The organism is Paenibacillus sp. FSL R7-269 (assembly GCF_000517865.1).
GTDB lineage: Bacteria > Bacillota > Bacilli > Paenibacillales > Paenibacillaceae > Paenibacillus_AQ.
Genome location: NZ_ASPS01000027.1, coordinates 114550 through 156302, shown reverse-complemented (window position 1 = coordinate 156302; position 41753 = coordinate 114550). Strand labels below are relative to the sequence as shown.

Annotated in this window: 48 protein-coding genes (1 of these 48 running past the window's edge); 39 read left to right on the top strand and 9 right to left on the bottom strand. The window is 53.0% G+C overall.

Annotated elements, in window-relative coordinates:
• Both C162_RS14235 and C162_RS14230 read right to left on the bottom strand, forming a co-directional pair.
• A partial coding sequence (locus C162_RS14235; RefSeq protein WP_036695127.1) for a glycosyltransferase family 4 protein occupies positions 1-948 on the bottom strand: 948 nt, incomplete at its 3' end.
• A 126-nt stretch (positions 949-1074) separates the two neighbouring features.
• Positions 1075-1914 carry a sugar phosphate isomerase/epimerase family protein gene (locus tag C162_RS14230; protein WP_084648923.1) on the bottom strand — a complete coding sequence of 280 codons (840 nt, stop codon included), beginning with the start codon at positions 1912-1914 and terminating at the stop codon, positions 1075-1077.
• 96 nt (positions 1915-2010) lie between these two features.
• On the opposite strand from C162_RS14230, the gene C162_RS14225 reads away from it, so the two are divergent.
• Both C162_RS14225 and C162_RS14220 read left to right on the top strand, forming a co-directional pair.
• Complete coding sequence (locus C162_RS14225) at positions 2011-2973, top strand: acetylxylan esterase (RefSeq protein ID WP_036695126.1); 963 nt, start codon at positions 2011-2013, stop codon at positions 2971-2973.
• A 111-nt stretch (positions 2974-3084) separates the two neighbouring features.
• Positions 3085-3459: a YkvA family protein gene (locus C162_RS14220; RefSeq protein WP_051493493.1), complete on the top strand. Its 375-nt coding sequence runs from the start codon at positions 3085-3087 to the stop codon at positions 3457-3459.
• 61 nt (positions 3460-3520) lie between these two features.
• Here C162_RS14220 and C162_RS14215 read toward each other — a convergent pair whose 3' ends face one another.
• Positions 3521-3907, bottom strand: a complete 387-nt coding sequence (locus tag C162_RS14215; RefSeq protein ID WP_036695125.1) for a winged helix-turn-helix transcriptional regulator — start codon at positions 3905-3907, stop codon at positions 3521-3523.
• Positions 3908-4056: 149 nt separating this feature from the next.
• On the opposite strand from C162_RS14215, the gene C162_RS14210 reads away from it, so the two are divergent.
• The 3 genes from C162_RS14210 (at position 4057) to C162_RS14200 (ending at position 6053) form a co-directional block, all read left to right on the top strand.
• The gene (locus C162_RS14210) at positions 4057-4743 is read left to right on the top strand and encodes an NAD(P)H-dependent oxidoreductase (RefSeq protein ID WP_083677753.1); all 687 of its coding nucleotides are present in this window, start codon (positions 4057-4059) and stop codon (positions 4741-4743) included.
• Positions 4744-4950: 207 nt separating this feature from the next.
• Positions 4951-5367 carry a CidA/LrgA family protein gene (locus C162_RS14205; protein WP_036695124.1) on the top strand — a complete coding sequence of 139 codons (417 nt, stop codon included), beginning with the start codon at positions 4951-4953 and terminating at the stop codon, positions 5365-5367.
• The gene (locus C162_RS14200) at positions 5364-6053 is read left to right on the top strand and encodes an LrgB family protein (RefSeq protein ID WP_036695123.1); all 690 of its coding nucleotides are present in this window, start codon (positions 5364-5366) and stop codon (positions 6051-6053) included. The genes C162_RS14205 and C162_RS14200 overlap by 4 nt, the downstream gene beginning before the upstream one ends.
• A gap of 19 nt (positions 6054-6072) precedes the next feature.
• Here the strand turns inward: C162_RS14200 and arfA are convergent, their stop codons facing one another.
• Entirely contained in the window at positions 6073-7581 is a 1509-nt protein-coding gene (arfA, locus tag C162_RS14195) for an arabinosylfuranosidase ArfA (protein WP_036695122.1), read from the bottom strand.
• A gap of 149 nt (positions 7582-7730) precedes the next feature.
• Between arfA and C162_RS14190 the strand changes: the two genes are divergently transcribed.
• The 7 genes from C162_RS14190 (at position 7731) to C162_RS14165 (ending at position 12375) form a co-directional block, all read left to right on the top strand.
• On the top strand, positions 7731-8633 hold the full coding sequence (locus tag C162_RS14190) for an ArsR/SmtB family transcription factor (RefSeq protein WP_036695121.1): 903 nt from the start codon (positions 7731-7733) through the stop codon (positions 8631-8633).
• 148 nt (positions 8634-8781) lie between these two features.
• Positions 8782-8955 carry a hypothetical protein gene (locus tag C162_RS36615; RefSeq protein WP_200869204.1) on the top strand — a complete coding sequence of 58 codons (174 nt, stop codon included), beginning with the start codon at positions 8782-8784 and terminating at the stop codon, positions 8953-8955.
• 323 nt (positions 8956-9278) lie between these two features.
• On the top strand, positions 9279-9866 hold the full coding sequence (locus C162_RS14185) for a putative ABC transporter permease (RefSeq protein WP_036695120.1): 588 nt from the start codon (positions 9279-9281) through the stop codon (positions 9864-9866).
• Between the two features lie 319 nt (positions 9867-10185).
• Positions 10186-10518: a DUF4362 domain-containing protein gene (locus C162_RS14180; RefSeq protein WP_162174462.1), complete on the top strand. Its 333-nt coding sequence runs from the start codon at positions 10186-10188 to the stop codon at positions 10516-10518.
• Between the two features lie 55 nt (positions 10519-10573).
• The gene (locus C162_RS14175; RefSeq protein ID WP_036695118.1) at positions 10574-11050 is read left to right on the top strand and encodes an NUDIX domain-containing protein; all 477 of its coding nucleotides are present in this window, start codon (positions 10574-10576) and stop codon (positions 11048-11050) included.
• A gap of 23 nt (positions 11051-11073) precedes the next feature.
• On the top strand, positions 11074-11463 hold the full coding sequence (locus C162_RS14170; RefSeq protein ID WP_235218428.1) for a ribosomal maturation YjgA family protein: 390 nt from the start codon (positions 11074-11076) through the stop codon (positions 11461-11463).
• A gap of 120 nt (positions 11464-11583) precedes the next feature.
• Positions 11584-12375, top strand: coding sequence for a lipid II flippase Amj family protein (locus C162_RS14165; protein ID WP_036695117.1), 792 nt, complete (start codon positions 11584-11586; stop codon positions 12373-12375).
• Between the two features lie 14 nt (positions 12376-12389).
• On the opposite strand, the gene C162_RS14160 is transcribed toward C162_RS14165, so the two are convergent.
• A complete protein-coding gene (locus C162_RS14160; protein WP_036695116.1) occupies positions 12390-13214 on the bottom strand; it encodes a hypothetical protein in 825 nt (274 codons plus the stop codon).
• A 301-nt stretch (positions 13215-13515) separates the two neighbouring features.
• Between C162_RS14160 and C162_RS14155 the strand changes: the two genes are divergently transcribed.
• From C162_RS14155 to lepB, 10 genes are read left to right on the top strand one after another with little or no spacing between them, the layout of a single operon-like run.
• Positions 13516-14517, top strand: coding sequence for a beta-ketoacyl-ACP synthase III (locus tag C162_RS14155; protein WP_036695115.1), 1002 nt, complete (start codon positions 13516-13518; stop codon positions 14515-14517).
• Positions 14507-15724, top strand: coding sequence for a hypothetical protein (locus C162_RS14150; RefSeq protein WP_036695114.1), 1218 nt, complete (start codon positions 14507-14509; stop codon positions 15722-15724). Before C162_RS14155 ends, C162_RS14150 begins: the two co-directional genes overlap by 11 nt.
• Positions 15721-16713 (top strand): NAD-dependent epimerase/dehydratase family protein, encoded by a 993-nt coding sequence (locus C162_RS14145; RefSeq protein ID WP_036695113.1) that lies wholly within the window; start codon positions 15721-15723, stop codon positions 16711-16713. Before C162_RS14150 ends, C162_RS14145 begins: the two co-directional genes overlap by 4 nt.
• Positions 16710-17564 (top strand): MBL fold metallo-hydrolase, encoded by an 855-nt coding sequence (locus C162_RS14140; RefSeq protein ID WP_036695112.1) that lies wholly within the window; start codon positions 16710-16712, stop codon positions 17562-17564. The genes C162_RS14145 and C162_RS14140 overlap by 4 nt, the downstream gene beginning before the upstream one ends.
• Positions 17561-18877, top strand: coding sequence for a F390 synthetase-related protein (locus tag C162_RS14135; RefSeq protein ID WP_036695111.1), 1317 nt, complete (start codon positions 17561-17563; stop codon positions 18875-18877). The genes C162_RS14140 and C162_RS14135 overlap by 4 nt, the downstream gene beginning before the upstream one ends.
• Positions 18874-20019, top strand: coding sequence for a GNAT family N-acetyltransferase (locus tag C162_RS14130; RefSeq protein ID WP_036695110.1), 1146 nt, complete (start codon positions 18874-18876; stop codon positions 20017-20019). The genes C162_RS14135 and C162_RS14130 overlap by 4 nt, the downstream gene beginning before the upstream one ends.
• Positions 20020-20053: 34 nt before the next feature.
• Positions 20054-20656 carry a CDP-diacylglycerol--glycerol-3-phosphate 3-phosphatidyltransferase gene (gene pgsA / locus C162_RS14125; protein WP_036695109.1) on the top strand — a complete coding sequence of 201 codons (603 nt, stop codon included), beginning with the start codon at positions 20054-20056 and terminating at the stop codon, positions 20654-20656.
• Between the two features lie 15 nt (positions 20657-20671).
• Positions 20672-21544, top strand: a complete 873-nt coding sequence (locus C162_RS14120) for an SDR family oxidoreductase (protein ID WP_051493489.1) — start codon at positions 20672-20674, stop codon at positions 21542-21544.
• 33 nt (positions 21545-21577) lie between these two features.
• Positions 21578-21979, top strand: a complete 402-nt coding sequence (locus tag C162_RS14115) for a DUF4265 domain-containing protein (protein WP_036695108.1) — start codon at positions 21578-21580, stop codon at positions 21977-21979.
• Positions 21980-22004: 25 nt separating this feature from the next.
• Positions 22005-22502, top strand: coding sequence for a signal peptidase I (gene lepB / locus C162_RS14110; RefSeq protein ID WP_036695107.1), 498 nt, complete (start codon positions 22005-22007; stop codon positions 22500-22502).
• Here lepB and C162_RS14105 read toward each other — a convergent pair.
• Positions 22499-22798 carry a Dabb family protein gene (locus tag C162_RS14105; protein ID WP_036695106.1) on the bottom strand — a complete coding sequence of 100 codons (300 nt, stop codon included), beginning with the start codon at positions 22796-22798 and terminating at the stop codon, positions 22499-22501. The two genes, lepB and C162_RS14105, sit on opposite strands and share 4 nt — an antisense overlap.
• An 81-nt stretch (positions 22799-22879) precedes the next feature.
• Here C162_RS14105 and C162_RS14100 point away from each other — a divergent pair, with 81 nt between their 5' ends.
• The 8 genes from C162_RS14100 to C162_RS14065 all read left to right on the top strand — a co-directional run bounded on the left by C162_RS14100 (position 22880) and on the right by C162_RS14065 (position 30539).
• On the top strand, positions 22880-23338 hold the full coding sequence (locus C162_RS14100; protein WP_036695105.1) for a hypothetical protein: 459 nt from the start codon (positions 22880-22882) through the stop codon (positions 23336-23338).
• A gap of 253 nt (positions 23339-23591) precedes the next feature.
• The gene (locus tag C162_RS14095; protein WP_036695104.1) at positions 23592-24626 is read left to right on the top strand and encodes an HD-GYP domain-containing protein; all 1035 of its coding nucleotides are present in this window, start codon (positions 23592-23594) and stop codon (positions 24624-24626) included.
• Positions 24627-24871: 245 nt separating this feature from the next.
• Positions 24872-25612, top strand: coding sequence for a GTP pyrophosphokinase (locus C162_RS14090; RefSeq protein WP_036695103.1), 741 nt, complete (start codon positions 24872-24874; stop codon positions 25610-25612).
• A gap of 28 nt (positions 25613-25640) precedes the next feature.
• A complete protein-coding gene (locus C162_RS14085) occupies positions 25641-26495 on the top strand; it encodes an HAD hydrolase family protein (protein ID WP_036695101.1) in 855 nt (284 codons plus the stop codon).
• Positions 26492-28117, top strand: coding sequence for a glycoside hydrolase family 9 protein (locus C162_RS14080; protein ID WP_036695100.1), 1626 nt, complete (start codon positions 26492-26494; stop codon positions 28115-28117). Before C162_RS14085 ends, C162_RS14080 begins: the two co-directional genes overlap by 4 nt.
• Positions 28118-28152: 35 nt before the next feature.
• Positions 28153-28824, top strand: coding sequence for an HAD family hydrolase (locus C162_RS34370; RefSeq protein ID WP_051493487.1), 672 nt, complete (start codon positions 28153-28155; stop codon positions 28822-28824).
• 19 nt (positions 28825-28843) lie between these two features.
• Positions 28844-29395 (top strand): YfiT family bacillithiol transferase, encoded by a 552-nt coding sequence (locus C162_RS14070; RefSeq protein WP_063829015.1) that lies wholly within the window; start codon positions 28844-28846, stop codon positions 29393-29395.
• A gap of 370 nt (positions 29396-29765) precedes the next feature.
• Positions 29766-30539, top strand: coding sequence for a cupin domain-containing protein (locus C162_RS14065; protein WP_442792437.1), 774 nt, complete (start codon positions 29766-29768; stop codon positions 30537-30539).
• A gap of 110 nt (positions 30540-30649) precedes the next feature.
• Here C162_RS14065 and C162_RS14060 read toward each other — a convergent pair whose 3' ends face one another.
• From C162_RS14060 to C162_RS14050, 3 genes are all read right to left on the bottom strand, one after another.
• The gene (locus tag C162_RS14060; protein WP_036695099.1) at positions 30650-31048 is read right to left on the bottom strand and encodes a MerR family transcriptional regulator; all 399 of its coding nucleotides are present in this window, start codon (positions 31046-31048) and stop codon (positions 30650-30652) included.
• Between the two features lie 36 nt (positions 31049-31084).
• A complete protein-coding gene (locus C162_RS14055) occupies positions 31085-32539 on the bottom strand; it encodes an alpha/beta hydrolase family protein (protein ID WP_036695098.1) in 1455 nt (484 codons plus the stop codon).
• 174 nt (positions 32540-32713) lie between these two features.
• Positions 32714-33706 carry an acrylyl-CoA reductase family protein gene (locus C162_RS14050; protein WP_036695097.1) on the bottom strand — a complete coding sequence of 331 codons (993 nt, stop codon included), beginning with the start codon at positions 33704-33706 and terminating at the stop codon, positions 32714-32716.
• 134 nt (positions 33707-33840) lie between these two features.
• Between C162_RS14050 and C162_RS14045 the strand changes: the two genes are divergently transcribed.
• The 9 genes from C162_RS14045 to C162_RS14005 all read left to right on the top strand — a co-directional run.
• A complete protein-coding gene (locus C162_RS14045; protein WP_036695096.1) occupies positions 33841-34332 on the top strand; it encodes a hypothetical protein in 492 nt (163 codons plus the stop codon).
• Between the two features lie 81 nt (positions 34333-34413).
• Complete coding sequence (locus C162_RS14040; protein ID WP_036695095.1) at positions 34414-35820, top strand: NAD-dependent malic enzyme; 1407 nt, start codon at positions 34414-34416, stop codon at positions 35818-35820.
• A 509-nt stretch (positions 35821-36329) separates the two neighbouring features.
• Positions 36330-36869 (top strand): AAA family ATPase, encoded by a 540-nt coding sequence (locus C162_RS14035; RefSeq protein ID WP_036695094.1) that lies wholly within the window; start codon positions 36330-36332, stop codon positions 36867-36869.
• A 28-nt stretch (positions 36870-36897) separates the two neighbouring features.
• Complete coding sequence (locus tag C162_RS14030; protein ID WP_036695093.1) at positions 36898-37335, top strand: hypothetical protein; 438 nt, start codon at positions 36898-36900, stop codon at positions 37333-37335.
• 12 nt (positions 37336-37347) lie between these two features.
• Positions 37348-37920 (top strand): histidine phosphatase family protein, encoded by a 573-nt coding sequence (locus C162_RS14025; RefSeq protein ID WP_036695092.1) that lies wholly within the window; start codon positions 37348-37350, stop codon positions 37918-37920.
• Positions 37921-37954: 34 nt separating this feature from the next.
• On the top strand, positions 37955-38398 hold the full coding sequence (locus tag C162_RS14020) for a GNAT family N-acetyltransferase (protein ID WP_036695091.1): 444 nt from the start codon (positions 37955-37957) through the stop codon (positions 38396-38398).
• Between the two features lie 14 nt (positions 38399-38412).
• Positions 38413-39312 (top strand): alpha/beta fold hydrolase, encoded by a 900-nt coding sequence (locus tag C162_RS14015; RefSeq protein ID WP_036695090.1) that lies wholly within the window; start codon positions 38413-38415, stop codon positions 39310-39312.
• Positions 39313-39504: 192 nt separating this feature from the next.
• Complete coding sequence (locus C162_RS14010) at positions 39505-41112, top strand: response regulator transcription factor (RefSeq protein WP_036695089.1); 1608 nt, start codon at positions 39505-39507, stop codon at positions 41110-41112.
• Between the two features lie 5 nt (positions 41113-41117).
• Positions 41118-41753, top strand: partial view of a cache domain-containing sensor histidine kinase gene (locus C162_RS14005; protein ID WP_036695088.1) — the start only. 1140 nt of this gene lie beyond the right edge of the window; only the first 636 of its 1776 coding nucleotides appear in the window; the start codon lies at positions 41118-41120; the stop codon falls past the right edge of the window.

The following is a 41753-nucleotide window of genomic DNA, read 5'->3' as shown; positions in this document are numbered from 1 at the left end:
TGCGGCGATCCGGCTCTTGAGTACGGGATCTTGAATAAGCCGCATCACACCCGCCGCAAGCCGGTTCTCATACCGGTAGGACAACAGGCAGTTCTCCTCATGGCGGGCATACTCCAGATTTCCTCCCGAATAGACGGAGACTAACGCCGCCCCGCAGCGCATCGCTTCAAGTCCTGGCAATGAACCGGTGTCGAAAATACTAGAGCTGACAAAAATATCAGCACCGTTATAGTGATAGCATAGCTCCTCGTCATTGAGCGGGGTGAAGAAGCGGTATTTGCCGCTGTCCATCATTCTTCTCAGGGATTCGGAACTGAAGCATTCATCCGGCGGACTGATGAAATTGATATTGACCCACGGGAAGTGCTGCTTCACGATATCCAGCTGATTCACCAGATAATCCTGCTCGCGGTGCCAGGAGAACCCGTTCTCCACCTTGCGCAGGATCGCTGTTATGTTCAGCGGCTCCTGAAGCTCCTTGCGGATATTCATGTTTCGGAATGAAGCGCTGATCCCTACCGGCACAATGCTTCCGCTGATTCCGTGGCCCAGTCTAATCAACTCCTGCTGCCATCTGGAGAGGACAATTAGTTTATCGGTAATATGGTAGGAGGGGAAGGATATCTCGCTCTGCGGCAAAAAAAGAGGTTCATAGCACAGGGAGAGGCGGATATGCATGCCTTTGCCGTTCAGGCTGGCTGCCTGTGAGACCGGAACCGTGGTGTAGAAGTTAGAGACGATGATATCACTGACCGGAAAATCGGATTCACGGAGCAGTGTGTAGTCGGTAATCAGCAGAGTGGAACGGACGTCATAAGAAACATCCCCTCCCAGCGGCATGACAATCACAACCTGGTGGCCCCGGGCCGTAAGACCGTTCGTAAGCTCCACGAGCATGCGTTGTGCCCCGCCATGGCATAAGGTAAGAATGGGGAAAGTGAACCGCATCTTTGATCCCTTCCTTTCTGCACAATCGCCCTGCAACAATGCGATAGGTATACTATTTTATTCAGTGAAAAGCGAAAAGTACCGCTATGCGGTACTTTTGGAGGAAATGGGGTTATGGCCGGATGATCACGAATTGCGCAGGTTGCGCAGCAGGTTCACGCAATCTTGGATCTCCAGGCTAGTGACATCCTCAAGCGAGACATCGATCATCGGCTTCTGCGCCTCAAGCTTGTCCAGGAACTCAGCGGTGTGGAACAGCCCGGCTCCGGGAGCGCCGTGACGAATGCGTCCGCCGTCCTCATAGATTCCTTTGAGATGGGCGAGGATGATCCGGTCGCCGAACAGACTGAAGGATTGATCGACGATCTCATCCTGGAGATGAATCTCTTCACCGATCAGGTTGCACGGATCGAATACAACACCGATGGAGCTGGAGGGCACCTCATCGAGGATGCGCCGCATTTTGGCTGGAGAGGACAGGGTATGGGTGCTGACGCCTTCAAGCCCTAAGAATATGCCCCACTTCTCCGCCTCCTCTGCCAGTTCCTCGACCGTTGCCTTAAGGGCATCCCAGCCGAGCTCCTCATAGCGGTAAGGGTCGAGCTCCTGGAAGGTCGTAAGTGCTCCAGTCTCCGTGGCGACCATAGGGGCACCGAACAGGCGGGCATAGCGCAGATGCTCCTTGAAGCGGTCAATCTCCGCCCGGCGGACCGCAGGATCAGGGTGAATCGGATTGATGTAGCAGCCAAGCACACCGATGCGGATACCGGCCTTGTCGAATTGCTCAGCGATATAGGAAGCTAGTCCAGGACTCAGCTTGCCCGGGGAGAGGTCGATATCCTGTATGGCTTTGGACAGAGCGAGCTGTACGAAATCAATATTGTAGGTCTGAAGAGTGGAAGTCAATTCCTTAAGCGGCAGGCAGCCGGCAGTATGTGCTAACGTTCCGTAACGAATAATAAACAACTCCTTTGGAATTCAATGAATTTATATCTATAATATTAATGACGCTTACATAGACATGCAAGGTTAAAGAATGCAAGCGATACAGGAGGAATTGAGATGAACGCAATAGAAGTGCGTAAGCAAGAGCTTGAGAACTGCCGGCCGGAGCCGACACTGGACCGGGAGACGATTGATGAATTCTGGAATGATCTGCTCGCAGAAGATGAGGAACAGCCGCTGGAGGTGACGATTACCCCTGAGAAGACCCCGTATCCGGGCATGAAGGTGAGCAAGGTCAGCTACATGAGCTATGGGGAGACTACGATCAATGCCTGGTATATCCAGCCTGCTGGTGATACAGAGGGCACGGGAGACCGGCCGTGTATCGTCACCTTTCCAGGTTACACCGGAGACCGGGGATATCCTGAACGCTACGCACATTTCGTGCTGCTTGGATACACTGTCCTGGCCGTAGATGTACGGGGACAGCTTGGCGAGACAGGCAATCTGCTGCCGCAGGAGCACGGTATAGTGAGAGGCTGGATCAGCCAGGGGCTGCTGGAGAAGGAGCAATCCTATTATCTGGCATTAGCCATAGATACAGTGCGGGCCATTGAGACGGCAGCGCAGCTGCCCGGGGTTGATCCGGCGCGCATTGCGATTACAGGAGCCAGCCAGGGCGGGGGGATCGCTCTGTTGGCAGGGGCGCTCAGCCACCGCGTGGCGGCGGTAGCCGCAGACATTCCTAATCTGTGCCGTCTGGATTTCGGAGTGCTGAATTCCACCAGCTCACTCACAGAGATTGCGGATTACCTGAAGCGCTATCCGGAGCATCTGGAGCGTACGCTTCAGAACCTGGCCTTTTTCGACATCGTCAATCTGGCTCACCGCTTCACTGTCCCTGTCCTGATGTCTGTAGGCTGGAAGGATACGGTATGTATGCCGGAGACGATCTATGCCGCTTATAACCGGATAGAGTCGCCTAAGGAGATTAAGGATTATCCGTTCTCCGGGCATGAGGTGAGCGAATTCCAGAACAGACAGACGGCACTGTTCTTCCAGGAGCATCTGGGCTCCTAAGTGAAGTGGTACAGGCCACAGTGATTAGCCGCAAGGGAATGGTGTGAAGATATAGTAAGGGTTGGCACGAGGTCATAGGTAGGCAGTCTAATCACCGGGAGGGAACTACGGATGGACAATCAGACAGGTAAGCTGCCGGCGGGAGTATTGGTGGAGAGCTTTGAGTATGACAAGAAGAATGAGGAGCTTGTGAAAAAGAGCTTCTGGAGCAAAACCAGGAAAGCCGCTGGTAAAATCCCCTTCACCAGAGAAGCGATAGCCATGTACTACTGTGCTATGGATGCCAAAACACCGCTATGGGCGAAAGGGATTGCCTTTGGAGCGCTGGCTTATTTCATTTCCCCGATCGATGCCATTCCCGATGCGCTGATCGGCTTGGGCTTCACAGACGATGCTGCCGTCATGGCGGCGGGCATCCGGGCTATTGCCGGACAGGTCAAGGAGGAGCATAAACAGAAGGCGGAGGAGTTCTTCGAGGATTCGTAATAGGCTGGAAGACAGCGAAGGGATGCAGCGGGTGGCTGCATCCCTATTTTGCTATGCCCTGCTACACTCCGGTGTCTATAGCCGGACTCTCAGAACTCTGCTGCTTCGCCTGGTACTCCAGACCCCAATCTCTCATCAGCTTGATGATCGGAATCAGAGAGCGGCCGAATTCGGTCAAGGAGTATTCGACCTTTGGCGGCACCTGATGATAGACCTCACGGTGAACGACGCCATCCTCCTCCAGCTCGCGGAGCTGCAGTGTTAGCATGCGCTGGGTGATGGCGGGGCAGATGCGGCGGAATTCATTGAACCGGACTGTAGAATCCATCATATGGTACAAGAGTACACCTTTCCATTTGCCGCCGATGACATCGAGGGTGAATTCTACAGGACAAGCAAAGGCATTGCCATCAGGGCAGGTGCCGAAACCGCCTTTACGGTCGCGCATCACGAACACGCTCCTTAGTATCATTTTGTATACTACATCACAAAAATGTGCGTACTTCTAAATGTATTGTATATCCATTACTATAGGCATGGGAACAGGAAAACGTCAATTCCTTATCATGAATGGTACACAGAAAGGGAGTATGGAGGATGGAGAACACAAGCACAGTAAGTGAAATGACGAAAGAGCAGATTTTGGCAGCCTACGAGTACAGACATGCGACCAAAGAATTCGACAGCAGCAGGAAGATCAGCGGGGAGGATTTCGGCTTCATTCTGGAGACGGGACGCCTGTCACCGAGTTCGTTCGGGTTCGAGCCCTGGAAGTTTGTAGTTGTTCAGAACCCGGAGCTCCGGCAAAAGCTGCTGCCATACGCCTGGGGCGCCCAGAAGCAGCTTCCGACCGCAAGCCATTTCGTGCTTATTCTGGCCAGACAGCCGCGTGATCTGGCAGCTGACTCAGAATATATTCAGAGTATGATGTCGGAGGTACAGAAGCTGCCGGTTGAGATTGCAGAGGGCAAGCAGCGGGTCTTCGATGCATTCCTGAAAAACGATTTCGGCCTGGCTGGTAATGAGCGGGCGATCTTCGAGTGGGGGGCACGTCAGACGTATCTGCCCCTTGGCAATATGATGACCGCAGCCGCGCTGATTGGCATCGATTCCTGTCCAATTGAAGGCTTCGATAAGCTGAAGATGGAGAAGCTTCTGGCCCACGAGGGGATTATGGACCCTGAACATTTCGGGCTGGCCTGCATGGTAGCCTTCGGCTACCGCACCGGCGAGCCGCGTCCCAAGACCCGGCGGACCGCTGCTCAGGTGGTAGAGTGGATATAGGAATCTAAATCATGAGAACCTAATACAAAACGGATGCTGCCCCTCAGGGCGTCATCCGTTTCTTTGATTACCGTTATGAAAGTACATAGAAGAGTCGAAAACTTATTGAAAATTTACTGAAAATTCTGCTACTCTTAGGAGGTCAACTTGCTGCCGGTGAGCGGCTGCTTAAGATCGTCATTTCAAGACTGAAGGGATTCCTGCATTATGAAAATCATCCGTATTATCGCCGAAGTCTGCTTGCTGTATGTGTTCTTCCTGGCCGGAGACTATCTGCAAGAGCTGCTGCATTTGCCGATTCCAGGCAGTATCGTGGGACTGTTGCTGCTGTTCGTCCTGCTGCTGCTTAAGATTGTGCCCGTGAAGCTGATTGAGAACGGCTCGTCCTTTATACTGGCGTATCTGCCCATGTTCTTCATCCCCGCCACCGCGGGCATTATGAACCATCTCGATATCTTCAGCGGAAGAGGGCTGCTCCTGATCGGCATTCTCGTCATCAGCAGTGTGCTGACCATGGTTGTTACGGCACATTCCAGCCAGTGGATTGCCGCCCGCAGCGTCAAACGTCTAACACGCCGGACGTACCGTGCCCGTAATCTCCACGGGAAGGGGAAGGAAGCATGAGAATTCTTCTGGCCGTTGGCTTCGTGCTGATGAACGTAGTGATCTATCTGGTCATGTCCATACTGTACAAACGCTACCGTCTTCCGGTTCTGCTGCCTGCACTGACGGCAACGTTCACGGTTGTTGTGCTGCTCATGGGCTTCCATATCTCTTATGAGACTTATATGATCGGCGGCGACTGGATTAACCGGCTGCTGGGACCAGCGGTAGTATCGCTTGCTTATCCCTTATACAAACAGCGGCATGTGCTGTGGAAGAATCTCCCTGCCATTCTCGGCGGAACGGTCACCGGACTTATGGTCGGAATGTTCAGCGGACTGCTGATGGCAGCCGGACTCGGCTTCTCTAAGCTGTATGTGCTGTCTATTCTGCCTAAGTCGATTACCACCGCTGTAGCGATCCAGATCTCCAGTAATCTCGGCGGAGATTCATCGCTGACCTCCGTCTTCGTGATGGTTGCCGGCTTCACCGGAGCGATTGGCGGCCCCTATATTATCAAGCTGTTCAGAATCCGCAGCGAGTCGGGGATCGGCATTGGCCTGGGCACAGCTTCCCATGCCCTCGGCACAGCCAAAGCGCTGGAATACGGCGAGGAGTCAGTGTCCATGAGCTCTGTAGCCATGACCGTATGCGCTATTGTCGGCTCCATTGCCGGACCGCTAGTCGCCTGGATCATGTACCATTAAGCTTGCAGGCCTTCAGTAATCAGCCGTTGACACGCAGCCGGATCACATTCCAGGAAGCCGCTGGAAGCATTGCACTTACCCGGCCGCCGTCTGCGGCTGCCGTTCCCCGGTTGTGCGGAAGCACATTCGACGGGTTGGAGCGGGTATTGGCCGCCTGAAGATCCTCATTCTCAAGAATCGTGTGCTGAATAACCTCTACAGCGCCGAAGCTCCGCAGATCAACCGCCAGCTCCATGCCTTCGCTCAGATGGCGGTTCACTGCAAACACAGTAACCTCGTTCAGCTCCTCGTTATATACACTGACCGCTTCCAGATATGGAACGTCGGTGAAATCCTTGGAATCATATTTCGAGCTTGTAATCAGCGGGTGAAGCACCGTTCCCCGGCCGTAGATGGAGGCATGCATGTAAGGATAATAAGTAGTCTGCAGCCAGAGCGGTCCGCCGTCCTCCGTCATAATCGGTGCAATGACATTAATGAGCTGGGCGATACAAGCCATCTTGACCCGGTCTGCATGCTTGAGCAGGCTGATCAGGCAGCAGCCCACCACCAGCGCATCCTCCAGTGTATAGACATCCTCGAATTCAGGCGGTGCAATCTGCCAGTGCTGCTCAGCACGGCTAGAACCCTGCGACTTCCACACATTCCATTCATCGAGGGAGAGGTAAATCTTTTTCTTGCTTTTCTTCTTAGCCTTGATATAATCACATACTGCTGCTACGCTGTCGATGAACTGATCCATATCGAGCGATTGGGCCAGGAAGTTCGCTGTGTCTCCATCATTGTTATTGTAGTAAGTGTGCAGCGAGAGGAAATCGACATTATCGTAGGTGAGATCCAGAACTGTAGCTTCCCATTCGGCAAAAGTACTCATATTGCTGCCCGAGCTGCCGCAGGCGACAAGCTCCAGGGAAGGATCAACCCAGCGCATCGCTTTGGCGGTCTCATTGGCGAGCCTTCCGTATTCGACGGCAGTCTTGGCTCCAATCTGCCAAGGACCGTCCATTTCATTACCCAGACACCAGGTGCGGAAATTGTGCGGAGCCTTGTAACCATGGGAGATCCGCAGGTCACTCCAGTAAGAGCCGGAGGGATGGTTGCAGTACTCGACCAGATTCCTTGCAGCATCGATCCCGCGTGTGCCGAGGTTCACTGCCATCATCACTTCGGAACCGGCCAGCTTGGCCCAATCAGCGAATTCATTCGTGCCTACCTGATTAGTCTCTGTAACCCACCAGGCAAGTTCAAGAGAGCGCTTCCGTTCCTCCTTGGGACCAACGCCGTCTTCCCAGTTATAGCCGGATACGAAGTTGCCTCCCGGATAACGGATGATTGGTACACGTAGTGCCTTAATAGCCTGAAGGGCATCACCGCGGAATCCGTTCGCATCAGCGGTAGGATGTCCCGGCTCATAGATTCCGCCATATACGGCCCGGCCCAAATGTTCAATGAAGGAACCATACAGCCTTGGATCTACCTCGGCCAGCTTAAAGTCTTTGTCGATAATCATCTTGGATTGAATGCTCATAGTTAGAATCTCCTTTGTGTTAGATTAATGAAATAGCTAATCGTACAAGCCCGTTTATGATTACATGATACGAATTACAGGGTATACTAAGCAATAACTAATTTCAGGATTAACATAATAACTAATTCAAAGAGCGCGGAGGGCCACCGATGTATTTAACCACAGATTCCGAATCGCTGAAGGTCTATGAAGCACTTGCCAGCGAAGTGCGGCTGCGGATCATCGATCTGCTTAGCAACGAGGAGATGCATATCAAGGAGATTGCAGCCAGGCTGTATCTCAGCAGCGCCATTGTAAGCTCGCATGTAGCGAAGCTGCAGAAGGCGGGCATCGTCAGCTCCCAGATGAAGCGGATCGATGGGGGGACTTATAAATTCTGCTCACTTTCTGCGAATTTCTTGCAGATTAAATTATCCGGGGCCAAAGGAATCGCCCGTAAGGTGGTCGAGGTCTCTGTCCCTGTCGGGCATTACACCGATCTTGAAGCCTCTCCGACCTGCGGCATTGCCACCACTGAGAAGCTGATCGGGTATTATGACGACCCGCGTTATTTCCTGGACCCGCAACGGGTGGATGCCGGCATTCTCTGGTTCGCCAAGGGATATGCGGAATATAAAGTTCCGAATTATCTGTTCATGGATCAGACGGTGCAGGAGATTGAGCTTTCAATGGAGATCGGTTCGGAGGCGCCGAGTGTGAACGAGAAGTGGCCTTCGGATATCTCTTTTATGATGAATGGCATTTCGCTTGGCAAATGGACCAGCCCCGGTGACTTCGGCGTAATGAGAGGCCGGCTGACTCCTGCCTGGTGGAAATCGGATGTGAACCAGTACGGGCTGCTGAAGGTGCTCAGAATTAATACAGGGGGCACTTATATAGACGGCCAGCAGATATCGGCAGTTACCATTGATCAGGTGGGCTGGCAGGAGGACCAGTGGAGCTTCAGGTTCACGGCAGAAGACACCACCCGAAGGCGGGGCGGCTTAACGTTATTCGGGCGCGGCTTCGGGAATTATGAGCAGGACATTGTGTTTCGTGTATATTATGAGTAAGAGGGACCTGTCTGCCGAATGGCAAGCGATATGGAAAAGACAAGGAAAATGAGCTTTGTTCGGATGGGATGTTTGCAAAAGGGGTCCGCGGGTAACTATAACTAAGTAATCCAAATCGCGCACAACTTGCATACAAGGAGGAATTCACATGTCAGATCATTCAGGTAACGAAGCAGACATCCGCAACAAGGAGAATAAAGACGGGGATTCACTCGCAGAACGAAAAAAGATAGAAAACGGTGTGGATATTGAACCGGAAGCCGATGATTGGGAAGCCAAACCGGCAGAAACCGCCCATCCTGACCCGCTTCCTAAGAATTAGGGGAGTGGGTATAAGGCTAAGGCATAGGGTATAAAGCATGTGCACGTAGCAGACTGTTCCTCCGGGGACAGTCTTTTTCTAATGAGAAGCCTAAAATGTATGCGAAAAACCGAACACAATGTGCTGGCCCAAAGGCAGGAAGTTTTATTAGCATGCTGATGGAGAAACATGAGGAACCGCCTGAAAATTGAATAAAACAGCAGCATCTTAACAGGGTCAGCCATGTGCAGGTCCGCCAGATATTCCCGTCATAATGTCCGGTTCTTGGAGACATACTAGCTCCAATTGGAAAATAATTGGGACCGGAGGCGGGAATAACTACGATGACACCTTTACTTTTACAGCAAAGTTACAGTATGGTGGCTGCGGCAAGCCCCTATCTGTTCTATTTCACTGTATATTCGTTCTTGGGATGGGTCCTTGAAGGCAGCTATAACCTCTACAGCACTGGGACCTTTCGGAAAGAAGGCTTCCTCAAAGGGCCATTCAAGCCGATGTATGGCTGCGCCCCTTTACTACTGCTTGCAGCACATGAAATTTCGCTTCCCTTTCCGTTACTCCTGCTGCTTGCGCTGATTGTCCCTTCGGCGGTTGAGTTTGTCAGCGGCTGGCTGCTTAAGGGGATCTTTCGCAGACAGTGGTGGGATTATTCAGGGATGCCGTTTCAGCTGCAAGGGCATATCTGCCTGAAATTCTCGCTTTATTGGTGGGGACTGTCACTACTTTGCCTCTATGGCCTGCAACCGCTGGTAAACTTCCTCTACCTGTATTTGGAACGGGTATGGATACCAGTGCTGCCCATCGCCCTGCTGCTATTCACAGCGGATCTGCTGTGGACCTTCCGCACCCGCCGCCGCGGGCTGCAATTGTTGGATCATCTGTTGGAACCACCAGAGCTTGGCGAAGGTTGAAGAGTTAGTGAAGAGTGGAAACATGAAAATTACAAAGAACCCACAGATATCTCCGCCTTATGGCTGGAGATATTTTTGCGTTATATAACCTTTTGCTATCACAATTGTACGTCAGACAAGGAATATCATACAACCATGTCAAATATAGTGCTAACCCGGTTTATCCATAAACCTTGGAGCGGGAGGGAACATGAACAACTTTTTCAGCAAATACAGCCGGGCTATTATAATTCTTGAAACGCTACTTATTGCGGTACTCTCACTATTGCTGATACGGGAAGTCAACAAGCCTGTCCCTCTGGTTAGGGATCAGCGGAACTTGATTACACATTTTGATCAGCTGGATTTGGACAGAATTACAGAAATGATACATAGATTTAAGGAAGGCAAGGGAGATAACTTCACCATGCTTCAGTGGGGTGTTGACAGCGGGCCGTATATTCATGATTTCTACAACGATGGCAGGGTACTGCACTGGACGGTGGACAACAGCCGGGACTGGGCAGGAGACGGCGGGAAGATTGAGTATGTATGCAGAGCGATCCGGCTTGCCGAGACTAAGGAATACTATAGGGTAGAGCTGACGGACTGTGAGAATCAATCGGATGATTTCGTGGTTCATCCGGTTTCTTTCCGCAAGGATGAGCTATAGGCTGGAATTAAGAAGGATATAGGGTCTAATTGGATTCAAGTCAGGAGGAAGCTTCATGTCAATGTCTGAGTATTACCGGGAGCTGAGGGGGAAGGCGGGCAACGGGCTGCTAATGATGCCGTCTGTAGCGGCAGTAGTAAGGGATGAACAGGACAGAATTCTGCTGATCCGTAAAAAGGATGAGACGTTATGGGGCCTTCCGGCCGGAGCTATCGAACCCGGAGAGACACTGTCCAGAGCGCTGCGCAGAGAGGTGTTCGAAGAGACCGGCTTAATGGTGACGCCTGAACAGATTATCGGTGTATTCGGCGGTGAGAAATTCAGATATGAATATAGCAATGGAGATCAGGTAGAGTACACGGTTATTGTATTTGAATGTATCATTGTTAAAGGCCAGCTCAGAAGCCTGGACGGGGAGGCGGAGGAGCTGAAGTTCTTCAAGGAAGATGAGTTGCCCGGGCTAACCATCCCGTATCCCCCGAAGCTGTTCGTGCGGGATGATGCTGCGCCCAGGAAGGTTATATTTGATTGAGAGAAATAAAGGAGTAGTTTCCAGTGCGGAATTCATTAATACGATCCAGAATGATCTACTGCGGCGCAGTACTGCTAGCCATTGTGCTGGGTCTTGGAACCAGGGCATACGGGAACTCGCTGCCGCACTTTGTCAGCGAACACTTTGGGGATGCGATCTGGGCAGGGATGATCTATCTTGCTTCCCGGGTGCTGCTGGTCCGGCATCCGCTATGGATGTCGCTTGCCCTTAGCCTGGGCTTCAGCTTCGGAATTGAGTTCAGCCAGCTCTATCAGGCAGAGTGGATTCTGCATGTGCGTGCTACAACCCTGGGCAGCTTGATTCTCGGCCACGGCTTCCTCTGGGTTGATCTGGTCCGGTATACAGCCGGAATCCTGTTCTGCTGGATGGTTGATCAAATCTTACAAAATTGATTCTGGATTATATAGGAAGAAGAATATATATTAAGTGAGGCGATCCGGTCTGTAATAATCTGGAACAAGAATGCCGGTCATCTGCCGAATGCTGCCTGATTTGGAGATGAGTAACCGTAAATGACGAATAGTTTATTGGTGGTATGTCTGTTGACTCTGATTATTCATACGGCGGAAACCTTGTCGTATTCGGTGCGTTTTGCCGGAGTAAAGCTGAACAAGATCGCTATCGCCTTATCCCTGACCGGAATTATCGTGCTGGTCTCCAGAACCGCAAATATGGTACAAGGCCCCTTAACGGCGAAGTTCGTAGATTATGCCAAAGCTGACGACAGCTTCCCGCTGCTCAACTATCTGCGGATTATTATGCTGGCATCTTCACTGGGTACATTGATCGCCATTGCGTTGTTTCCGACGTTCGTAGGACTATTCGCAAGAGTGATCTCCAAGCTGGAGATTGAAGGCTCCATTCCCAGGCTTCTGACAAGTGTAACGGTCAGCCAGCTCAAGAATACGCGCAAATATATCCGCAGACCGAAGGTCAGGCTGAGCAGCTTCCGGTATCTTGGAATTCCCAAGCGCTTCATTGTGATGAATGTCTTCGTGACGGCCTTCTACACGGTAGGCGTGTTATCCTCAATGTATGCGGCCAAGCTGTTGCCGGCGTTCAGCACCACTGCTTCCCAGGCGTCGGGCCTGATTAACGGGATAGCAACGATACTGCTGACGGTGTTCATCGATCCGCAGCTGGGAATTATCACTCATAAGGCAACCGAGAATGCGCAGTACCGTGACCAGCTCGGGAAGATCTATGTACTCCTGATGGGCTCGCGCTTCCTTGGGTCGCTGCTGGGCCAAGCCCTGCTGGTACCGGGAGCCTTCATCATCACCTGGCTGGTGAAGCTGCTCTAAGCTTCAGAAATAAGCTACTTCGGCAGCTTCAGCTCTGCCGCATGGAGCGCCGTGCTGATCTGTTGTTCCCAGCCGTACAACTGCCCGGCCATAGCACGGATCTCCTTCATCCGGCTATAAGACAGCTTCATCGCAGCCGCAGCCTGGGTGGCGTCTCCCGCCTGGACAGCGGCTTTGTTGCGCTTGTCGGCTTCGGTTCTCTCTGATTGTGCGGCTGAGAAAAGCTTGTTTTGGGCGGCAATCTGCTTCTTGAGCAGGGGGATCGGGGCAAGGGCATCCTTAGCCGGCTTGTTCTTCGCAGCAGTTAACGCTTTGGCTTCTGCCAAGGCTGAGGCGGCCTTCTTCACTTCAGCCCGTGCTGCGGCAGCGGCAGCCTTCAGCTTATTGCGCTTCAGCTCAAGCACGGTGGCACTCTTCAGATTGTTTGCCTTACGGGCAGTGGTAATCTGTTTACTGAGAGCAGTGTACTGGTCCAGGAGCGGAGCATGCTTCTTCTGCACGGCTTCCGAGGCAGACTTAAGCTTGGCGAGCTGAGCGGCGTTAGTAGCTTGAAGCTGCTTGTTCACGGCGGCAAGGGCAGTGTTATTCTGCTTGCGCAATTCCTGATTCCGCTGGAGGTCAGACTTCAGCGATGCTTGTAGACCCGTATAGTCTGTGTACAGATTATGAATCTCGTCCAGCGCAGCATCCCACCCGGAATCGGCAGAGACACCGGACAAGGGATAGGTCCACAATGACAGTATGATCACCAGCACAGCCATTCTTCGTACAGTTCTCCCCGACAAAGGTGTAACAACTCCCTCACTTCTCCAATTCGTGAAGCTCGTGAATCTAAACATTGACTTCAGCTCCTCTGATTGTTCATTTTGGCAATAGACACAAAGAAGCACCTCCAAGAAAGGCATGAACTGCCTGTCCTGCGAGGTGCTTCTCCCGCTTAATGTGTGTTACCTGTGCATTTACTATAACCCCGGTGAACCTGCATAGTCAAGCATTTTTAGGAACGTTAGTTCGCGGAATGGGAATTTTATCTTCTTTTTTGTATATGACTCTGCCGGAAAATCTAGTAGAATATATCTGTAGTTTACAATAATATATAAAGTTCGACATCTTGGTACTCACAGGAATGGGAGATGCATTATGCAGCTTAGACATGTGAAAATAAAAGGAACAGGCAAATATTTGCCGGAGCGTGTAGTTAGTGATGCAGAGCTTGATAAGATCCTCGGCACAACACCGGGCTGGGTGAACAAAATCACTGGCGTCGGCACCCGCCATTATGCCGGCAACGATGAAACCGCCTCCTACATGGGTGCAAGAGCCGCTGAAGCAGCCCTCGCCGACGCAGGCCTCAGCTTCAGTGAGGTTGATTGTCTGGTGTGTACGAGCGGAACCAAGGAGCAACCGCTGCCGAGTACCGCCGTGTTCATTCAGCAGGCCATGGGTCAGGCGGATTCGGGTGTCCCGGCTTTTGATATCGATGCGACTTGTCTCAGCTTTCTGGTAGGGCTTGATGTGATGTCCTACATGGTGGAAGCGGGCAGATATAAGAATGTGCTGCTGGTGGCTACTGAGATTGCATCCGTAGGGCTGAACTGGCAGGATAAGGAGAGCTCAGCCTTGTTCGGTGACGGAGCGGCGGCAGTGGTGATCGGGCCTGCGGAGGCCGGAGATTCCTCGCAGATTCTCCATGCCTCCCTCAAGACCTACAGCAGCGGGGCGCGTTATTCGGAGATTGCCGGAGGCGGGACCAGACTGCATCCCCAGAATTATACAGCCGAGGATGCGCTGCCTTATCTGTTCCATATGGATGGACAGGCTATATTCCGCAAAGCGTCCAAGCTGCTTCCGGATTTCATTGCTGACATGCTGGGCGCCACAGGCAATAAGATGGACGACTTCGCGCTGGTCATTCCCCATCAGGGCAGTGCAATGGCTATGCGTCTCCTGCGTAAAAAGCTGGGTATTGCCGAGGACCGCTTCCTCGACAATACCGCAGGCCATGGCAATACGATTGCAGCATCCATCCCGATGGGGCTGCATGAAGCGGTCCGTCAGGGCCGTATATCGCGCGGAGACCGGATCATGCTGATCGGCACGGCGGCAGGGCTGTCTCTGGGAGGCATGATTATTGAGTACTGAGGCCCGTCGTATTCTGATTACCGGCGGACGCGCTCCGGTGGCCCTGGAGCTGGCAAGGCTGTTCAAGGCGGCGGGCCACCGGGTATACGTGGCAGAAAGTGCTGAGTATCATCTGTGCCGGGTATCCTCTGCCGTCGAGGCCAGCTTCCGGGTGCCTGCCCCAAGGCATCAGCCGCAGGCCTATGTCCAGCGGCTGGCTGCGTTAACGGAAGAGCTAGGCATTCACTGCCTGATTCCGACCTGTGAGGAGATTTTCTATGTCTCTGCCGGTCTTGAGCATCTGACGGGGTGCCGTGTACTTACATCAGACCGGAGAATTCTGGCCGGGCTGCACCATAAAGGGGAGTTCATGGTCCTGCTCCGTTCGCTTGGATTCAAGGTCCCGGACACGGTGCTGATCAGCAGTACGGAAGAATGGCGGAGAGCTGTGAAGCAGGCAGCGCAGAGGGGGGAGCAGCGGGTCTATAAGCCTGCATATTCCCGCTTTGCGTCGAAGGTCATTCTCCCGGATAAAAGCTCCGCTTCAACTAATCCGCATAGCCGCGTTCCGGGAGAAATAGAGACTCCAGCCGGACTATCGGCCGAGGCTCCCTGGGTGTCCCAGGAGTACATTCAGGGCAGAGCGGTTTGTACGTACAGCATACTGCACGAAGGCACAGTAGTGGCGCATGCTGCGTATGACAGCAGGTACAGGACGGGGCGCAGCGGGGCCAGTGTGTATTTTGAACCGCTGGAGCATCCTGCGGCTCTGGAATGGGTCCAGCGGTTCGCCGCAGCAACCGGCTTCAGCGGCCAGATCGGATTCGATTTCATCGAACCGGAGAACGGGATGCTGTATCCGATTGAATGCAATCCGCGCGCAACAAGCGGTATTCATCTGTTCACGCCAGAGGAAGGGCTGACGGAGGCGCTGCTGAATCCCGGTCTGCTCGTGCAGAGCGGAACAGTGATTGTTCCGCGTTCAGCCCGTACAGCGATGCTGACACTGCTCATGCTGGGCTGCGGATTTAAGCCGGGACCCGGGGGTCTCCGCAGCTGGAGGCGGGCGCTGCTTGGAGCAGCAGACGTGGTCTACCGCAAGGATGACCGCGGCCCTGCCCGCGAGCAGTTCCGCATAGTATACGCCGCCTGGAAGACAGCCAGGCGGCACCGCATCTCAATCACAGAGGCGTTAACAGAAGATATAGAATGGAATGGTGAGGCATGACCAAAGCGCTGGTAACAGGTGCAACCGGATTTCTTGGACGGCATACCGCCCGGAGGCTGGCCCGGATGGGCTGGGAGGTCTACGCGCAGGGACGCAACCCGGAGCAGGGGAAGCAGCTGGAGCAGGAAGGTGCAGTGTTCCTGGCCGGGGATCTGCGTGACCCGGAGACTGCCTATAGCTTTTGCCGGGAAATGGATGTGGTGTTCCATTGTGCAGCCTTGTCGTCACCCTGGGGCAAATATAAGGAGTTCTATACGTGCAATGTGGAGGCGACAAGCCATATAGTTGAGGGGTGCAAACGGCATGACGTAGGAAGGCTGGTTCATATCTCCACGCCCAGTGTGTATTCCAGCCAGCGGTCCCGCTTCGGCATCCGGGAAAGTGATCCGCTTCCCGGCCGTCCGGCCAATGCTTATGCCGCAACGAAGCGGATTGCCGAGCAGGTTGTCCGTCAGGCAGCTCGAGAAGGGCTTGCCGCCTTCATGCTCCGGCCCAGAGCCATATTCGGCCCTATGGACAACGCTTTGTTCCCCCGGCTGCTGGCAGCGAATGAGAGTAAGGGGGTGCCGCTGATGAATGGCGGACAGGCGAGGCTTGACCTCACATGCGTAGATAATGTAGTCGATGCCATGCTGCTCTGCTGTGAAGCCCCGGTCTCTGCAACCGGCAGCGTCTATAATATTACCAATGGTGAGCCGCTAAGGTTCGAAGAGCTGGTTACCCGGCTATTCTCACTGCTCGGGCTGCCGCTGCACACCCGTCGATTGCCCTACCCGGTAGCTTATTCCGCAGCGGCCCTGATGGAGGGGATCTACAAGGTACTGCCTATCCCGGGTGAGCCGCTGCTGACCCGTTATTCTGCAGCCGCACTCGGCATCTCCCAGACACTGGATATTACACTGGCCCGTGAGCAGCTGGGTTATCAACCGCGTATAACAACAGACGAGGGACTTCGCGCCTTTGCAGAATGGTGGAGGGAACAGCAATGATTACAGAAATTCCAGTTGGATTATCTATATTGTCTGCGGGCTATTGCCTGCATCCCGAGCGGCTGACGCTGCGCGGAGGCACACTGAAGCCGGTTGCCTTCCCGGCAGGTTATGCCCTGATCCGGCATCCGGAATACGGACCCATCCTGTTCGATACAGGCTACAGCGCGCGTTTCTTCCAAGAGACAGCAAGTCTGCCAGCCTCTCTATACCGCAAGATCACTCCGGTTGTCTACAAGGAGGAAGAGAGTGCAGTGCGGCGGTTGCAGGCAGGCGGGATCTCGCCGGAAGAGGTGCGGTATGTGGTGCTGTCGCATTTTCATGCCGACCATATCGGTGGGGTACGGGATTTTCCGCAGGCGCAGTATATTTATTTGCAGAAATCTTACGATGCCGTAATCGGGCTGGGTCCTGTGCGGGCTACGAAGGCGGGATTCCTGCCCGGATTGCTGCCGGAGGATTTCAGACTCCGCTCCATTCCTGTGGATGAAGCTTCGGCGAAGCGTGCACTGCCGCAAGGCCTTCCGTTCACGGAAGCCTATGATCTGCTCGGAGACGGCAGCCTGCTGGCGGTTGAGCTGTCAGGCCACGCCGCCGGGATGATCGGCGTATTCGTCTCCACCGGTGAGCATGATTATCTGCTCTGCGCAGATACGGTCTGGTCGAGCCGGGCGTTCCGGGAGAACCGCAAGCCGCACCCGGCAGCAGGCCTGATCATGTCCAGCCGGACAGAATACCACCGCAATTTCGAGCGGCTGCGTCAGCTGCATGAACAATTTCCCCTGCTTCGGATTGTGCCCAGTCATTGCCGCGAGGCGCTTGCGCACTGGGGAACGGGAAGTGTGACATGAAGCGGATCAGGCTGGTGATTACCCATTACATTCTCACCAAGTGGGGGAGACGCTGGAAGAACCGGGCAGCACTTGAGCAATGGCAGGAGAAGCGTATCCGGCTCCATGCAGATAAGGTGAGGCAGCACTCGAAGTTCTACAGGGAGCTGTGGGCAGGCATTCCGTCCAAGGATTGGCGGAGCTTCCCCGTAATCGGGAAGCCGGAGATGATGGAGAATTTCGATCAGCTCAACACAGTCGGCATTACGAAGGAGCAGGCCTTTGCCGAGGCCTATGAAGCGGAGAACAGCAGGAACTTCAAGCCTACGCTGCAAGGCGTCACCGTCGGGTTATCCTCGGGAACCTCCGGCAACCGGGGGATTTTTCTCGTGGGAGAAGAGGAGCAGGCGGCCTGGACCGGTACGGTACTGGCGAAGCTTTTGCCGGGTGGACTGTGGAAGCGGGCGAGAATTGCTTTTTTTCTACGGGCAAACAGTAATTTGTATGAATCTGTGAAGCAGGGACGGCTGCAGTTCCGGTATTTCGATCTGCTGGAGCCGCTTCCCCGGCTCTTGAACCGTATGAAGGAGTACCAGCCGGATATCTGGATTGCACCGCCGTCCATGCTGCGTCTGCTGGCTGAGGCACAGCAATCAGGTGAGATGAATCTGTATCCCCGCCGGATCATTGCGGTTGCGGAAGTGCTGGACCCGCTTGACCGGCAGCAGATTGAGCAGACTTTCGGGCAGAAGGTGCATCAGGCTTATCAGTGTACCGAGGGCTTCCTCGGAGCTACCTGCAGTCACGGGACGCTGCATCTGAACGAAGATATTGTACATATCGGCAAAGAAATGCTGGATGAACAATCACGCCGGTTCGTGCCCATCGTGACCGATTTCTCCAGAAGTGTGCAGCCCATCGTCCGCTACCGGCTGAATGATATTCTGACCGAAGCGGCAGAGCCATGTCCCTGCGGTTCACTGTTCACGGCCATTGAGCGAATCGAAGGACGCTGCGATGATATTCTGTATTTGCCGCATGCCGCAGAAGATACTATGGTCACGGTATTCCCTGATTTCGTTACCCGGGCTGTACTGGCGGCTTCCGCAGACATTGAGCATTACAGGGTCATCCAGCACAGCCTGCTTGAGCTAGAGATCTCCTATCGTACACAGACAGGCACCAATCAAGGCACGGAGCAGGAGATTACAGCATCACTGATGCGCTTGTTCGCGAGGCTGTCCTGTATCCCTCCGCAGCTGACTTTTACCGACTACAACTTCGTGCCCGGAACTGTGAAGCTGCGCCGTGTGGAGAGGGGCTGGAAGCCGTGAAGGACAGGATAACGCAGTATGAACGCGATTCTGTTACGGGGCTGGTCTGGCCGGATACGGAGTATGGGCGGTATGCCCGGGAGTATCTTACACCGCTGCTGGAGCGGGGAGCGCAACCTTTTATCGATAATGTGAGTACAACTGTTAAGGTGCTGACCATCGATGGGCTGCCGGTTCCGATTACCGTCAACGAAGCAGACAATGACAATTCCTATGTGTGCTCACCCTATACCCATTATGTCAGTTATGCACGTGAGGAGCTGGCCTTGCTCAATAACCGGATGCTAGAGGGCCTATTGTCGCTAATGCTCACAGGAATGGGCTGGATGCTGCGGCAAGCACGGTTCAACCGGGTGGTTCAGGTGAATAACTGGCTGCTGTCCACCAATCTGTATCCTGCCTTAAGTGCGGAACAGCTGACGGCGATACTTGATTACCTCCGCCAGACTTATCCGGGTCATACCTTAATCTATCGTTCGCTTAGCCGGGAGACCTCGGGAGAAATCATCGGCAGACTGCAGGGGTATGGCTGCAAGCTCGTTCCAAGCCGGCAGATCTACCTGCTGCACCCGGATACCGCTGACTCCAAGGCTAGATGGCTAGTCAAACGTGACATGAAGCTGCTGGCGAAGCATGGCTATACTGAGGTTGGTCCGGAGGAGATCACACGGGAAGATATTCCCCGCATTGTGGAGCTGTACAGACTGCTGTATATCGATAAATATTCGGCTTATAATCCGCAGTTCACCGAAGCCTATATTGCCATGGCGCTGGAACGGCGAACCTTGCAGATCTACGGTCTGCGTAAGGAAGGAAGGCTGGATGCGGTGCTGGGCTTCTATGAGCGGGAGGGCGCGATGACGGCGCCATTGTTCGGTTATGACACAAGTCTGCCTCAGTCCCTAGGACTCTACCGTATGCTGTCCGCTGTGCTGATCGGGCTTGCAGGCAGCAGGGGGCTACTACTGCACGAGAGCTCCGGCGTCGGCCAGTTCAAGCGCAACCGGGGAGCGACTGGTGCCACTGAATATTCTGCGGTGTATGACCGGGGGACCACTCTGCTGAACCGCTGCGGCTGGTCCATCCTGGAGCTGCTGCTCCGCCGGATCGGCATTCCGCTTATTCAGAAGCTGAAGCTGTAGGCCGGAACAATGAATGTGAGCCAGGAGGCAGAAGATGAACTTAGCTAACCGTATTACCTTGTTCAGGATATTGCTGATTCCCCTGTTCATTGCGCTTTTCCCCATTTACCCGGACGGATGGGTCAACCAATTCCCGATCCTGGCCTATTTAGAGGTGCATGGTGTTTTTTATGCAGCTATAGTTTTTATTATGGCTTCTATAACAGACAAGCTGGACGGGTACGTGGCGAGAAAATATAACCAGATTACCAATTTAGGAAAGCTGCTTGATCCGTTGGCAGATAAGCTGCTTGTTGCTGCCGCGCTGATTCTAATGGTGAGTTTGCACATGATTCCTTCTTGGATTGCTTTTTTAATATTGGCGAGGGAAGTTATAATGATGGGTGTCCGTATCGCCGCTTCAGCGCAGAAGGTAGCTCTGGCAGCCGATAAATACGGCAAATGGAAGATGGTCCTACAAGTTGCTGCAATCTCGGCAATTCTTTTGAACAATGCGCCCTTCAGCCTGTTTACTTCCTTCCCTGTTGACCTAACCCTGATGTATGGTGCATTAATCATTACCGTATACTCGGGTTACAACTACATTAAGAACAATTATCAGCTGCTGCAATTGGAGACTCATAAATCACATCATTAAAAAAGGAGGTGCCCCATGAACACTAATCCAAGCCAGCCCCTGGGGCATGAACCGGTTGCGCTGATTACCGGGACCTCCAGCGGATTCGGGCTGCTGACGGCAATTACGCTGGCTCGCAGAGGGTACCGGGTCATTGCCACCATGCGGGATCTTGGCCGCAGCAAGGAGCTGGTTCAGCAGGCTGAGCAAGCGGGGGTGCGGGAGCGCATTCATCTGCTGGCACTGGATGTCACGGACGAAGCTTCGATTGCGTCTGCTGTTCAGGCTAGTCTTGAGCTCGCCGGCAGAATTGATGTGCTGGTGAACAACGCCGGCTTCGCCGTAGGCGGATTCGTGGAGGAGGTCAGCATGGAGGCTTGGCGAGGGCAGATGGAGACTAACTTTTTTGGCCTGATTGCCGTAACGAAGGCGGTGCTTCCTCTAATGCGGGTCCAGCGCAGCGGCCTAATCATTAACGTGAGCAGTGTCAGCGGACTGAGCGGATTCCCGGGCTATGGTCCGTATGCCGCCTCGAAGTTTGCGGTGGAAGGGTTCAGCGAGAGTCTGCGGCAGGAGATGCTCTCTTTTGGCGTCCGCGTTGTACTGGTTGAACCGGGCTCCTTCCGTACCCCCATCTGGGACAAAGGGATTACAGGTATGCACAGAAATGAAGGCTCCCCGTATCACACCAGGCTTGAGGAAGTGCTGCGGTACTCCCGGCGCGCGTCCGAGACGGCTCCCGATCCGCAGGAGGTAGCTGATCTGATTGGACGGATCACTGCCAAACGTGCACCGAAGCTGCGCTATCCTGTAGGCCGGGGCTCGCGGGTGCTCATGATCGGCAAGGCCCTGCTTCCCTGGAAGGTGCTGGAGGGGATTATCTCCAAATCACTGCGGGCAATGAAATGATAGCATGACAGAACAGAATAGGGGGGGATGCTTTTGCCGGGAACGGTTGGATTACATATATGCTTTGATGAGCAAGGCCGGGAGATTGAGGTGCTGGATGTGACCCGGGTCGACAAGGACACCTACCGGATTGAGGAGACGCCGATTTTTAACCCGGGGATTGCGCTTGGCGACATTATCCGGGTGAGTGAGCGTGAGGGGATCGCGTATTACATTGAGACGGTGAAGAAGTCCGGGCTTGTCCGGTATGCCTGGCTGCTGAGCAAAGAAACGGCGGCTTCCGGCGAGATCCGCAGCTTCACGGAGCGGGTTACAGAGCATGGGGGCAGATGGGAGCAGATCTTCGGGGGACTGCTGGTGATTTATTTGCCTAAGCACTCTGCTGTAGACGCGGAGCAGGAAATGTCGCGGATTATTGAGCATTTTGAAGGCTAATTATACGAATCTGAGGTGAAGGGAATTGAAGAAATTCTTGAAACAGTGGGTGCCGAGCATTGCCATTGGCATTATTCTATCCTTATTTATCCGTACCTACGTAGCGGAAGCAATGCGTGTGCCTACCGGCTCGATGATTCCGACTATAGCGATTAACGACCGGCTTGTGGTGGACAAAATGCTCTGGAATACCTCGCTGAAGCATGGCGATATCGTGGTGTTCCATCCGCCGGTTGCCGAAGATGCGCATAAAAGATATGTAAAACGGCTGATCGGTCTGCCGGGCGATGTGATTGAGATCAAGGAAGGCAAGCTGTACCGTAACCAAGAGGCCATTGCTGAGCCGTATCTCCAGGAAGCGATGACCTATACCTTCGGGCCGGTCACCGTTCCCGCAGACCATTATTTTTTCCTGGGCGACAACCGTAACGTCAGCTATGATGCTCACTTATGGGAGACTCCGTTCGTAGACAAGGATGCGCTGATCGGCAAAGTACTGTTCGATGTGAACCAGTTGTTCTAAATCGGGTAGTCGACCACCACAACGTTCTCCAGGATTCCCTCCAGCATGGATACGAACTTCTGATGGGCCGGATGAGGCCCGTAGGCACGCAGGGCTTCCTGACTCTCAAAGGTCACGCGGAGCCCCAACGTATAGCCGTGGACATTCTCCTGCTCCTCGGTCACATTAACGCCTGCTGTAAGGTCGATGATGCCGGGGATTTGCTTTTTTAGCGCCAGCAGTGCTTGTAACAGGTCTTGCTCCTGGATTGGTTCGAATTGCTCTTTGAAGCGGAAGACGACGAGATGCTCATACATAATGGATTGATCCCCCTTGGGCAAAGTGTTGGACTGCATTAGCGATTATACTACAAATTGGACGGATGGAGGTTGAACAAGTTGACCAGAGATTCACTAGCCATAACCGACCCTATCAAGGCTCCTAAGTCTATTCAAACCTTGATAGCTATTCTGATCCCCATTATTTTTCTTTCGCTATCCCCCGGCCTCGATCCGGATAGGCATTTCTTTTTATACTACTTCAGACTGGGGTGGATAGGTGTCTGCTGCGTAGCCTTCCTCTTCATTCTCGTTAACGCGCTGCGGAAGGAAGGCCGGCTTCAGTGGGGGACGGATTCGCTTATTATTCGCAACGAGCACATCTCCGCGTCAGGGATTAAGGTCATTTACATAGATGGTCCGTTAGTAGGAATATTACCTGCAGGCAAACGGATTGTCCCGGTTAATCTCTGTTTCAGGTTCACAGAAGACACGGCAGCGGTGAGGAAGAGACTAATGAACTGGGCGGAAGAGAACGAAATTAGGCTGAAATACAAGAGATTTGTCAAATGGCTCTGAACAGAATATGGAAAGGCGTCTAAAGACAGGGATTCTATAGAACTAGATTGCTTGGAGTTTGTGACTTTCACCGGATTGTTACTTTACCGTCTGTTGACTATGATCAAGTGGAGCATAACGGAATATTCCTATCAAGCGGAAACAGCTTTGCCGTCCTTTCAAGGGCGGCATCCGTCTCAGCGAGAAATAGAAGGATAAGTTACCGTGTGAAACCTGTAAGTTCATATATTTAATACAAAAGGGGTGCTGGTACTTGAAAGTACATGTCACGGATCTGAAGCACGGTGATTGTCTCATGGCAGACACTTTCAATGGTGTAGGGCTGCACGTTCTCCCCAAGGGGACGCGTGTGGAACGGGAAGAGATTAGTATCCTGATCCGGCACAAAATTGATTATGTCGATATCGAGCAGCGCAGCGGGCTGAATACGGATGAAGAAGCTGCGCCCAGCCACGGGCTGCACGATGATTTTGATCTCGCTATTTTGAATTATGAAGCGATTTTTCTGGAAGCCTTGACGAAGGGCAGCTTCTCGCAGTCGGCAGTCGATGATACGCTGAAGCCGCTGCTGGAGACGTTGGAAGGGCAAAAGGATGTTGTCTCCCTGCTGCTCCTGTTGGACCGGGATGACATCGATACATATCACCACTCGTTACAGGTGGGCTTATTATCCTATTATATTGCTGCGTGGATGGGTTACTCCAAGGAGGAGCGCTTCTTGATCAGCCGTGCAGGCTACCTGCATGATATCGGCAAAAGCCAGGTGCCCCTGTCGATCCTGAACAAGCAGGGTCTGCTGACGGATTCCGAGAAGGATGAGCTGGCACGGCACACCTTCTATGGCTATGATCTGATCCGCGGCTCCAAAATGGACGAGGTTACCGCGCTGGTAGCCCTCCAGCATCATGAATATGAGGATGGTTCAGGCTATCCGAATCACTTGCTCAAAAAAGAGATCCATCCATACGCCCAGATTGTTTCCGTAGCCAACATCTATATGTCGCTCACCACCTCTACTGCGAACCGTCCCAAGCAGGGGCTGGTCACGGTGCTGCGCAAGGTACATGAGATGGGCTTCGGCAAGCTGAACGAGACGGTGGTGCAGGCATTGACCGGACATTTACTGCCGAGCTTCGTGGGCAAGAATGTACAGCTTAGCAACGGCGAAGTGGGCATGATCGTCATGAATAACCCGCTGGACCTCTTTAAGCCGCTGGTAAAAGTGGGCGAGAGCTTCCGGGATTTGTCGCGTGAACGCAGCCTGTCCATCGACGAAGTGGTGAACTGAATAACCGGATGAAGAGGCACTGTCCGCAGCGTCCTCTTCTAATGAACGGCCAGACTGTCCTTTTGGACGGTTTGGCTTTTTTTTATGTGCAGAAAGATGAAAGGAGCTAGCACGCAGGAGTCCCGGTGACCGGAGGAAGGTTTGTGTTCAAGCCATAGATTGGCTATGATTAATGAGAGATGGAAGAGTTGCATAGAGATAGAGATTCTAGTCAGTCTGTGCAGCAGCATAAAGGAGAAATGAAGATGCATACCGACAACCAGTTAGAGAAATTGAAGCAGCTCAAATATGAGCTTACCCGCTTTATGATGATTTACAAGTTCGCTCTTGCCGAGATGGAGACCAAGATTGATATCCTCAAAGAGGAATTCCAGCTCCTTCACGACTATAGCCCGATTGAGCATACCAAGTCCCGGATCAAATCCCCGGAGAGCATTATGAAGAAAATGCTGCGTAAGAACAGTGAGTTGTCCCTCCCACAGATCAGAGCCAGTATTAAGGACATCGCCGGGCTGCGGATCACATGTTCGTTCATTTCGGATATTTATCAGGTTAGCGCCATGCTGCAGAAGCAGGACGATCTCAAAGTGCTTGAGGTGAAAGATTATATTAAAAACCCGAAGCCGAACGGTTATCAGAGTCTGCATCTGCTTATCGAGGTTCCCGTATTCATGTCGGACTGTCAGGAGCATGTCTGTGTTGAGGTACAGATCCGCACGATAGCTATGGATTTCTGGGCCAGTCTGGAGCATAAAATTTTCTATAAATACAGCCAGGCGGTTCCTGAGCATCTGACCCGTGAACTTAAGAATGCGGCTGACAAGGCGTACGAACTCGATGTGCAGATGGAGCGGCTGCACCGTGAAATTAAGGAAATCAAGGATTCGCAGGAGGACGAAGATCCATTCTCCGAGTTGCGGGATATGATTCTGGGCAATCAGCAGTTCAGTCTGCCGGACAACTTTGTTAAGTTGTTGAAGGAATAGAATATGGAGGGTGGCTGTTAGAAGACGCATGCATAGAAAAGCCTACGTTACTGATCTGGATGGAACTCTGCTGAACTCGGAACAAAAGCTGTCGGCATACACTGTACAGGTGATTACAGAAGCGATGGAACAGGGAATGATTATCAGCTTTGCAACTGCAAGAGGATTTATCAGTGCTGACAGCGTAGTGGCAGATATCCCTTGGAGGTATCCGGTGATTCTTTATAATGGTGCGCTTATCTATGACAGCGTAGCACGTAGGGTGATTGACGGCTACTGGCTGGATCCCGCTATTTCCGGGGGAATTATAACGCTGGGGCGGGCTTATGGAATCACCCCTTTTCATTTTTTGCTGGATGCAACAGGCAGTGAGCGGGTGTTGTATGAAGCTCCTACCCGGACTGGTGATGTGGAGTTCTGTAATTCCCGGAAGAATGATGTGCGTTTCCGTCAGGTAGAGATGCTTGAATGTCCTGCCGGGTACCGGACCGTTGTAATGACTTTTATAGGCAAGTTGGAGGACCTGGAGCCGCTTCACCAGAAGGTGCTTGAGCGCTTTGGCGCAGAAGTTCATATTCATTTTATGAAGGATATATACATAGAGGATCATTATTTTTTGGAATTTAGCCATCCGAATGCGAATAAAAGTCAAGGGCTTAAGCTATGGGCACAGCATATGGACCTTCTTGCCACGGATATTGTGGTGTTCGGCGATCACTTGAATGATCTGGGCCTGTTCGCTGCGGCCGGGACGAGTGTTGCGGTTGAGAACGCTCAAGAGGAGCTCAAAGTAATTGCACATGTAATTACAGCATCCAATAATGATGATGGTGTAGCAGTGTTTCTCGCGGAGACTATGAACAAGGGAGCGATTACAGGATGAGTGACAAGCGTCTTCGTACCATTGCAGTGAACCAGGCGGGTTATTCAAGCGGAGGAGATAAGCTGGCTCTGTTCTCCGGTGATAACCCACGTTATCATATAATTGACATAGCAAGTGAGAATGTGGTATTCACCGGACAGACCGGGGCTTATATTGAGGATAAGCCCAGCGGCTGCCGTGTACGCAGCGGAGATTTCTCGGCGCTTACCTCACCCGGGAAGTACCGGATCGAAGGGGCGGAGGGCGAGCAGTCCGCTGCATTTGTTATTGCAGACAAGCCGTATCAGGAGCTGCAGCAGGGATTGCTGAAGGCCTTCTATTACTACCGCTGCGGCGTGGAACTTGACGGAGAGTATGCGGGAGCCTGGGGGCATAAGGCCTGCCATCTGGCAGAGGGTACAGTCATCGGCCAGCCTGGGCTGAGTCTGGACAGCAGCGGAGGGTGGCACGATGCGGGAGACTACGGAAAATACTCCGGGCCGGGAGCGAAGGCCGTAGCAGATCTTCTTCTGGCTTGGGAGCTGTATCCTGCGGCATTTGCTGGTGTACATACGCTTCCAGAGAGTGACGGCAGCCTGCCGGATGTCCTGCTGGAATGCACAGTGGAGCTGGACTGGCTATTCAAAATGCAGGAGTCCGGCAGCGGCGGGGTCTACCACAAGCTGACCACGGCGCATTTCCCCGGCCTTGATGTGATGCCGGAGGAGGATACTGCGGAGCTGTATTTCTCGCCGGTCTCTGCGGCTGCTACCGGGGACTTCGCCGGGGTGATGGCTATGGCGGCGCGGATCTACAAGCCGTTCGATGAGGCATATGCGGCGCGGTGTCTGGAAGCCGCGCGGGCTGCCTGGAGCTGGCTGACTGCGCATCCGCATGTACCAGGCTTCACCAATCCGCGAGGGATTACCACGGGGGAATATGGCGATAAGGTTGACAGCGACGAGCGCTTCTGGGCAGCGGCGGAGCTATTCCGCACGACAGGAGATGAACAATTCCACAGTGCGGCGCTTGAGCTTGCCAAGCTGCCGTTCTCCAAATACAGCTTCGGCTGGGGGGATATGGGCGGCTATGGCACACTGGCATATCTGCTCATAGGGGAGGCAGGCACGGAGCCATCTCTCTATGCTGAGCTAAGGGAGGGCTTGCTGGCAGAAGCAGACCGCCTGCTGCGGCAGAGCCATGACGACGGCTACAGAATCTCGCTGCTGGAGCAGGACTATATCTGGGGCAGCAATATGCTGGTCATGAACCATGCCATGCTGCTGCTGGCAGCGGAACATTTCAGCGGGGAACAGGAATATGCTGCTTGTGCTCTGGATCATCTGCATTACCTGCTGGGCCGCAATGTGCTGGGGATCAGCTATGTGAGCGGCTTCGGCGAACATGCGGTCATGCATCCCCATCACCGCCCGTCTGTGGGCGATCATGTGGTTGAGCCGGTTCCGGGCTTGGTGGTTGGCGGTCCGGACCGGGGACTGCATGATGAATATGTGAAGGAGCATTTGCGGCGCAAACCCGCAGCCCAGTGTTACGCGGATCACGAGGACAGTTATTCTACGAACGAGGTAACGATCTACTGGAATTCACCGGCATTGTTCGTGACGGCGAGATTCAATTGCTGATCAGATAAGGAGACGGACCCATACAGTCATTCAAAGTGATTAGTCTGGATATGTTCCAGACCCTGGTGAATATTGAGAGCAGGCGGGCAGAGGTCTGGAGGCCGATTCTCCAGCAGAAGTTCAGTGAAGCAAGGGCACTGCAGCTCGGCAAGCAATTGCTGAGCCGTTATTATGCCGCAGCCTGCGAAGCCCGGGAGGCGGGTACTTTTATCAGTAGCAGAGAGATTTATTACAGAGGGTTTCAGAGCGTATTCCAGGAGTCCGGTTTGGATTGCGATTGTGAGCAGGCAGTGGATAACCTCTTTGCCCAACACCGGCTGTCTGAAATGTACGAAGACACAGAGGCCTTCTTACAGCGCATATGCCGGGATTATCAAGTGTGCATTGTAAGTGATACAGATGATCTAATGCTTCCTGAGTTCTACCGGAATTATCCCATCGCGCTGTTCACCTCTGAGACGTATCAGTCATATAAGAATGACACGCATAACCGTATGTTTACTGAGGTGATAACCCATTATGGGGTGGAGCCGGAGCAAATTATCCACATTGGAGACTCTGCGTCAGATATTCTCGGAGCAGCCAGAGCCGGAATCAAATCCTGCTGGCTCAACCGGAACGGTCAGCCCTGGGAGCTTGAAGTCAAGCCGGATGTTACAGCGGGAACACTGGAAGAGGCCTATGAGCTGATATCCAGAGAACAATAACAAAGGAGCCGTGAGCGAAATGAACGACAATGTGGAAGAGCAGGAGCTGGAATTGTTAAAATACCCGATTGGAAGATTCGCCGCTAAGGGGAACCGGACAGCAGAGGTGCGGGAAGAATCGGTTGCGGTCTTTAGGCAGTTGGCAGAGGAGCTGCGGGCAGCAGTCCAGCCGCTAACGGCGGAACAGCAGCATACCCCTTACCGGCCGGGCGGCTGGACCGTGATTCAGGTCGTGCATCATCTCACCGATACGGGCATGTACGCGTACCTCCGCTTCAAGCGTGGACTGACGGAGGAAGCGCCGCTGGTTCCAAGCTACAGACAGGATCTGTGGGCGGAATTGAGCGATTCTTCCAACGAACCGGTGGAATCCTCACTCCAGCTCATCGGACTGCTTAACCGCAGATTCGCGACCTTACTGGAGTCCTTGCAGCCTGAGGATTATGACCGGACCTTCGTAAGCGGCGGTCTTGGTGAGATGACACTGGATACTGCAGTGGAGAGGTACATCTGGCACAGCCGTCATCATATCGCGCAGATTACAGCATTGATCCAGCGAAGCGGCTGGTAAATGATAACTTTGTTTTAGCATAAAAAGACGGAGGGGTTGTGTACCCTACGTCTTTTTATTTTGTCCGCCGGAAAAGGGTGTGGAGGCCCGACGAGTATACGAGGAGTCTGGGATGTATGCGGAAAACAGCATACATTCGGGCGGATACGGGGCCTCTGGTTAAAATGTATGCGGAAAACGGCATACAATAGCACAGGGCGGAACCGGGCCCTACGAGACGTTGCTCCTTTTAGGGTTGCAGCCCCATCCAGCCCAGCCCGGCCCGTCCGCCTAATCTATTATCGAATGAACCTGTCACCTGGGCATGGGCGGATACATATCCTATAACCAGAACGATAAAAAAACGGCCCCGAGGAAAGGACGGATATGTGTGACCTCTTATATGGACTATACGTCGCCCAATACACAGTTTACGTTTGATATGAATGGCAACACCTTATTCAAGAAGGATGACTGCAATTATATCAACGTACTGGGCATCAAAAATCTGAACACCCTGGAGAATACTTCGCTGCTCGATATCTATCTCAGCAGATCCAATGTGGTCGAGCCGCATTATCATCAAAATGCCGCTGAGCTGGTCTATTGTATCTCGGGCGCGGCAGTGGTGTCACTGATCAACCCGTTTACGAACGAGCTGCTGCATTTTCCGATCACTCCGGGTCAGGTTGCCAATGTGCCGCAGGGCTGGTGGCATTATGAAGTGGCCACGATGGATTGCACCCATCTGCTGGCGATCTTCGATGCCCCTACACCGGAGGTCATCCTCGGTTCGGATCTTCTGAGCCTAACCCCGGCTAATGTGTTGGCACATACCTATTGCCTTAATGAAGCGCTGGTTAAGGAAGCACTCGCTCCGGTGAAGCCTCAGACCTTCATTGGTCCGCCTGCGGATTGCTGTCCCACTGCGAAGGCGGCAGCCGAGAATATGAAGGGAACCCACATCGCTCCTGCCAATATGGCGCCGATGATGGCTAATGCGAACATGCAGCCTTACATGCACCAGCAGCAGGCTCCGCAATCCTTCGGATACCAGCCGATGGCGGTACATGGTTATTATGCGCAGCCATATGCCCAGCCCTACCGCCAGCAGCAATACGTCCAGGCTACTCCGCAAGCTGTACATGAGGCTGGAACCGAATAACAGAATCCAAACAGCACCAACGGCAGCGTATTCTGTGAATACAGAATGACGCTGCCGTTTTTTTGCGAATATAAGAACTTATATGTTTCACATTATAACTTAGCTTGTCTTCAGTGATTCTTATCTGGAACCTGGAAGGAATGCAGATAATTCTGAATATCCTCCTGCGGGGTCTCGAGCAGACCGGCCAGCATGCTTTGAATAGCATACAGGGCCGCAACCTTTTCGTCGATTTCGGTGATTTTGTCGCGGACGAGTTCCTTCAAGGTCTCTTCATCCATCTTCGAGCCGAGCAGGGCAAGCGCCGCCTGGATTTCTTTCAGTGAATAACCCAGTACTTTGGCATCCTTGATGAACTTCAGCTTCACCAGAACATCTGCAGAGTAGATCCGGTATCCCTTAGCGGTCCGCTCCGGCACTGGCAGGATCCCGCTGTCTTCATAGTAACGGATGGTTGCCGCACTCAGCCCCGCCTGCCGCGCCAGCTCCCCACGGGTCATTCCCTTCATTTGGCATTCCTCCTGTATTCGATATCTATCTACCTCCTATGGTCGCTTGTGCGTGAAGGCCGGGTCAAAGGTTACTTCCGGGTATTCGGCCGAAGGACCGTTCAGCAGCACCTGCGGCTCATTTAGCAGATACTGATCGAAGAATGACCGGACATAGGTTCTGTTTATATCTACAGTATGCACCGGATCAAGGCCGTTGGCGAATAAGGAGGGCGACAGCAGGGCTATATCCGTAAAACTCTGGTGAATGAAATGATCCACTGTCAGATAATAGGTATCCCTGGTGCTGCGGCTCATAACCGACTTCAGATCCGGTGTGAACTCTTCATAGATCAGGGGATCTGTGTTCGCTTCGGGATGTGCAAGATTCTGCGCAGTCGTGCCGGACATCACGTACATAAAAGGCTGCGTCAGCCCTTCATGGGCAACCTTGCCCCAGAACCCGCCTTCCAGACTGACACCTGCCTTGAACCGTTTGTCTTGGGCTAAAGCTTCGGCCGTTGTTGCCCCGCCATAGGAATGGCCGAAGATCCCCGTACGGCTAAGATCCAGCCTGCCCTGGAACAATCCATTCGGGTCCTGTACATTCCATGCGGTCAGGGTGTCGAGTACAAAGCTGGCGTCTGCTGCACGAATGGCAATTCCGCTCACATTGTAGTTGTAGAGCGCTGCGGAAGTATCGAACTTCGGATCAGGCACGTAGTAGACCGAAGCGCCATCCGGGTAAGTGACCTTGGCTGAGGTATAAGGATGATCCATCCCTACGACAATATAGCCGTGGCTGACTAATTCTTCGATAATCGACATACTCTGAAATCTGGTGGAGCGGATACCTGGCGAGAACAGCAGGACCGGATAGCTGGCTTCGTGTGCCGAGAGCTTCACTCCGTTTGCAACATGAGTCGGAATATAGGTGACATGGCTGAATAGCTGCTTCGGCAATCCGAATACAAGGCTAATCGCTTCGCCCAGTGCAGAGGGGTAATGCTCCTTAGGCTTGCCCTCAGTCTGATCAGGATCGGCTGGATACCATACATTAACCATCAGCTTCCGTTTGCCGCCTTCCTCAGCGCTCAGCGTCTCGTTACGCTGCTCATCGATAAGCTCGCGTGCGATCGTTCCGATGGCATATTGCCCAGTTGGCTCGGGTTGCGTGAACATCGGGAGCAGTCTGGACGCATAGACGGATACTCCTGTAAGAAGGAGGATGAATATCAGCAGCAGACTCTTCCATAGCTTCGGATACCGCTTAGGCGGGCCCGTCCGGGGATGCCTCACAAGTCTGAATCCGAGTATGGTCAACAGCCCGAGCGCTGCGGCGTAGGCTGGAGCCATCTGGATCCGGTAATTCTCCAGCACCCCATGCAGCATCAAAGCTATAACGACAGCCAGCAGCATGAAGGTATCCAGCCTCCGGTTTTTCTTGGTCCCTATCCTTCCTGCTGTAACAGCCAGAATCACCACAATGACTACAATCTCAAATATTCTCATTTGTACTACCTCCATACTCTATTCATCTGGAACAATTAGAGTATAAAGGTTGAAGTATACTTCAAGGTCAAGGCTTGATTTAATATGCCGGGCACATATGCAAAAAAAGACGGCAGCCCGTTCCGGATTCGGAAGCGAACTGCCATCCCAACTGCTGACACTCGTCATGTGAGACTAAGATAAGCGGACAAGCACGCGGCCACGGGTGCCTGACTGGAGAATATCCTGAAGCGCAGCAGGCAGCTCAGTCAGCGAAATCTCACGGTCCACCAGCGTATCCAGCACCGCAGGCTTCATGTCGCCTGCCATGCGCTGCCAGAGCTTGGCCCGTTTCTCCATAGGGCAAGCTACGGAATCGATGCCGAGCAGACTGACTCCGCGCAGGATAAACGGCAGGACGGTGGTCGGGACAGCCGTGCCTGCGGTTAAGCCGCTTGCGGCCACTGCACCGCCGTAGGCGATTTTGCTCAGGACAGCAGCCAGCGGGGCGCCCCCGACTGAATCTACTGCTGCCTGCCAGAGCTGCTTGTCCAGCGGCTTCACCGCACTGCCCGCGACCTCTTCGCGGGAGATGACCTCGGCAGCACCCAGCTCCTGCAGATACCCGGCTTCATCCGTTCTGCCGGTACTGGCAGTAACCTGATAGCCCAGCTTAGCCAGAATGGCGGTTGCTGCACCTCCGACACCGCCGGTGGCACCGGTGACGAGCACTTTTCCCTGGTCAGGCGTCATGCCTTGAGCTTCCAGTGCCTGCACAGACAGCGCCGCCGTGAATCCGGCCGTGCCATAGATCATCGCTTCCCGCAGCGTCAAGCCCTCTGGCAGTTCAATAACCCAGTCCGCAGGGATACGGGCGTATTCGCTGAAGCCGCCGAAATGGGAGACGCCGATCCCATAGCTGGTAGCAATGACAGACTGGCCTTCGCGGAACCGGCTGTCCTTCGATGAGACTACCGTCCCTGACAGGTCAATCCCCGGAATGAACGGATAATTTCGCACAATATTCCCATTCGGGATGCTTGCCAGCCCGTCTTTATAGTTTACACTGGAATAAGCTACTTTAATTAACACTTCACCGGCAGGCAGTTCCTCCAGGGATACCGGTCTAACCTCTACGGAGAATGGTTCTGTCTTGTCCACTACCAATGCTTGAAAAGAGTTCGTCATAACTTCTCGCTCCTAATCCATGCTGTATTGTTCTTAAATAAGAATTCATAGGCTTCGTGCCATTACTATTGTGCCCTGTCAACTAAGGAAACACAATGATATCCAACACTAAATGGTTACAAAGGAGCGTTCATATGAGAGTGAAATTGCATAAAACCGTGCTTACCGCAGCAATTTGTCTCGTTCTGGGCGGGGGAGCACTGTACGTATCTGCTTCATCCGATCCCGGCCCGGCAGTACACCGGTTGCGGCTAAGTGAGGATGAGCCTGCGCGGTATCTGCAAGGGCTTGCGGCTGTGACTCTGGATCAGCTGGAGCTGACGCTGGGTGATCAGAGCCGTCCGGGTAATTATATCAGTATCCCTAATCATACAGAGCTGCTATGGAGGAAGCCAGTGCCCACTCCGGCTGGTGAAGGGGAGCTGATCAAGTTCATACAGGAGGGGAGTGCGGTCTATCCTGCTCCTGAAGTTACTTATTATTGGCTGTGTTATCAGCGTCCCGGCAAGAGTGACAGCGATGATACGGTCACCTACTATATAGAAGCGAAAGTATTGGGGCAAGATGAAGAAGCGGCCGAGGATGAGCTGTTAAAGCTTGCTAAGGATTGGGAAATTCCCGGATAACCCGGATTTAATTGTGAACAACATGTGAACTGTAGTATATTGAGGATAGAATTCATTCGTCTGATGAGGGAGGCATACTCTATGTCCATTGCAACAACGATGATTATCCGGCTAGAAATCCGTAAGGCCGAAGCTTCTTTTGGCGATGTGGCGTCCAGGCTGGCAGCAGCCGGCGGCGATATTGTAGCGATTGACGTTATACGTGGCGGCAAGGATGTGACGACCCGTGACCTGACCGTGAATGTGCAGGATGCGGCGAATGAAGAGATTATCAGCGTGCTGAAGAATATGCCTGGAATCAAAGTTATCAATGTCTCCGACCGCACCTTCCTGGCTCATCTCGGCGGCAAAATCGAGGTCACCCCGAAGATGCCGATCAAGAACCGCGAGGATCTGTCGCTGGTGTATACCCCAGGTGTGGCCCGTGTCTGTACGGCGATTGCCGAAGATCCGTCCAAGGCATATTCCCTGACGATGAAAAGAAATACGGTAGCAGTCGTCACCGACGGCACCGCTGTACTGGGGCTTGGCGATATCGGACCGGAGGCGGCGATGCCGGTGATGGAGGGCAAGGCCATGCTGTTCAAGCAGCTGGCGGATATTGACGGGTTCCCGCTATGTCTGAACACTAAGGACACGGAAGAAATCATTCAGATTGTGAAAGCGGTTGCTCCCGGCTTCGGTGGGATTAATCTGGAGGACATCAGCTCTCCGCGCTGCTTCGAGATTGAACGGCGGCTGTCGGCGGAACTGGATATTCCGGTTTTCCATGATGACCAGCACGGAACAGCAGTAGTTGCTCTGGCCGGATTACTGAACGCGCTCCAGGTCGTGGAGAAGAAGATTGCAGACTCCAGAATCGTAGTCGTCGGCATCGGTGCGGCAGGCGTATCGATATGCCGTCTGCTGCTGGCGGCAGGTGCCAAGCATCTCTATGCGGTAGACAAGGAGGGGATACTGAACCGGAACGAATCCTACACCAATGCTGAATGGAGCTGGCTGGCCGAAGCCACGAATCCTGAGAATCTGAGCGGAGGACTGGATGAGGCGGTGCGCGGAGCAGATGTCTTCATCGGTGTATCCAGAGGAGGGATTTTGCAGGTTAGCCATCTGCAGAGCATGGCCAAGGACAGCATCGTGTTCGCTATGGCTAATCCGACCCCGGAGATTGAACCGGATCTGGCGGAGCCTTACGTCCGGGTGCTGGCAACCGGCAGAAGTGATTACCCTAACCAGATTAATAACGTGCTGTGTTTTCCGGGGATTTTCCGCGGGGCGCTGGACTGCCGGGCGAAGACGGTGAATCTGGAGATGAAGCTGGCAGCGGCGCAGGCCATTGCAGCAGTGGTCCACCCGGATGAGCGGAATGAGCAATATATTATTCCGAGCATTTTCAACGAGAAGGTCGTGGAGCAGGTACGTCTGGCTGTAATTAAGGCCGCCATAGCGACCGGCATCGCCCGGCGCATTCCGCCGGATGTGAGCTGAACGGGAATCATTAACCGGAACAGCTCTGGATAAGGGCAAGGTGAACAAGCTGCGGCCTTGGGGCTGCGGCTTGGTTTGCGTCTGCTTTTGCGAAAAAGTATATAGTTGGCAAATATAGAAGCCAGGATGCCAGGGTCAGGGAGTGATAGGTTCTGGACTACGGCTTACGCCGGTGCTTAAGGGAGAGGTGTGAGATACGTCTGGCAGGAATTAGATGGATTTTGTACACTTGCTGCTGGCCATTGGGGGCATGGCAGGGCAACAATTGGATAAACAACACTTAAATATCGTGATTCAAGTAAAGTGTTCAAAATCTGAGTTAACAGTTGTGCTTTTTCCACTTGTTTCCTGGGAATTCCCGAAATTCGAGAAATTAAGATGCGTTTATCCACTTGCTTCCAGCTGGGGGGGCGGCGAGCTCTTCAGTGGCAGGCTACGCTGTTTATATATAAGGAGCAGCATGGTAAAATATACAAATGGATACAATGATTCATCATTCAGGAGGGCTTATGTACCGCAGAATTCATATTATGGGAGCTTCCGGGGCGGGAACAACTACTTTGGGCAAGGCGCTGGCGGCGAGGCTTCCGCATGTACATCTGGATAGTGACGATTATTTCTGGGAGCAGAAGTATACGAAGCAAAGTGTTGTGGCAGAGCGTCTGAACAAATTGCAGGCAGATATGGCGCAGAATGAGCCATGGATTCTGTCCGGTGCGGTCTGCGGCTGGGGGGATTCGCTGCGGGATACCTTTGACCTGGTGGTTTTCCTATGGATTCCTGAGCAGGTTCGTCTGGAACGTCTGCGGGCGCGGGAGTATGAACGATACGGTGATGAGGGTCTGCCGGGCGGAGATAAATATAAGGATGTACAAGAGTTTATGGCTTGGGCGGCACTGTATGATACGGCAGGACCGGAGGTCCGCAGCCGGACGCTGCATGAGGAATGGATGGCCGGGCTAAGCGGTGATCTGCTGCGGCTGGAAGGGGATCTTACGGTGGAGGAACGGGTGGAGGCAGTACTGCAAAACCTATCCCGTTCAAGCTAATGTATTTAATGGGAAAAGGGGGCTGACTATGAAGAAAATACTGCGTGCGCTGCTGCTTCCGGCAATTCTGCTACTCCTACTAACGTCCTGCAATACGGAAACGACCTATTTCAACTATACCTTCAAGGGCGAGGGGGACACCTGGACGGGTGTCTATAAGCAGGAGGCCAGCCAGAAGCTGATTACCAAAAAGAACAAAGTAAGCAGTGAAAGCTCTAAGCGGTATAACTTAGTACTGCGCTACAAAGGCGACCAGTCTGATCTCGAAGAGATTAAACAGATGAGATATACGTTTAAAGCTAAGCATAGCAGCGGCAGCCAGACAATTGAAGGACCTGTGGCAGTGGCAATGCTGAAAATGAGTGCTTCTGGAAATGGATCTGTTGAGAAAGAGGACTCCGCCATTAAAGTCACTGTCGAGTGGGACGGAAAGAGTGAGGAGTTTGAACTCAAGAATGAGAAGTAGGGGATTAGGAGATTGAAGCTGGGATTGATTAGACATTTCAAAGTAGACCTGAAACCGCAGCGGACTTGGCTGACAGGGGAAGAATTCAACCAGTGGCTCCAAGAGTATGAATTAGCACCTATTCAGGCTCCTGAGCATGAGCTTGGCGGGCAGCGCTGGACCCTCTGTCTGTGTAGTGATCAGGCGAGGGCGGTACATACGGCAAGTTATTTTGAGGCTCAGAGGTTTGTATATACAGAGCTGTTGAGGGAGATTAGCGTGACGGCACTGCGGCTCGGGAGAATTAGGCTTAGCAGACTACGTCTGCCTGTATCTTTTTGGCTTATACTTGGACGTTTGTTCTGGTCGGTAGGTCATTCTTCTCAACCTGAGAGCCAAGCCGCTGTTCTGCGGCGAGCGGATAGAGTAATTGATTCTCTGCTTGTTGATAATGAGGCGGCTGCGCAAGAAGGCTGTGTCCTAATTGTCAGTCATGGTGCGTTCATGAAGGTTCTAGACCGCAGGCTCCGGCGCAGGGGCTACGAGGCTGACCGGATGCTTTATCCGCGTAATGGTCAATTATTTATGTATGAAATGAAGGAATAGTTCCACTACAATATGAGAGCGGAGGCAACCTGCCATGGTAACCATCGAACAAATCGAAATCGCATCACTGGAAGCATTAAACACACTCTACAATGAATTAATGGGCGGACGGGCGGACCCGGTGAAGCTGGAGAATGCCTTTCGGACAATCCGGGAGGATGAGCGGTATGTGCTGCTGGGTGCTTTTGTGGACGGGGAGTTGCTAGGCTCTTTGATGGGAATCGTCTGTCAGGACTTGGTGGGGGATTGCCGCCCGTTCATGGTCATTGAGAATGTGGTCGTATCTTCGCGCGCACGGCGGCAGGGGCTTGGCAAGAAGCTGATGACTGCGATCGAAGATATTGCGCATGAACGGGACTGCTACTATATCATTTTCGTGTCGGGAGAGAAGCGGAAGGAAGCGCATATTTTCTATGAGACGATGGGGTATAGAGAGGAGAAGGTCGAGGGGTACCGCAAGCATCTCAGCTCGCATTAGGGTGGGGGAAACATATGATTCAAGGGAAACTTACAAGTGTAGGAAATCATAAGTTGTATCACAGTATTATGGGTGAAGACAAAGGCTTGCCTCCAGTAGTGTTGGAGCATGGCTGTGGTTCTTCCGCGTTGTTCTGGTCGCTTGTTGCTCCTGAGGTTGCTAAGGTCACCCAAGTTATCGTATATGATCGTGCGGGCTATGGCTGGAGTGAGCCAGGACCGTTCCCGCGTACCAATGAGCAGTGCGTAACTGAGCTGTATGAGCTGTTGCAGCAATCTGGAACGAAAGGTCCTTATCTAATGGTCGGTCATTCCTATGGCGGATTAAATGTAAGGCTGTTTGCCGGGAGATATCCGGGGCTAGTGGCGGGAGTGGTGCTAGTAGATTCGATGCATGAGGATGAAGTTACAGCGCGGTTTCCGGAAGAGCATGTGAAGGGGCAGCTTATGGCGGTGAGGTTCTATCGGGCTATGAATTTGCTGTCCAGAACCGGGTTGTTAAAGGTCTTGTCCGCATTGAGAAGCTTCCCCGGTTTCTCTGCTGCCATTAAGCCTTTTTCGAAGCAGACGCAAGCGCTGTTATGGAGATTATCCTTTCAAAAAAAGACTATAGCGGCCATGCACAGCGAGTTCGCTAATGTTCAGCCCGGCTATGAGCAGGTGAGGGAACTGAAGCAAACCGATATTCCATTGACCGTTATCAAATCGGAAATAGTCAATGACTTCTATCCGGGGACTTCGGAAGATACGAAGCGGACCATAAGAGAGAAGCTGTGGGAAGTGGCAAATGAGCTGAAGCATACCTCAACTAACAGCCAGCTGGTTGAAGCACGGGGCAGCGGGCATAACATACATATTGAGAAACCGCAGGTTATTATCGATGCAATAGTGCAGATGCTGCGGCCCCATCATTAATAAGCTATTTCCAAAGCTGGGACACACAGGTTCTAGCTTTTTTTGTTGTTACAATTCAATTCTCCACTAAGTGTCAGGTTTCATCACCGCTCCTCCCAGAATTTAAATTTGACCATCTCCATGATAGCGCTTTATAATCCGTTCATAGTGGCTAGGGCCAGAGGTTAAGAATAGAGAAGGCGGGGGAGAATCATGAATCCAATATGCAAGGTGCTGATTGTGGACGATGAAATCCTGGTCCGGCAAGGGATTAAATATGTGCTGGATTGGGAACAGGAAGGATTTCAGATCGTGGGTGAAGCGGCCAACGGGCGGGAAGCGCTGAATTCGCTGCAGACCCTGCAGCCGCATATCATCATTACGGATATTGTCATGCCGGTGATGGATGGCGAGGAGTTAACCCGGCTAGTGAAGCGCGATTATCCGGCCACCGAGGTCATTGTGTTAAGCAGCTTCAGCGAGTTTCATTATGTGCGCTCGACGTTCCAGCATGGTGTGGCGGATTATATACTGAAGCCGAAGCTGGAAGCCGGGGCCTTATTGCAAGTGTTAAAAAAAACCAGGGACCGCATCCCGGGACTGAGTGCCGCCGGAGGACAAACGGAGGCAGAAGCATCGCCGCTGGATACTCTGCTTGGCCGGATGGTGTCAGGTTACCGGCTGCCGCCGGAGAGTGAAGCGTATGTGAAGCAGCAGCTTCCACATAACAGCTTCACGCTGCTAGGCTGGGAAACGGTGCAACCAGCACCGGGCGGCGAAGCCATTAACCGTAGCACCTTACACGCTACCAGCAGTACCAACGCCCATGACTCCACCATCTTCAGCTCTATCACCGGTGAACTCAACCAGCATGTTGCCGGACTGAAACAGTGCGTTATTCCATGCGCAGAGCCTTCGGGCACTACGTTCATGCTGATCAATCTGGAGGAAACCCATTGGCCGCAGCTGCTGGAGGCTGTACACCAGTTGGCCGATACACTGGCCGGGCAAGAAATGGAGCTGCGTCTGTCGCTGAGCCGGAGATTCAGTTCGCTCAGCGAGCTGGCGGCCATCCTGCAGGAGAGCAATTCGAGATTACAGCAGTGCCGGTTCTTCCGGCCGGAGCAGACCCTGCTAATCCAGCCGGAACGTCCAGATCAGGAGACTGCGCTGCCCAAGTTCAATCTCACCTCCTTCACAGAGCAGCTGAAGCGGCAGCAGCTGGCGGAAGCTTTCGGTGACCTGCATCAGCATGCAGATGCACTCAGCCGCCAGAATGACGGGGATGTGTATCAGTTCAAGTCCTTCCTGGGCAATATGATCTTCAATATTACGAACCAGTTCAGCCACCTGCGGGAGCTGGAGGAGGGGAAATACAGCCTGTTCCGGGCCATAGATGAAGCGGGTACTGCCGAGCAGGCCATGCAGATACTGGATGATTACCTGAGCCGGATCATAGAGCTGACTTCATCTGCAGCACCAGCACCGGGCAGCAATGCCAATATGACGAAGCTGCTTCAGTACATAGAGGAGCACTATGCTGAGCCGTTAACCCTTACGGAGCTGGCCCGTCATTTTCATTTCAACTCTTCCTATCTGTCGAGCCTGTTCACGACCTACAATCACGAGGGCTTCAAGGAGCATCTCAATACGGTCCGCACGGGCAAGGCGGCAGAGCTGCTGCGGGCCGGAGAGGCCCCTATAGCAGAGATTAGCAGCATGGTCGGATATGGAGACCACAGCTATTTTTGCAAAGTGTTCAAGAAATACAACGGTTTGTCCCCGAGCAGCTACCGGCGTCAGCATTACGGGCAGGAGTAGAGCGTATGCGCAGATACTGGGAGCGGTTCAAATTTCACAGCCTGTTCATCAAAATCTTCATCGTCATGCTGATCAGCATCATCGCTGTAGCCATCGCTTCCTCCTGGACGACCGTCCGCATGTCGGAGAAGTTGTTCATGAATACCTTTAGCATTACGAATTCCAAGGTGATCAGCCAGATTAAGGCAAGCTTTGAAGCTTTTCATTATTCGATCGTTACGGCTACCAATAATGCCCAGCTAAGCGGCACGATCCGCTCCTTCCTGTCTGAGGAGGACTCGGACTCTCTGCGGATGCTGCGGACCTATTACAATATGACCACGCAGATGAAGAAGATTCAGTCCACTCTCGATGCCTACCAGGTCGGGATCAAAATCATGGGCAAAAACGGCCGCAGCTACTCCACCAATACGAATAATCTGCTAATGAGTGACCGGGAGCTGCAGCAGCACGAGCTGACACGGAATACTTTGGCTGAGCCGAAACGGCTGATGTACCAGTTCTATGAGGAGACGGTGCAGGATTCGCCAAAGAAGGAAGCGGTGATCGTAGGCAGCAAAGCGCTGATGGACCGGACGACCGGCGATATTTACGGGACGCTGTATTTTACCATTCATGAACGGGATTTCCGCTCCTTCTAC

Bases quoted from the DNA above. Each gene is read 5' to 3' on its own strand.
- C162_RS14225 (WP_036695126.1), top strand. From the start codon at position 2,011: ATGAACGCAATAGAAGTGCGTAAGCAAGAGCTTGAGAACTGCCGGCCG.
- C162_RS14220 (WP_051493493.1), top strand. From the start codon at position 3,085: ATGGACAATCAGACAGGTAAGCTGCCGGCGGGAGTATTGGTGGAGAGC.
- C162_RS14215 (WP_036695125.1), bottom strand. From the start codon at position 3,907: ATGCGCGACCGTAAAGGCGGTTTCGGCACCTGCCCTGATGGCAATGCC.
- C162_RS14210 (WP_083677753.1), top strand. From the start codon at position 4,057: ATGGAGAACACAAGCACAGTAAGTGAAATGACGAAAGAGCAGATTTTG.
- C162_RS14205 (WP_036695124.1), top strand. From the start codon at position 4,951: ATGAAAATCATCCGTATTATCGCCGAAGTCTGCTTGCTGTATGTGTTC.
- C162_RS14200 (WP_036695123.1), top strand. From the start codon at position 5,364: ATGAGAATTCTTCTGGCCGTTGGCTTCGTGCTGATGAACGTAGTGATC.
- arfA (WP_036695122.1), bottom strand. From the start codon at position 7,581: ATGAGCATTCAATCCAAGATGATTATCGACAAAGACTTTAAGCTGGCC.
- C162_RS14190 (WP_036695121.1), top strand. From the start codon at position 7,731: ATGTATTTAACCACAGATTCCGAATCGCTGAAGGTCTATGAAGCACTT.
- C162_RS36615 (WP_200869204.1), top strand. From the start codon at position 8,782: ATGTCAGATCATTCAGGTAACGAAGCAGACATCCGCAACAAGGAGAAT.
- C162_RS14185 (WP_036695120.1), top strand. From the start codon at position 9,279: ATGACACCTTTACTTTTACAGCAAAGTTACAGTATGGTGGCTGCGGCA.
- C162_RS14175 (WP_036695118.1), top strand. From the start codon at position 10,574: ATGTCAATGTCTGAGTATTACCGGGAGCTGAGGGGGAAGGCGGGCAAC.
- C162_RS14165 (WP_036695117.1), top strand. From the start codon at position 11,584: ATGACGAATAGTTTATTGGTGGTATGTCTGTTGACTCTGATTATTCAT.
- C162_RS14160 (WP_036695116.1), bottom strand. From the start codon at position 13,214: ATGTTTAGATTCACGAGCTTCACGAATTGGAGAAGTGAGGGAGTTGTT.
- C162_RS14155 (WP_036695115.1), top strand. From the start codon at position 13,516: ATGCAGCTTAGACATGTGAAAATAAAAGGAACAGGCAAATATTTGCCG.
- C162_RS14145 (WP_036695113.1), top strand. From the start codon at position 15,721: ATGACCAAAGCGCTGGTAACAGGTGCAACCGGATTTCTTGGACGGCAT.
- C162_RS14140 (WP_036695112.1), top strand. From the start codon at position 16,710: ATGATTACAGAAATTCCAGTTGGATTATCTATATTGTCTGCGGGCTAT.
- C162_RS14135 (WP_036695111.1), top strand. From the start codon at position 17,561: ATGAAGCGGATCAGGCTGGTGATTACCCATTACATTCTCACCAAGTGG.
- pgsA (WP_036695109.1), top strand. From the start codon at position 20,054: ATGAACTTAGCTAACCGTATTACCTTGTTCAGGATATTGCTGATTCCC.
- C162_RS14120 (WP_051493489.1), top strand. From the start codon at position 20,672: ATGAACACTAATCCAAGCCAGCCCCTGGGGCATGAACCGGTTGCGCTG.
- C162_RS14105 (WP_036695106.1), bottom strand. From the start codon at position 22,798: ATGTATGAGCATCTCGTCGTCTTCCGCTTCAAAGAGCAATTCGAACCA.
- C162_RS14090 (WP_036695103.1), top strand. From the start codon at position 24,872: ATGCATACCGACAACCAGTTAGAGAAATTGAAGCAGCTCAAATATGAG.
- C162_RS14085 (WP_036695101.1), top strand. From the start codon at position 25,641: ATGCATAGAAAAGCCTACGTTACTGATCTGGATGGAACTCTGCTGAAC.
- C162_RS14080 (WP_036695100.1), top strand. From the start codon at position 26,492: ATGAGTGACAAGCGTCTTCGTACCATTGCAGTGAACCAGGCGGGTTAT.
- C162_RS14070 (WP_063829015.1), top strand. From the start codon at position 28,844: ATGAACGACAATGTGGAAGAGCAGGAGCTGGAATTGTTAAAATACCCG.
- C162_RS14060 (WP_036695099.1), bottom strand. From the start codon at position 31,048: ATGAAGGGAATGACCCGTGGGGAGCTGGCGCGGCAGGCGGGGCTGAGT.
- C162_RS14055 (WP_036695098.1), bottom strand. From the start codon at position 32,539: ATGAGAATATTTGAGATTGTAGTCATTGTGGTGATTCTGGCTGTTACA.
- C162_RS14050 (WP_036695097.1), bottom strand. From the start codon at position 33,706: ATGACGAACTCTTTTCAAGCATTGGTAGTGGACAAGACAGAACCATTC.
- C162_RS14045 (WP_036695096.1), top strand. From the start codon at position 33,841: ATGAGAGTGAAATTGCATAAAACCGTGCTTACCGCAGCAATTTGTCTC.
- C162_RS14040 (WP_036695095.1), top strand. From the start codon at position 34,414: ATGTCCATTGCAACAACGATGATTATCCGGCTAGAAATCCGTAAGGCC.
- C162_RS14035 (WP_036695094.1), top strand. From the start codon at position 36,330: ATGTACCGCAGAATTCATATTATGGGAGCTTCCGGGGCGGGAACAACT.
- C162_RS14030 (WP_036695093.1), top strand. From the start codon at position 36,898: ATGAAGAAAATACTGCGTGCGCTGCTGCTTCCGGCAATTCTGCTACTC.
- C162_RS14020 (WP_036695091.1), top strand. From the start codon at position 37,955: ATGGTAACCATCGAACAAATCGAAATCGCATCACTGGAAGCATTAAAC.
- C162_RS14015 (WP_036695090.1), top strand. From the start codon at position 38,413: ATGATTCAAGGGAAACTTACAAGTGTAGGAAATCATAAGTTGTATCAC.
- C162_RS14010 (WP_036695089.1), top strand. From the start codon at position 39,505: ATGAATCCAATATGCAAGGTGCTGATTGTGGACGATGAAATCCTGGTC.